53 protein-coding genes (1 of these 53 only partly in view) are annotated in these 56172 nt (G+C 72.4%); 31 read left to right on the forward strand and 22 right to left on the reverse strand.

Features of this window, described 5'->3' with window-relative positions; translation table 11 throughout:
• Together ACFVFH_RS33760 and ACFVFH_RS33765 are read left to right on the forward strand one after the other, a co-directional pair.
• On the forward strand, nt 1–2321 hold a 2321-nt coding region (locus ACFVFH_RS33760), incomplete at its 5' end, for a phosphopantetheine-binding protein (protein ID WP_383776150.1).
• An 81-nt stretch (nt 2322–2402) separates the two neighbouring features.
• Entirely contained in the window at nt 2403–3152 is a 750-nt protein-coding gene (locus ACFVFH_RS33765; protein ID WP_383776153.1) for a thioesterase II family protein, read from the forward strand.
• A 209-nt stretch (nt 3153–3361) separates the two neighbouring features.
• On the opposite strand, the gene ACFVFH_RS33770 is transcribed toward ACFVFH_RS33765, so the two are convergent.
• From ACFVFH_RS33770 to ACFVFH_RS33780, 3 genes are all read right to left on the reverse strand, one after another.
• Entirely contained in the window at nt 3362–4345 is a 984-nt protein-coding gene (locus ACFVFH_RS33770; RefSeq protein WP_383776156.1) for an aldo/keto reductase, read from the reverse strand.
• Nucleotides 4346–4386: 41 nt separating this feature from the next.
• The gene (locus ACFVFH_RS33775; RefSeq protein WP_383776158.1) at nt 4387–5385 is read right to left on the reverse strand and encodes an NAD-dependent epimerase/dehydratase family protein; all 999 of its coding nucleotides are present in this window, start codon (nt 5383–5385) and stop codon (nt 4387–4389) included.
• Between the two features lie 848 nt (nt 5386–6233).
• The gene (locus ACFVFH_RS33780) at nt 6234–7628 is read right to left on the reverse strand and encodes an NDP-hexose 2,3-dehydratase family protein (RefSeq protein WP_383776379.1); all 1395 of its coding nucleotides are present in this window, start codon (nt 7626–7628) and stop codon (nt 6234–6236) included.
• A gap of 251 nt (nt 7629–7879) precedes the next feature.
• Here ACFVFH_RS33780 and ACFVFH_RS33785 point away from each other — a divergent pair, with 251 nt between their 5' ends.
• Nucleotides 7880–8188 carry a hypothetical protein gene (locus ACFVFH_RS33785; protein ID WP_383776162.1) on the forward strand — a complete coding sequence of 103 codons (309 nt, stop codon included), beginning with the start codon at nt 7880–7882 and terminating at the stop codon, nt 8186–8188.
• A gap of 16 nt (nt 8189–8204) precedes the next feature.
• On the forward strand, nt 8205–9662 hold the full coding sequence (locus tag ACFVFH_RS33790; RefSeq protein ID WP_383776165.1) for an amidase: 1458 nt from the start codon (nt 8205–8207) through the stop codon (nt 9660–9662).
• Nucleotides 9663–10185: 523 nt separating this feature from the next.
• Here the strand turns inward: ACFVFH_RS33790 and ACFVFH_RS33795 are convergent.
• Complete coding sequence (locus ACFVFH_RS33795; protein ID WP_383776168.1) at nt 10186–12057, reverse strand: amino acid adenylation domain-containing protein; 1872 nt, start codon at nt 12055–12057, stop codon at nt 10186–10188.
• Nucleotides 12058–12092: 35 nt separating this feature from the next.
• A complete protein-coding gene (locus ACFVFH_RS33800; protein WP_383776170.1) occupies nt 12093–12902 on the reverse strand; it encodes a hypothetical protein in 810 nt (269 codons plus the stop codon).
• 822 nt (nt 12903–13724) lie between these two features.
• Between ACFVFH_RS33800 and ACFVFH_RS33805 the strand changes: the two genes are divergently transcribed.
• From ACFVFH_RS33805 to ACFVFH_RS33835, 7 genes are all read left to right on the forward strand, one after another.
• On the forward strand, nt 13725–14579 hold the full coding sequence (locus ACFVFH_RS33805; protein ID WP_383776173.1) for a HipA family kinase: 855 nt from the start codon (nt 13725–13727) through the stop codon (nt 14577–14579).
• Nucleotides 14576–14959 (forward strand): DUF3037 domain-containing protein, encoded by a 384-nt coding sequence (locus ACFVFH_RS33810; RefSeq protein ID WP_383776175.1) that lies wholly within the window; start codon nt 14576–14578, stop codon nt 14957–14959. The genes ACFVFH_RS33805 and ACFVFH_RS33810 overlap by 4 nt, the downstream gene beginning before the upstream one ends.
• A 232-nt stretch (nt 14960–15191) precedes the next feature.
• Complete coding sequence (gene fabG, locus ACFVFH_RS33815; RefSeq protein ID WP_383776177.1) at nt 15192–15953, forward strand: 3-oxoacyl-ACP reductase FabG; 762 nt, start codon at nt 15192–15194, stop codon at nt 15951–15953.
• Nucleotides 15954–15974: 21 nt separating this feature from the next.
• Nucleotides 15975–16730 (forward strand): SDR family oxidoreductase, encoded by a 756-nt coding sequence (locus ACFVFH_RS33820; RefSeq protein ID WP_383776179.1) that lies wholly within the window; start codon nt 15975–15977, stop codon nt 16728–16730.
• A gap of 117 nt (nt 16731–16847) precedes the next feature.
• Nucleotides 16848–18428: an ABC transporter substrate-binding protein gene (locus ACFVFH_RS33825; RefSeq protein ID WP_383776181.1), complete on the forward strand. Its 1581-nt coding sequence runs from the start codon at nt 16848–16850 to the stop codon at nt 18426–18428.
• Nucleotides 18429–18516: 88 nt separating this feature from the next.
• Entirely contained in the window at nt 18517–19200 is a 684-nt protein-coding gene (locus ACFVFH_RS33830; RefSeq protein ID WP_093548962.1) for a uracil-DNA glycosylase, read from the forward strand.
• A 135-nt stretch (nt 19201–19335) separates the two neighbouring features.
• Nucleotides 19336–19821 (forward strand): hypothetical protein, encoded by a 486-nt coding sequence (locus ACFVFH_RS33835; RefSeq protein WP_383776183.1) that lies wholly within the window; start codon nt 19336–19338, stop codon nt 19819–19821.
• A gap of 52 nt (nt 19822–19873) precedes the next feature.
• On the opposite strand, the gene ACFVFH_RS33840 is transcribed toward ACFVFH_RS33835, so the two are convergent.
• Together ACFVFH_RS33840 and ACFVFH_RS33845 are read right to left on the reverse strand one after the other, a co-directional pair.
• The gene (locus tag ACFVFH_RS33840) at nt 19874–20341 is read right to left on the reverse strand and encodes a hypothetical protein (protein ID WP_383776186.1); all 468 of its coding nucleotides are present in this window, start codon (nt 20339–20341) and stop codon (nt 19874–19876) included.
• Between the two features lie 73 nt (nt 20342–20414).
• Nucleotides 20415–21083, reverse strand: a complete 669-nt coding sequence (locus ACFVFH_RS33845) for a TetR/AcrR family transcriptional regulator (RefSeq protein ID WP_383776188.1) — start codon at nt 21081–21083, stop codon at nt 20415–20417.
• Between the two features lie 105 nt (nt 21084–21188).
• Here ACFVFH_RS33845 and ACFVFH_RS33850 point away from each other — a divergent pair, with 105 nt between their 5' ends.
• The 3 genes from ACFVFH_RS33850 (at nt 21189) to ACFVFH_RS33860 (ending at nt 23797) form a co-directional block, all read left to right on the forward strand.
• Nucleotides 21189–22409, forward strand: a complete 1221-nt coding sequence (locus ACFVFH_RS33850; RefSeq protein WP_383776191.1) for an FAD-dependent monooxygenase — start codon at nt 21189–21191, stop codon at nt 22407–22409.
• Between the two features lie 14 nt (nt 22410–22423).
• Complete coding sequence (locus ACFVFH_RS33855; RefSeq protein WP_383776193.1) at nt 22424–23323, forward strand: Gfo/Idh/MocA family protein; 900 nt, start codon at nt 22424–22426, stop codon at nt 23321–23323.
• Nucleotides 23324–23452: 129 nt separating this feature from the next.
• Complete coding sequence (locus ACFVFH_RS33860; RefSeq protein WP_383776196.1) at nt 23453–23797, forward strand: hypothetical protein; 345 nt, start codon at nt 23453–23455, stop codon at nt 23795–23797.
• Between the two features lie 45 nt (nt 23798–23842).
• Here the strand turns inward: ACFVFH_RS33860 and lnt are convergent, their stop codons facing one another.
• The 3 genes from lnt to ACFVFH_RS33875 all read right to left on the reverse strand — a co-directional run bounded on the left by lnt (nt 23843) and on the right by ACFVFH_RS33875 (nt 26989).
• Nucleotides 23843–25420 carry an apolipoprotein N-acyltransferase gene (lnt, locus tag ACFVFH_RS33865; protein ID WP_383776198.1) on the reverse strand — a complete coding sequence of 526 codons (1578 nt, stop codon included), beginning with the start codon at nt 25418–25420 and terminating at the stop codon, nt 23843–23845.
• Nucleotides 25421–25558: 138 nt separating this feature from the next.
• Nucleotides 25559–26056, reverse strand: coding sequence for a nuclear transport factor 2 family protein (locus tag ACFVFH_RS33870; protein WP_383776201.1), 498 nt, complete (start codon nt 26054–26056; stop codon nt 25559–25561).
• 69 nt (nt 26057–26125) lie between these two features.
• Nucleotides 26126–26989, reverse strand: coding sequence for a universal stress protein (locus ACFVFH_RS33875; RefSeq protein ID WP_383776204.1), 864 nt, complete (start codon nt 26987–26989; stop codon nt 26126–26128).
• Nucleotides 26990–27189: 200 nt separating this feature from the next.
• Between ACFVFH_RS33875 and ACFVFH_RS33880 the strand changes: the two genes are divergently transcribed.
• The 4 genes from ACFVFH_RS33880 (at nt 27190) to ACFVFH_RS33895 (ending at nt 29430) form a co-directional block, all read left to right on the forward strand.
• Nucleotides 27190–27807: an HAD-IA family hydrolase gene (locus ACFVFH_RS33880; RefSeq protein ID WP_383776207.1), complete on the forward strand. Its 618-nt coding sequence runs from the start codon at nt 27190–27192 to the stop codon at nt 27805–27807.
• A gap of 55 nt (nt 27808–27862) precedes the next feature.
• Nucleotides 27863–28132 carry a hypothetical protein gene (locus tag ACFVFH_RS33885; RefSeq protein WP_383776209.1) on the forward strand — a complete coding sequence of 90 codons (270 nt, stop codon included), beginning with the start codon at nt 27863–27865 and terminating at the stop codon, nt 28130–28132.
• 195 nt (nt 28133–28327) lie between these two features.
• Complete coding sequence (locus tag ACFVFH_RS33890) at nt 28328–28582, forward strand: LapA family protein (RefSeq protein ID WP_383776212.1); 255 nt, start codon at nt 28328–28330, stop codon at nt 28580–28582.
• Nucleotides 28583–28851: 269 nt separating this feature from the next.
• Nucleotides 28852–29430, forward strand: coding sequence for a fasciclin domain-containing protein (locus ACFVFH_RS33895; protein ID WP_383776215.1), 579 nt, complete (start codon nt 28852–28854; stop codon nt 29428–29430).
• A 269-nt stretch (nt 29431–29699) separates the two neighbouring features.
• Here the strand turns inward: ACFVFH_RS33895 and ACFVFH_RS33900 are convergent, their stop codons facing one another.
• Entirely contained in the window at nt 29700–30572 is an 873-nt protein-coding gene (locus ACFVFH_RS33900; RefSeq protein ID WP_383776217.1) for an undecaprenyl-diphosphate phosphatase, read from the reverse strand.
• Nucleotides 30573–30764: 192 nt separating this feature from the next.
• A complete protein-coding gene (locus ACFVFH_RS33905) occupies nt 30765–31478 on the reverse strand; it encodes a TVP38/TMEM64 family protein (RefSeq protein WP_383776219.1) in 714 nt (237 codons plus the stop codon).
• Between the two features lie 394 nt (nt 31479–31872).
• Here ACFVFH_RS33905 and tuf point away from each other — a divergent pair, with 394 nt between their 5' ends.
• The 3 genes from tuf (at nt 31873) to ACFVFH_RS33920 (ending at nt 34843) form a co-directional block, all read left to right on the forward strand.
• A complete protein-coding gene (tuf, locus tag ACFVFH_RS33910; protein WP_383776222.1) occupies nt 31873–33057 on the forward strand; it encodes an elongation factor Tu in 1185 nt (394 codons plus the stop codon).
• Nucleotides 33058–33130: 73 nt separating this feature from the next.
• On the forward strand, nt 33131–33976 hold the full coding sequence (locus ACFVFH_RS33915; protein ID WP_383776225.1) for a patatin-like phospholipase family protein: 846 nt from the start codon (nt 33131–33133) through the stop codon (nt 33974–33976).
• Nucleotides 33977–33997: 21 nt separating this feature from the next.
• On the forward strand, nt 33998–34843 hold the full coding sequence (locus ACFVFH_RS33920) for a spermidine synthase (protein WP_383776227.1): 846 nt from the start codon (nt 33998–34000) through the stop codon (nt 34841–34843).
• A gap of 465 nt (nt 34844–35308) precedes the next feature.
• Here ACFVFH_RS33920 and ACFVFH_RS33925 read toward each other — a convergent pair whose 3' ends face one another.
• Nucleotides 35309–36379, reverse strand: a complete 1071-nt coding sequence (locus ACFVFH_RS33925) for a hypothetical protein (protein ID WP_383776230.1) — start codon at nt 36377–36379, stop codon at nt 35309–35311.
• A gap of 153 nt (nt 36380–36532) precedes the next feature.
• On the opposite strand from ACFVFH_RS33925, the gene ACFVFH_RS33930 reads away from it, so the two are divergent.
• Nucleotides 36533–36970: a DUF4442 domain-containing protein gene (locus tag ACFVFH_RS33930; RefSeq protein WP_383776382.1), complete on the forward strand. Its 438-nt coding sequence runs from the start codon at nt 36533–36535 to the stop codon at nt 36968–36970.
• A 157-nt stretch (nt 36971–37127) separates the two neighbouring features.
• Nucleotides 37128–37787, forward strand: coding sequence for a DedA family protein (locus ACFVFH_RS33935; RefSeq protein ID WP_383776232.1), 660 nt, complete (start codon nt 37128–37130; stop codon nt 37785–37787).
• A gap of 79 nt (nt 37788–37866) precedes the next feature.
• On the opposite strand, the gene ACFVFH_RS33940 is transcribed toward ACFVFH_RS33935, so the two are convergent.
• Entirely contained in the window at nt 37867–38397 is a 531-nt protein-coding gene (locus ACFVFH_RS33940) for a gamma carbonic anhydrase family protein (RefSeq protein WP_383776235.1), read from the reverse strand.
• Nucleotides 38398–38578: 181 nt separating this feature from the next.
• Here ACFVFH_RS33940 and ACFVFH_RS33945 point away from each other — a divergent pair, with 181 nt between their 5' ends.
• Entirely contained in the window at nt 38579–39334 is a 756-nt protein-coding gene (locus ACFVFH_RS33945; RefSeq protein WP_383776237.1) for an acyltransferase, read from the forward strand.
• Nucleotides 39335–39347: 13 nt separating this feature from the next.
• Here the strand turns inward: ACFVFH_RS33945 and ACFVFH_RS33950 are convergent, their stop codons facing one another.
• On the reverse strand, nt 39348–40214 hold the full coding sequence (locus tag ACFVFH_RS33950; RefSeq protein WP_383776239.1) for an EamA family transporter: 867 nt from the start codon (nt 40212–40214) through the stop codon (nt 39348–39350).
• 92 nt (nt 40215–40306) lie between these two features.
• On the opposite strand from ACFVFH_RS33950, the gene ACFVFH_RS33955 reads away from it, so the two are divergent.
• A complete protein-coding gene (locus ACFVFH_RS33955) occupies nt 40307–40879 on the forward strand; it encodes a helix-turn-helix domain-containing protein (RefSeq protein WP_383776242.1) in 573 nt (190 codons plus the stop codon).
• Nucleotides 40880–40953: 74 nt separating this feature from the next.
• Entirely contained in the window at nt 40954–41514 is a 561-nt protein-coding gene (locus ACFVFH_RS33960; protein WP_383776244.1) for a YbaK/EbsC family protein, read from the forward strand.
• Nucleotides 41515–41539: 25 nt separating this feature from the next.
• On the opposite strand, the gene ACFVFH_RS33965 is transcribed toward ACFVFH_RS33960, so the two are convergent.
• A complete protein-coding gene (locus ACFVFH_RS33965) occupies nt 41540–42391 on the reverse strand; it encodes an aminoglycoside N(3)-acetyltransferase (RefSeq protein WP_383776247.1) in 852 nt (283 codons plus the stop codon).
• 97 nt (nt 42392–42488) lie between these two features.
• Nucleotides 42489–42899, reverse strand: coding sequence for a CoA-binding protein (locus tag ACFVFH_RS33970; RefSeq protein WP_383776251.1), 411 nt, complete (start codon nt 42897–42899; stop codon nt 42489–42491).
• A 59-nt stretch (nt 42900–42958) separates the two neighbouring features.
• Between ACFVFH_RS33970 and ACFVFH_RS33975 the strand changes: the two genes are divergently transcribed.
• From ACFVFH_RS33975 to ACFVFH_RS33985, 3 genes are all read left to right on the forward strand, one after another.
• Nucleotides 42959–43585, forward strand: a complete 627-nt coding sequence (locus ACFVFH_RS33975; protein WP_383776253.1) for a YigZ family protein — start codon at nt 42959–42961, stop codon at nt 43583–43585.
• A 218-nt stretch (nt 43586–43803) separates the two neighbouring features.
• Entirely contained in the window at nt 43804–44970 is a 1167-nt protein-coding gene (locus ACFVFH_RS33980) for an exonuclease SbcCD subunit D (protein ID WP_383776255.1), read from the forward strand.
• A complete protein-coding gene (locus ACFVFH_RS33985; protein WP_383776258.1) occupies nt 44967–48131 on the forward strand; it encodes an AAA family ATPase in 3165 nt (1054 codons plus the stop codon). The genes ACFVFH_RS33980 and ACFVFH_RS33985 overlap by 4 nt, the downstream gene beginning before the upstream one ends.
• Here the strand turns inward: ACFVFH_RS33985 and ACFVFH_RS33990 are convergent.
• Nucleotides 48121–48567 carry an Lrp/AsnC family transcriptional regulator gene (locus tag ACFVFH_RS33990; RefSeq protein ID WP_383776261.1) on the reverse strand — a complete coding sequence of 149 codons (447 nt, stop codon included), beginning with the start codon at nt 48565–48567 and terminating at the stop codon, nt 48121–48123. The genes ACFVFH_RS33985 and ACFVFH_RS33990 overlap by 11 nt on opposite strands.
• A 95-nt stretch (nt 48568–48662) precedes the next feature.
• On the opposite strand from ACFVFH_RS33990, the gene ACFVFH_RS33995 reads away from it, so the two are divergent.
• Nucleotides 48663–49151 carry a rhodanese-like domain-containing protein gene (locus ACFVFH_RS33995; protein WP_383776264.1) on the forward strand — a complete coding sequence of 163 codons (489 nt, stop codon included), beginning with the start codon at nt 48663–48665 and terminating at the stop codon, nt 49149–49151.
• Between the two features lie 90 nt (nt 49152–49241).
• Here ACFVFH_RS33995 and ACFVFH_RS34000 read toward each other — a convergent pair whose 3' ends face one another.
• Together ACFVFH_RS34000 and ACFVFH_RS34005 are read right to left on the reverse strand one after the other, a co-directional pair.
• Nucleotides 49242–50927 carry a DUF885 domain-containing protein gene (locus tag ACFVFH_RS34000; protein ID WP_383776266.1) on the reverse strand — a complete coding sequence of 562 codons (1686 nt, stop codon included), beginning with the start codon at nt 50925–50927 and terminating at the stop codon, nt 49242–49244.
• Nucleotides 50928–50975: 48 nt separating this feature from the next.
• Entirely contained in the window at nt 50976–51473 is a 498-nt protein-coding gene (locus ACFVFH_RS34005) for an Lrp/AsnC family transcriptional regulator (protein ID WP_383776269.1), read from the reverse strand.
• Nucleotides 51474–51532: 59 nt separating this feature from the next.
• Between ACFVFH_RS34005 and ACFVFH_RS34010 the strand changes: the two genes are divergently transcribed.
• A complete protein-coding gene (locus ACFVFH_RS34010) occupies nt 51533–52831 on the forward strand; it encodes a trans-sulfuration enzyme family protein (RefSeq protein WP_383776271.1) in 1299 nt (432 codons plus the stop codon).
• Here ACFVFH_RS34010 and ACFVFH_RS34015 read toward each other — a convergent pair.
• Both ACFVFH_RS34015 and ACFVFH_RS34020 read right to left on the reverse strand, forming a co-directional pair.
• The gene (locus tag ACFVFH_RS34015; protein ID WP_383776384.1) at nt 52767–54221 is read right to left on the reverse strand and encodes a GNAT family N-acetyltransferase; all 1455 of its coding nucleotides are present in this window, start codon (nt 54219–54221) and stop codon (nt 52767–52769) included. The genes ACFVFH_RS34010 and ACFVFH_RS34015 overlap by 65 nt on opposite strands.
• A gap of 566 nt (nt 54222–54787) precedes the next feature.
• Nucleotides 54788–56172: the 3' portion of a DUF6493 family protein gene (locus ACFVFH_RS34020; RefSeq protein WP_383776273.1), read on the reverse strand. It continues 1270 nt past the right edge of the window; the window shows 1385 of its 2655 coding nt (coding positions 1271–2655); its start codon lies off the right edge, out of view — the gene reads right to left on this strand; its stop codon occupies nt 54788–54790.

Here is a 56172-nt window from a genome sequence, read left to right on the forward strand (position 1 = left end):
ACGCACTGCATGCCCTGCATGCTTTCGGGGCCAGGCGGTTCGTGGAGGTGGGCCCGGACGCCGTACTGACCGGGCTGGTCGGCCAGACGCTTGAGACGGGTGTGGCCGCCGTGCCGGTGCTGCGCCGGGATCAGGGCGATGCGCGGGCGTTGATGTCCGCGGTGGGTCGGTTGTACGTGGCCGGGGTCTCCGTCGACTGGTCGGCGGCGCTGCCCGGTGGTCGGCGGGTGGAGCTGCCGACGTATGCCTTCCAGCACGAGCGGTACTGGCTGGATCCGGAGGAGCTGGAGGCGGCTGACGGCACGGCCAGTCCGGCCAGGTCCCAGGGCAGCACGGAGACGCCGGACACCGACGCCCGTTTCTGGGCGGCCGTGGCCGACGAGGACCTCGGCTCGCTGGCAAACCTGTTGGGGATCGACGGCGAGAGGGGCGACGCGGCGGAGCGCGCTGCGGTCGAGGCGGCGTTGCCGGTGCTCGCGTCGTGGCTGGGGCGCCGACGGGCCACCGCTCCCGCGCCGCACTACCGTGTCGGCTGGACCGCCGTGACGCGACGGCCGGACGACGCTACGGCACGGCTGCGGGGTACCTGGCTGCTGGCCGTACCGGCGCGGCTCGGCCCCGACGACGCCCTGGTGACGCGCCTCGTTTCGGCGCTGAGGGTCGCGGGAGCCGATACGAGGGTCGCCATCATCGGTGACGCAGAGGCAACCGGTGACGCAGAGGCAACCGGCGATGCAAAGGCGGTCGGGGGCTCGGGGGCAACCGGCGACGCAAAGACGACCGGTGGCTCAGGGGCGGCAGGTGACGCACGGACGGCCTCGTACGAGGGCATCGATGCCGCAGTGTCATCCCTGGCCGCGGACGGCGGTGAACTCGGCGGGGTCCTGTCACTGCTCGGCCTCACTGCGGCGGACGGCCCCCGGGCTGCCCGAAAGGTGGCCGTCGACACGTTGGCGCTGCTGCGGGCCCTGTCCGGTGCCGACGCGTCCGTGCCGGTGTGGTCCCTGACGTCGGGCGCCGTGTCGACGGGCGCCTCCGAGCGGGTGACCGGGTCTGCTCAGGCCGTGCTGTGGGGCCTCGGCCGCCTGCTTGCGGAGGACACCGAAGTGCGCTGGGCCGGTGTCGTCGACGTACCCGCCCGGTGCGGTGACCGTGTGCTGAGGCGGCTGGCCGAGGTGCTGGTGTCCCCGGCCGGAGAGACCGAGTTGGCCGTGCGGGACGCGGGTGTGTTCGCCCGGCGGCTTCTGAAGGCGGCCACGGCGGACGGGGCCGGCGGCCCGGTCCGCGCCACCGCACTCGGGCAGGAGAGCACGCTTGTGGTGAGCGGAGGCACCGAGACCTGGCGGGGCCGGGTGGCCCGCAGTCTGCTGGCCTCCGGTGCGGCACACGTCCTCGTGGCCGCCGGGCCGGACGAGCCGAAGTCGGCGGGTGCGCCGGAACCCGCCGTCGACGGGATCACCCACGTCGTCTGCGATGTCGCGGACGGCTCCGCGTCGGCCCGCCTCGCCGCATCGCTGCCCGACGGGCTTCCCCTGACGGGCGTGGTGCACGCGCCGCGCGTCGCCGTGGCCGATGGCCCGCTGGACAAGGCGCTCGACGAAGTCCTCGGTGCCGAGCTTCCCGCTGTGACCGGTCTTTCCGGCACCACCGACTCGGTGGCGTTGTTCCTCGCCGTGGACGTGGACGCCCTGGTCGGCGCCCCGGGAGTCGGTGCCGTTACGGCGCTGGCCGGCTGGTGGGAGGCCGTGGCCCGGGAACAGGCCGCCGACCAGGCGCCGGTGAGGCTGGTCGCCGCAGACCCCGACGCGCTCGACCTCGCCGTCCTGGACCGGGCCCTGGAGCGCACCGACGGGCTGCTGGTCGTCACGAGGCGGGACTGGGCACAGTACGCCGGGACCCACGCGGCCACCCGCGGCCGACGCCTCCTGGAGGGCCTCCCCGAGGCGCGGGCGGCACTCGACGCGGCGGCTCCGGCTGGGGAGCCGGGGGAGTCCGGCCTGCTGGCGGGGGTCGACGGGCCCGAGTCGCTGCGCCACGTCCTCGCCGCTCGGGACGCCGACGGGCGGCTGGAGACCCTGGTGGAGCTGGTGCGCGGCCAGGTCGCCGTCGTCCTCGGGCACACATCCGCCGACGCCGTGTCCGCGGAAGGCGATTTCATGGATCTCGGGTTCGCCTCGCTCACCGCGGTCGAGTTCGGGCACCGCCTGACCACGATCACCGGGCTGAAACTGCCCGCCACCCTCATCTACGACCACCTCAACCCGGTCGAGCTCGCCGAGTACCTCGCGGACGAACTCGACCGCGAACTCACCGCGGCCTGACGGCACGGTCGGCGGCCGGGGCCCGGCACATACCGCCGGGCCCCGGCGCCCTTTCCTTGGATCAACAGAAAGTGGGACCCGATGACCTCCGCAGTGGATACCGGCGTCTGGATACGCCGCTACCAGCCCGCCCCTGACGCCGGTGTGCGCCTGCTGTGCCTGCCGCACGCCGGCGGTGCGTCCAGCTACTACGTGCCCGTGGCCGCCGCGCTCGCGCCCGCCGCCGATGTGCTCGCCGTGCAGTACCCGGGCCGCCAGGACCGCCGCTCCGAGGAACCCCTCGGGGACTTGCGGGAGTTGGCGGACCGGGTCGCCGACGCGGTCAGCGACGGCGATGAGCGGCCGCTCGCGGTGTTCGGGCACAGCATGGGCGCGCTCCTGGGCTACGAGGTGGCGCTCCGGCTGGAGAAGGCCGGACGCGGCCCGGTACGGCTGTTCGCGTCGGGGCGGCGCGCCCCGAGCGCGGCCCGGCCCGGCGAGGACATGCACAAGCGCACCGACAGCGCCCTGCTGGAAGGGGTGCGCCGGCTCAGCGGCACGGACGCGCAGGTCTTCGAGGACGAGGAGCTGGTGCGGATGGTGCTGCCCGCGATCCGTGCCGACTACCGCGCCGTGGAGACGTACGAGCTGCGTCCCGGCGACCGGGTCCGCTGCCCGGTGACCGTACTGACGGGCGACGCCGACCCCATGACGACGGTGGAGGAGGCCCGCGCCTGGTCCGCCTGCACGGAGGGCCCCACCGACCTCCACGTCTTCCCCGGCGGGCACTTCTACCTCAACGACCGCGCGGCGGACGTCCTCGCCGTGCTCCGTGCCCACTTGGGGCTGTGACACGCAGACGAGACCGGTACGTCAGGTGAGGGCGGCCGATCGGAACGACGCCGTTCTGCGGTCCAGGGGCCGTTCGAGGTACGCGGGCACGCCGGCCGGAGCGCGGTCCCGGTGTGGTGGGCGCAACAGATCGACGACCGGGCCGCGGTGCGCCCGCCCCGGTCGTCGATGCCCCCGGCCGCCGACGCCCACGTTCGAGCCCGTACCGGTCACGCCGTGATCCACGCCTCCGGCGCCTCCGCGCGCGGCCCCGGGAACAGCTCGTCGAGCCGGGTCAGAACCTCGTCCGGCAGCGTGAGGTCCAACGCGGCCACCGCCCCGTCCAGTTGCTCCACACTGCGCGGGCCGATCACGGGGGCGGTCACCCCCGGACGCGACAGCACCCAGGCGAGGCCGACCTGGGCGGGGTGCTCGCCCAGCTCCCGGCACAGTTCCTCGTACGCGGCGATACGGTCGCGGTGCTCCTCCAGAGCCGGCACGGCCCGCCCCTGCGCCGACTTGACCGCGGTCCCCTCCTGGAGTTTGGCGAGGACCCCGCCGAGCAGCCCGCCGTGCAACGGCGACCACGGGAGGACGGCCATGCCGTAGGCCCGCGCGGCGGGGAGGAGCTCCAGCTCGGGCAGCCGGGTGACCAGGTTGTACGCGCACTGCTCGGAGACCAGGCCGAGGAAGTGCCGCCGGGCGGCCGCCTCCTGGGCCATGGCCACGTGCCAGCCCGCGAAGTTGGACGAGCCCACGTACAGCACCTTGCCCTGGCTCACCAGCAGGTCCAGTGCCTGCCAGATCTCGTCCCAGGGCGCCGTGCGGTCCACGTGGTGCAGTTGGAAGAGGTCGATGCGGTCGGTCTGCAGGCGGCGCAGGGACGCCTCGCAGGACGAGACGATGTGCCGGGCCGACAGGCCGCTGTCATTGGGCGCGCCGGACATCTCGTTGCCGACCTTGGTGGCCAGCACGGTCCGGTCCCTGCGGGCCGGGTCCTTGGCGAACCAGCGGCCGATCGTCTCCTCCGTGTACCCCTTGTGCACGCGCCAGCCGTACATGTTGGCGGTGTCGACGAAGTTGAGGCCCAGGTCGAGGGCGTGGTTCAGGATGCGGTGTCCGTCCTCTTCGTCCACCCGGCCGCCGAAGTTGACCGTTCCCACGCACAGCCTGCTGATCTTCAGTGCGGTGCGGCCCAGACGGGTGTAGTGCATGTATCTCTCCTGGTTCCTGGTCGGTGGACCCGAGGGCCGGGTCACCTGGCTGTGGCCGCGCGGTGCATCGTCCGGTGGTACCACCGCACGGTCTCCTCCAGCCCGTCCCGCAAGGTGGTGGGCTCGAAGTCGATCAACTCGTCCATCCGGCTGACGTCCAGGGTTCGCGCGCCGGGGCCGATGGGCATGTCCGGGAGGAGCCGGATGCGCTCGGGGCTGCCGAACGCCGACGACAGCATCCTGGCCAGGGCGAGGATCGAGACCTCCTCGCGGGTCCCGATGTTGAGGGTGTGGTGGCGGTTCAGCTCCACCATGCGCAAGGTGGTACGCACGACGTCCCCGGCGTGGACGAAAGTCCGTGTCTGGCTGCCGTCGCCCCAGATCTCGATGTCCTCGCCGCGGGCGATCCGGTTCATCAGCCTCGGGACGACCCGGCTGACACAGGCGTCGAAGTCGTCCCGAGAGCCGTAGACGTTGGTCGGCCGGGGCACGAAGATCCGCATGCCGTACTGCGTGCGACAGACGTCGGCCAGCATCTCGGTGTAGATCTTCGCCAGCGCATAGCCGTTCTGCGTGGGGACCGGGAACCGGCGGTAGTCGTCGTCCTCGCGGGCCGGACTCGGCGCGAGCTCCGAGTAGATCTCCGCCGACCCCATCATGACGACGTCGCCGATTTCGTGTGCGCGCGCGACTTCGAGAACATTCGACGCCATACGCATGTTCGCGTCGAGTATCGTCGCCGGGTTCCGCTTCTTGAACTCCGCATTCCCGTACAGGGCAGCGCAGTGCACGATCACATCGACGCTCGGCGTGATGGAGCGGACCGCGGCGGACAGCCCGGCGCAATCCAGAAGATCGAGCGAGAGAAGTCGGAGTCGGTCCGCCGGGATAAAGTCCTTGAGCACTTCCGGTTTCGGGCCGCGGTGGACACACGCTACGTTCGCGCCGTATTTCAGAAGCCGTTCGACGAAATGCGATCCTATGAAACCGAGTCCGCCGGTGACGACGACCGTCTTCCCTGCCCAGTGTTTCTCAGACATTTCCGCTCTCCAGGTGCGGGGCCGATTCCACCTGGCTGTCCCACGGACAGTGAGCAGTGGCCGCCCCCGAGTATTCAGGGTGCGGCAGGCCGGGGGAACGGCGGCGAGTCCAGATATTCGTGAACCGTACAGAGGATTTGCCGTCCGGCCCGGAAACGGCGGCCGGCCTCGGCGGACTCGACGGTGGGTGCTCCGCGTGCCCGGCGCCCGGCCGGGTGCCACCGCACTGCGGACGGGCGACGATTCCCGGAGGGGACGGCAGGTGGGCGCAGTGCTCAACCGCGCAAGTGGCGTGGTCGGACACCCCGGGGGCGGGGGTCGTGGACTGCTGCGCGCTCCGCGGTCCGGCTACCGAAACGCCGCTGTGGCGGCGATGGCGCCGACTGCGGTGAGTATGAGTCCAGGCAGACGGAATACGGCCGCACGGATCGTGCCGGACACATGGGTCGATCGAGGCCGAGGCCGAGGCCGGGCATCGGGCGGCCGGTACGTCGGTGAGCCGACGCCACCCGGTGAGCGTGCCGGAGCCGTCCCGGCGTACCGGTGCGGCGCCCGGGTCGGCGCGCGGTCCGGGCGGCTTCCGGCCCGCTGCCACGAGTGGGGAATACACGCCGTACGACGAGAACGCGGCATCCTCCTTCACACGGACTCACGGCGTTCACGTACCGGCGCTCGCCGAACGCGGACTCGTCCGGCAGTACGGTGATCCGGGCTCGGGCGCCGCGGTGGAACGGACGCGACGTCGTCCACGGCGGCGAACGCGGGCAGCGCCCGGCGCGGGGTGGTGGCCGCCGCGCCGAGCACCCCGATCCGCAGGGGGGCGGCGATGATGTCCTGCGCGCTGCCGGTCATGAGGGCCGCGCCACGGAGCGCAGGCACGCGAGCAGGGTTCGCGCCTGGACGTTGGTGCTGAGCCCGGCGCTGGTGAGCCGTTCCAGCTGGCGCACGCTCAGCCAGGCGTACCCGGGCGGCAGCGGCTCGGCGGCGAGGGCGCCGTCGGCCTCGACGAGGAGGTAGCGGCTGACGGCGTTGCGGAACCGGCCGCCCTCCTCGGCGTGCACGGCGCTGTAGCGGACCCGGGAGGGCGGCGCGGCCAGCACCTCGTCGAGGTAGCGGGGGCGCATGTCCTCGGGGTGGTTGGCGGGGACGCACTGGACGGTGGGCGCCACCTCGACCACCAGGGGCAGCCCGCCCTCCAGGCGGGCGTGTGCCAGGACGTGCGGCACGCCGTCGAACTCGTGGAGCAGGAACGCGGAGACGCCCTCGCCGTGCGGTTCGATCAGCGGCTGCGTCCAGCTCGGCACCTCACGGTTTCCGGCCTCCACGGCGACCGCGACGACATCGAAGAAACGCCCGTCCTCGCGGGTGATCTCCCGCTCGGTGCGCTGCCAGCCGGGCAGCCCGGTCAGCGGGACCATCTCGATCGTCGAGTCGTGGGTGGAGCGGTGCTCGGTGAGCCAGCTGAGGACCTTCGCGTCCGGGGTGAGGGCCAGCCGGTCGTCCGGCGGCTCCGCGAGGGAGGGCAAGCTGGACAGCACGGTGCGGGAGTCCATGTTGACCGTGTTGTCCCGGCCGAGCAGTTCGTACAACTGACCGAGGGTGAGCCAGCAGAAGTCGGGGTGTGCGGGCACCTCGTCGCGGGTCTCGACGATCATGTTGCGGTTGTACTTGCGGTAGAACCACGAGCCGTGCTCGGACTGCAGCACGTCCGCCAGGATCCGGCCCTGGCGCGGCCCGGCGAAGTACTGCAAGTACCTGACGGGCGCGCCGCGGTGTACGCGCGTGTAGTTGCTGCGGGTCGCCTGCACGGTCGGCGACAGCTGCAACAGGTTCGGATTCCCTGGTTCCATCTTCGCCTGCATCAGAAAATGCAGAACACCGTCGATCTCCTTGGCCAGGATTCCCAGAATGCCGACTTCGGGCTGCCGGATGATCGGCTGGTGCCATTCGGGGAAGGACCCGGCCGAGGTGCGGACCCGCAGTCCGCCCACTGTGAAGAATCTGCCGGACTGGTGGACCAGGTTTCCGGTGGGCCGATGGAAATTCCAGCCCTTCAGTTCGGCGAAATCGATTCGCCGCACCCCGAAGGCGTGTTCACGCCCGCGTTCGGCCAACCAGTCGGAAAAATCCGCGGTGGCCAGCTGGACCCCCCGGTCGGTCTCCCGTGCCGAGTGGGCGAGAAGGTCCGTCGTCCGCCGGTCCCAGCGCGGAACGGTCCGTGAATCGGTCCGCTGGAGGCCCACGAGCGCCGCCGCCAGGTTCTGCGCGCTGGAGTCCAGCGTCGCTGCACGTTTCGTCACCTCCAACAGCGTACGGATGGCGGGCCCCCTATGGGCCCCCTAGTCTCCCCTGAGAAAAAACAGCGGACCGGAATTGTGCGGGAGTTGTCCGGGTCCGGTGTCCGGCGATCTTCTGTGACGGCCATGAGCTTGCTAGTTTGCCGGAGGGATGGACTCGACTTGGCCGAATCCGGCCGCGACGGCAGGAAAGCGAATTGTCGAACGAAAAACAGAAAGAAAAGCAGAACGAGAAACAGGGTGTGCCGATCGAGCGCGGCGGGCGAGGTCCGCAGGGCGTGCCGGGTTCGCAGGGCGCGGCCGCCGGAACGCCCGGCGGCCCGGAGGACGACGCCGCGTTCGCCGCCGGTGTGCTCGCCGAGGCGGCCCGGCTCACCGTGACCGAGGAACGCCGGGCGGCTCTCGCGGCCCGGCGCGGCCGGCTCCTCGGCGCCGGCCAGGCGCTGGAGGCACTCGACCTGGACGGGCAGCGGCTGCGACCGGCGTTCCGTCTCGAATGGAAGTGACAGGGAAGTGAACCCGATGGCAGACATGGCGGAGACGGCGGAGAACGAGACTGTCACCGATCCGGCCGTCACCGAAACGGCCGCTCCCGGACACGAGTTGAGCGCGGTGGAGGCGGCGGCCCGCATCGCGGACGGCAGCCTGAGCCCCGTCGACCTGGCCCAGCAGGTCCTCGCCCGTATCCGCGTGGCCGATCCCGAGGTGGGCGCGTACACCGTCGTCCTGGAGGAGTCGGTCCTCGACGAGGCCGAACGGGCCGCCAAGCGCATCGCCCAGGAGGGCCCGCGCGGCCCGCTGGACGGGGTGCCCGTGTCGGTCAAGGACCTGTTCGACGTCGCGGGCACGCCCACCTGGGCCGGTTCGTCCGCGCTGCGCCGGGCCTGCGGGACCCCGGCCGCCGCCGACGCCGCGGTGGTCGCGCGGCTGAGGTCGGCGGGGGCGCTCGTCCTCGGCAAGACGCAGATGGACGAGTTCGCGTTCGGCACCGTCACCCCGGACACACGCAACCCGCGCTGCCCCGACCGCTCCGCAGGCGGCTCCAGCGGCGGCGCCGCCGCGGCCGTCGCGGCCGGCATGGGCCCCCTCGCACTCGGCACCGACACCGGAGGCTCGGTCCGTATACCGGCCGCCATGTGCGGGGTGGTCGGCCTGAAGCCCACGTACGGGGTGCTGCCGGGTGAGGGCGTCGCCCCACTGTCCTGGTCGCTGGACACACCGGGCGTGCTGGCCCGGGGCGTGGCCGACGCGGCTCTGGCCTTCGCGGCACTGACGGGCACGGACACCGACGCGCTCCCGGGTCCGGGCGTGGGGTCGGAGCCCGCCTCGGCGAAGGGGCTGACGCTCGCTGTCCCGGACGACGCGCTGTTCACGCGCTGCGCGCCGGACGTGGCGGAGCGCGTCGCCGCCGGGGTGGAACTGCTCGCCGCGCAGGGCGCACGCATCGTGCGGGTGAGCCTTCCGATGGTCGACCTGGTCTCGCCCGCCGTCGCGCTGATCATGGCCGCGGAGGCGAGCGCCCACCACCGCCGCGCCCTGGAGGACGGCGCCGAACTGCACCCGACGACGCGCGACCGGCTGGAGGAGGGGGCGCTGGTCCCCGCCCGCGACTACATCGACGCGCTGCGCACCCGACAGCTCCTGCACGCCAGGTGGCAGGAGGCGTTCGAGGGCGTCGACGCCTTCGTCCTTCCGACGGTCGCCATCACCCCGGTCGCGCACGGCGAGTTCTTCCTGCCGCAGCCCGACGGCGGCATGGACGTCGTCCCTGTCGCCAGCACCCGCTTCGCCCACCCGGCGAGCCTGACGGGCCTGCCCGCCCTCTCCGTGCCCTGCGGCTCTCCCGAGGACGGCCTCCCGGTCGGCCTGCAGTTCATGGGCCGCCCCCACGGCGAACAGACCCTTCTGCGACTCGGACGCCTCTACGAGTCCCTGACCGGCGGCCCCTGGCCGGTGGCCGAAGTACCGACCGGCGCCTGAACGGGCTCCGGGGCGGACGGGATTGCGGGCCACCGGCCCCGCGCCGCGTATGCCGGTGGCCGCCTGCGGACGCACCTGGCGGCGGGTTGCCGCCGGGGTTCGGCCGTACCGGCAGATGGCGTACCGCCGCTTTCGTCCGGTGGAGCCGGGGCCGTGTCCAGGACCGGTTCCACCGGACGGTCCTGGACGGACTCGGCGCCCGGGGAGCGCTGGGCCGGTCGGGGTGCGCGATCGACCTCGTGAGCGTCCGGGCCGCAGAAGAGGGCTGCTGACCGGACCGAATCCGACCGACCGGTCGCGGTAGGAGCGGGTTCGAAGGTCCACCTGGCCACCGGCTCCAGAAGGTCGACCTCGTCACCGGCTATGACGGACTCCCCCCGTTGCCCGGCACCCCCGGCACCAGCCTGCACGACGGCCTCGGCCCCGGCCCCGGCCCGCGTACGCGGCGTCCCGCTCATCCGCTTTCGTCGCGGACCACCCGCCGACGCCGCCGGGCCGAGCTCCGCCGACGTCCTCCGGGGCCTCAGAGCTGGTCGCCGACGAATGCGGCCAGGGCCTCCGCCGTGCGGTGTTCGAAGACGTCCTGGAGGCGCAGGGACAGGCCCTCCTCGCGGGCGGCGGCGACGACGCGGATGGCGCCCATGCTGTCCCCTCCACGCAGGAAGAAGTCGTCCTCGGGCCCGATCCCTTCGATACCGGCGCCCACGGGGCCGAGGATGTCCGTGAACAGTCGGCACAGCAGCTTCTCGCCCGGTGTCCGGGGCTCGCGCCCGCCGCTCACCGGGGCGCCGAAGTCGGGGACCGGCAGGGCGGAGCGGTCCAGCTTGCCGTTGGGGGACAGCGGAAGGGCGTCGAGGACGACGACGGCGGAGGGCACCATGTAGGCGGCCAGCGACTCGGCGGCATACGCCCGCAGTTCCTCCGGTACGCAGCCCTCGCCGACCACGTACGCGACGAGGCGCTGGGCGCCCGGGGTGTCCTCACGGAGCAGCACCGCGCACTGCGCGACACGGGCGTGGCCCGACACCACCTGCTCGACCTCGTTCAACTCCAGTCGCTGGCCGTGCAGTTTGACCTGGTCGTCGGCGCGGCCCACGAAGACGAGGGTGCCGTCGGGGGACTGCCGCACGAGGTCGCCGGTGCGGTACATGCGCGTGCCGTCCCGCTGCCAGGGGTCGGTGACGAAGAGTTCGGCGGTGAGGTCGGGCCGGCCCAGGTAGCCGCGGGCGACTCCCGCTCCCGCCAGGTGCAGTTCGCCGGTCTCGCCGGGTGCGCACGGCCGGCCCCGCTCGTCGAGAACGTAGGCACGCGTGTTGAGGACGGGCCGTCGGCCGATCGTCGGCGAGGGGTGTTCCGCGAGCGGGGCGACGAACGCGTCGACGGTGCACTCGCTGGGCCCGTACAGGTTGAGCGCGAGCAGGTGCGGCAGGGTGCGCAGCCGGTCCCACTGGGCGGCCCCGATGGCCTCGCCGCCGAGCGCGAGCACCCCGAGGCGGTGGGGCAGGCCGGTGTCGAACAGACCGCTGCGGTCCAGCTGTTCGGCGAGGGTGGGGGTGGTCTCCACGACATCGACGCGGTGCTCGGTGATGTACCGGACCAGCAGGGACGGATCCCGGCGGACGTCGTCGTCGACGAGGTGCAGTTCATGCCCTTCGAGCAGCCACAGCACCGGGTCCCAGGCCGCGTCGAACGACTGCGCGGCGGTGTGCGCGACGCGCAGCCGCTCCCGCCCGAGATGCCGGGTCGCGGGCCCGAAGAACAGCTCCCGGTGCGAGACGATCAGGTTCATCAGGGAGCGGTGCTCGACCACCACGCCCTTGGGACGTCCGGTCGAGCCCGATGTGAACAGCACGTACGCGGCGTCGTGCGGCGCGAGCGGCCGGGTGCGCTCGGCGTCCTCGACGGGATCGGGGGACAGGGCGGCCGTCGCCGCGGCGCTGCCCGGATCGTCCAGGCACAGCGCGGGCACGTCCGGCGCGAGCCGCGTGGCGAGGTCGCGGACGGTGAGCAGCAGGCGGGGGCGCGCGTCGGCGAGCATGCCGGTGATGCGCTTCTCCGGATAGCCGCTGTCCACGGGCACGTAGGTGGCTCCGGCGGTGAGGACGGCGAGCAGCGCGACGACCGAGTCGGCGGTGCGCGGCAGCAGTACGGCCACCAGGTCCTCGGCGCCGACGCCCTCCGCCAGCAGCCGGCGGGCCAGCCGCTGCACGTCGGCGTGCAGCGCCTGGTAGGTGTACGTCGCGTCGGGCGCGACCAGGGCCGTGGCGTCGGCCTGTTTCTCGGCCACGGCGCCGAATCCGGGCAGAAGAGTGCCGGACACGGGCCGCACGGGCCCGGTCAGCGCGTGCGCCGCGATGTCGGCCGTACCCGCCGGGCGGGCGTCCTCGCTTGCCATGGTGCCGTCCTCGCGGTCGCGGGCGGGGGTGGACCTCACTTCAGGAGGTCGGAGACGGCGGCCGCCACCTCGGCCGTCGCCAGCAGGTCGACGTGTGTGATGTCGGGGAAACTGATGTCCTTGGCGACCAGCTTGCCCGCCTTGCCGCTGCTCGCGGAGGTCACGGCGGTCGCGGTGGACCAGGAGCCGACCAGCATCTCGGGTTCCTGCGCCGCGATCTGGCTGGAGCCGCACACGAAGGAGACATAGGTGGTGAAGCCGCCGAGGAACTCCGCCGTGCGCTCGTCGTCCAGCCCGGCGCGACGGCATGCCGGCTCGCCGTACTCGTGGAACAGCGCGATCAGCTCGGTGCCCAGAGCGGTGAGGTCTTCGGCGTGCTCCCGCGCCTGCTCGCCGCGCTTCCGTGCCGCGGCGGATTCCTCGGCGCTCAGATCCGGCAGGAAGCGTTCCATGATTTCCTGGTACTGCCAATAGAGAAAGAACTCCTCCGGAATGTCCGGGTCGAAGAAGACCGTGTCCGGCTTCTCGCCCTGGAGCGCTCCGATGCGGTGTGCCAGGGCGGCCGCATAAGGACTGGCGGCGCAGAATGCCATGACGGCGCGCACCGGACGCCCGCTCGCCTCGACCCCGGCCACCCAGCGGTCGACCCAGTCGGCGCCGGTCAGCATGGTGGCGTGGGCAAACGGGGGCGGCAGTGTTTCCCAAAGGGCGTACGGAATGTCGATCCGCTCGGCGAGATCCGTGAAACCGGCTTCCCGCCGTCCCGTACCAGGAAAGTCGATGGCGAGAACGATGCCGTCCGACTTCCCCTCGGACCGGACTGCCCAGGACTCGCTCCCGCTCATGATGTGCCCTGCCTTCCTCAAGAATCGCTGAAACACCCGTCAACAGAGTTCGAACGGAGATGCTAGGCGTGTCGCATCTGCGGACAAACCCCAGTCAGCCCCCTAGCGACCCCTGTGGTGGACGGGACGTGCCGGGGGAGCGCCGAGCGCCGATCGGCGGAAGCGCCGGTGCCGCAGCGGGAGCCGCTCCGGCGGCGGACGGGTCCACCCTCCGCGAGGTGAAGGGTGCTTGGTCCGGGCTCGCGCCGATCGACGACAGTGGAATGTCGGCGCGATCCTCACCCTTTATTTCTCGACCTCTGGCCCGGAGCGCGGGAGGAGCGGAAACGCGGGTGATGAATGATCACCGGGTCCGAGCTTTCCGCCCTTCCGGAAATGGTCGTCGACGAAAGTGCCTTGTGCGCACCCATGCACGCGAAATCTGTGCGGTGGCCCAATTCGCCGCGGGAACGGTGCGACGTGTGTGGGGGTGGGGGGCGAATGCCCGGCCGTGGGCCGCGACCCCGAAGCACGGTTTTCACGTCCTCCGGCGTACCTGCTCCTCGATCGTGGTGGACGCCGGAGAGCCCGTCGTGACCCCGGCCCGGCGGCTCGGACACTCCTCACCGGCGATCACCCTCGGTTACTATGCTCACTTCATGCCGGAAACCGGCAGCAAGGGGCGCGGCATGATCGACGGTCTGCTGGGGGAGCGGGAGACCGGCTCCCCGGCCGAAACTCCCCGTATTCTCCCCGGCGCCGTCGACCGGTGATTCCTGCCTCCATGTCCCTGGAGAAATCGTCCGTGGATCGTGAGGCTGAAGAGATGGGTGGCCTGGGGAAGTGTTGGATGAAGTCGTAGCGACCCGCTACGTCACGCCTCTGCGTGAGGGCGGCTCGCTGCCCGGGATCGTCGAGGCCGATGATCTCGGCACCTACGTCATGAAATTCACCGGCGCCGGACAAGGGCGCAAGACGCTGGTCGCGGAGGTGATCTGCGGGCAGCTCGGCCGGCGGCTCGGGCTGCGTGTCCCCGAATTGGTGCGGATGCAGCTGGACCCGGTCATCGGCCTCGCCGAGCCGGACCAGGAGGTGCAGGAGCTCCTGAAGGCGAGCGGCGGCCTCAACCTCGGGATGGACTTCCTGCCCGGCTCGATCGGCTTCGACTCGCTCGCCTACCAGGTGGGACCCGAGGAAGCCGGACGGGTCGTCTGGTTCGACGCGCTGATCAACAACGTCGACCGGTCCTGGCGCAATCCGAACATGCTGGTCTGGCACGGCGACCTGTGGCTCATCGACCACGGCGCCACCATGATCTGGCACCACAACTGGCCCGGCGCCCAGGCGTCCGCGGCCAAGCCGTACAACGCCTCCGACCACGCGCTGGCCCCGTTCGCGCCCGACATCGCGGCGGCCGCGGCCGAGCTGGCCCCGCTGGTCACCGAGGAACTGCTCACCGAGGTCACGGCGGACGTCCCCGACGAGTGGCTGGTGGACGAGCCGGGCTTCGGCAGCACCGACGAACTGCGCCGCGCCTACGTGGCGGCGCTGCTGCCGCGCGCCGCGACCATCCACGAACGCATCACACTGGACGGTCCCACCGAACCCGGGCCGTCCCGGGCCCCCGGCTGGCTCACCGACCACCTCACCTCCTGGCCGCACCCCACCAAGAAGAACGACAAGGACGGCCGGCGTTGAGCGAGCGCGATGTCTTCGAGTACGCGCTGCTGCGCGTGGTTCCGCGGGTGCAGCGCGGCGAGTTCTTCAACGCCGGTGTGGTGGTCTACTGCCGCGCACGCGGCTTCGTCGCGGCCCGCACCCATCTCGACGAGACCAAGCTGAAGGTCCTGGACCCGGCCGCCGACGTGACCGGCGTACGGGCCGCCCTGCACGCCGTCGAGGGCGTGTGCCGCGGCGGTACGGACGCGGGCCAGGCGGCCCGCGACGACGCCGGCCGCCGCTTCCGCTGGCTGATCGCGCCCCGTTCCACCGTCGTCCAGCCGAGCCCCGTGCACAGCGGACTGACGACCGACCCGGAGGCCGAGGTCGAGCGGCTGCTCGATCTGCTGGTGCGCTGATGTACGGCCCCGTGGCGTCGCCCGCGACCGGTGCGCGGGCGGCGCCCCCGGGTGTGACATGCGCCCCGGCGGCCGCGCGCCGTTGACACCGGGTGCCAGGGCTTCTAGCGTCTCGTCTGCTGAAGGTACTAAGCGGTTGCTCAGCCATCGGGAAGGTTCCTCGCGCGGGGATCGCGCGCCGGAGTGCCCCGACGTCCGCTGAGCGGCGATCCAAGGGCGAGGAGAACCAAGCATGTCCACCACCGAGCAGCGCGTCGCCATCGTGACCGGAGCGGCGCGGGGCATTGGCGCCGCCACCGCGGTACGCCTGGCGGCCGAGGGCCGCGCCGTCGCCGTACTCGACCTCGACGAGGCGGCCTGCAAGGACACCGTCGAGAAGATCACCGCCGCCGGGGGCAAGGCCCTGGCCGTCGGCTGCGACGTGTCGGACGGCGCGCAGGTGGAAGCCGCCGTCGCGCGGGTCGCCGCCGAGCTCGGCGCTCCGACCATCCTCGTTAACAACGCGGGCGTGCTCCGCGACAACCTGCTCTTCAAGATGAGCGAGTCCGACTGGGACACCGTGATGAACGTGCACCTCAAGGGCGCGTTCCTGATGGCCAAGGCCGTCCAGAAGCACATGGTGGACGCCAAGTTCGGCCGGATCGTGTCGCTGTCCTCCTCCTCGGCTCTCGGCAACCGCGGCCAGGCCAACTACTCGGCGGTCAAGGCGGGCCTCCAGGGCTTCACCAAGACCCTCGCCAAGGAGCTCGGCAAGTTCGGCATCACCGCCAACGCCGTCGCGCCCGGTTTCATCGTGACCGAGATGACCGCGCAGACCGCCGCCCGGGTCGGCATGGGCTTCGAGGAGTTCCAGGCCGCGGCCGCCACCCAGATCCCGGTGCAGCGCGTGGGGCACCCCGAGGACATCGCCAACGCCATCGCCTTCTTCACGGGCGACGCGGCGGGCTTCGTCTCCGGCCAGGTCATGTACGTCGCCGGCGGACCGCTCAACTGACCCGAAGGGCTACGGAACATCATGACTGTGCAGGACAGCGGGAAGGTCGCGCTCGTCACCGGAGCGAGCCGGGGCATCGGCTACGGCATCGCCGAGGCGCTGGTGGCCCGCGGCGACCGGGTGTGCATCACCGGGCGGGGCGAGGACGCGCTCAAGGAGGCCGTCGAGCGGCTGGGTGCCGACCGGGTGATCGGCGTCGCGGGCAAGGCCCACGACGAGGCGCACCAGGCGGTCGCCGTCGAGCGCACCATGGAGGCATTCGGCCGGGTCGACTTCCTGGTCAACAACGCGGGGACGAATCCGGTCTTCGGACCGCTCGCCGACCTCGACCTCGATGTCGCCCGCAAGGTCTTCGAGACGAATGTGGTCTCGGCGCTCGGATTCGCCCAGCGGACGTGGAAGGCCTGGCAGAAGGAGAACGGCGGGGCGATCGTGAACATCGCCTCGGTCGCGGGTCTCTCCGCCTCGCCCTTCGTCGGCGCGTACGGCGTGAGCAAGGCCGCCATGGTCAATCTGACCCTTCAACTGGCGCACGAGTTCGCGCCTGTCGTGCGCGTCAACGCCATCGCGCCCGCGGTCGTGAAGACGAAATTCGCCCGAGCACTGTACGAAGGCCGTGAGGAGGAGACCGCAGCCGGCTATCCGCTGGGCCGACTGGGAGTTCCCGAGGACATCGGCGGCGCCGCCGCGTTCCTCACATCGAGCCAGTCGGACTGGATCACGGGACAGACCCTGGTGGTCGACGGGGGAATCTTCCTCAACGCGGGCGTGGGCTGAACCGGCCTGAGCTGATTTGGCCCTGATTGACTCAAGTGCCCTGTCGGGCCTGCGGATTGACCCGACAGGGCACTGCGGTATGGTCTGCCGACCCATGGCTGATCGAGGAGCGTTCACGTGTTCTACCGGGCCAGTCTGCAGGCCGCTGCAGTCCTTGCTTCCCTATCACTGCTGGCAGGCTGCGGACTTCTTTCCGACAGCGGTTCGAAAGTCGAGCAGAAGATAGTCGTCGGTACGACCAGCGAGCCCTCGACCCTCGATCCGGCGGCGGCGTGGGACAACTCCTGGGAGCTGATGCGGAATGTCTTCCAGACCCTGGTGAGTTTCCCCACGGGCAGTACGAGCCCCGAGCCGGATGCCGCGGAATGGTGCAAGTTCACCGATACCACCAGCACCTCCTATCGGTGCAAGATCCGCGCGGGACTGAAATTCTCCAACGGGGACAAGCTCGACGCCGAAGCGGTCAAGTACTCCATCGACCGGATCACGGAGATCAAGTTCAAGGGCGGACCGGTCGGCATGCTCGGTTCGCTCGACCGCGTGGAGACGAAGGGGGACGACATCGTTGTTTTCCACCTCACGAAGCCGGACGCCACCTTCCCCTTCATTCTCGCCACGCCCGCGATGTCGCTGGTGGCACCGGGCGACTATTCCCAGCACAAGCTCCGCACCGATGGAAAGATCACCGGATCCGGTCCGTATCTCCTTGATTCGTACAAGCCCGGAAACCGGGCCGAACTGGTGAAGAATCCCGACTACAAGGGGTTCGCGGACCGCAAGAACGACGCGGTGACCATCCGGTACTTCAAGGAGTCCGCCCCCGTGGTCGCGGCGCTGCGGAAGAACCAGATCGACGCGATCTACCGCGGCCTCACCGCCGAGGAGGTCGTCAGCCTGGAGGACAGCCAGGACAAGGACAGCAAGCTGCAGATCGTCGAGACGGTCGGGGCGGACATCCGGTTCCTGGTCTTCAATCCCAAGGACCCGGCGGCCGGCAACGTGGCCGTGCGCCGGGCCATCGCCCAGCTCGTCGACCGTGACGCCCTGGTGGCCAAGGTCTACCAGGGCACGGCCGAGCCGCTGTACTCCATGGTCCCCAAGGGCATCGCCGGACACACCACCAGCTTCTTCGACGCCTACGGGGACCCGGACCGGGGCAAGGCGAAGCAGATCCTGGCCAAGGCGGGCATCACCAAGCCGGTCGAGCTGACCCTCTGGTTCACCACCGACCGGTACGGCTCCTCCACCGCCCCCGAGTTCGCCGAGCTGAAGCGTCAGCTGGAGAGCTCCGGACTGTTCAGGATCACGCTGAAGAGCAAGCCCTGGAAGACCTTCCAGGAGGGCTTCACCAAGGGCGAGTACCCCGTCTTCGGCCGCGGCTGGTTCCCCGACTTCCCGGACCCGGACAACTTCATCGCCCCCTTCGTCGGCAAGGAGAGCATCACGGGGATGCCGTACCTGAAGGACGAGATCACCAGGGAGATCCTGCCGCAGACCCGCAAGGAGAGCGACCGGGGCGCGGTCAGCAAGCAGTTCGAACGGGCCCAGAAGATCCTGGTCGACGACGTGCGGCTGCTCCCGCTGTGGCAGGGCAAGCTGTACGTCGCCTCGGGCGAGGACATCGGCGGCGGGGAGCGTGCCCTGGACCCGCAGACGGTCATGCAGATGTGGGAGCTGTACCGCAAGGCCAGCTGGTAGGCGTCCGACGGGGCTGGCGGGGTGCGTTGTCAGTGGCCCCCGGTAGGTTCTCGGATGAAAAGCCGATTGCTTACCGGAGGTTGTTGAAGTGACCGACACCGACCTGCTGCCCGAGTCCTGGAGCGGCGTCCTCGGCGAAGAGCTGCAGAAGCCGTACTTCAAGGAGCTCACCGAGTTCGTCGAGGAGGAACGGGCCAAGGGGCCGGTCTACCCCCCGCGCGACCAGGTCTTCGCCGCTCTGGACGCCACCCCCTACGACAAGGTGAAGGTCCTCGTCCTCGGCCAGGACCCCTACCACGGGGAGGGCCAGGGGCACGGACTCTGCTTCTCCGTGCGGCCGGGGGTGAAGACGCCTCCGTCGCTGCGGAACATCTACAAGGAGATGAAGGAGGAGCTCGGTCTCCCGGTCCCGGACAACGGATATCTGATGCCGTGGGCCGAGCAGGGCGTCCTCCTGCTCAACGCGGTGCTGACCGTGCGCGCGGGCGAGGCGAACTCGCACAAGGGCAAGGGCTGGGAGAAGTTCACCGACGCGGTCATCCGCGCGGTCGCGTCCCGCCCCGACCCGGCGGTCTTCGTGCTCTGGGGCAACTACGCCCAGAAGAAGCTTCCGCTGATCGACGAGGAGCGCCATGTGGTGGTGAAGGGGGCGCACCCCTCGCCGCTCTCGGCCAAGAAGTTCTTCGGCTCCAGCCCGTTCCGGCAGATCAACGCGGCCGTGGCCGCACAGGGGCACGAGGCCATCGACTGGCGCATCCCCGACCTGGGCTGAGACCCGGCTCCGGACCGGTCGGCGGCGGGCGTCCGGCGACCGGTCCGGGACGCCCGCCCGAGCCTCGGCGGTATCGGCCGCGTCTGCGGTTAGCGTCGAACGGTAACGGGGGGACGGTCGCTCAGGGAGGTCGCGGTGACGGAGCAGCGGGAGGCGTCCACGGACGCCGTCATGACCAGGATCGGCCAGGCGATCATGCTGCTGCACGGCGGCGACCGGGAGGAGGCCCGCAACCGTTTCGGTGAACTCTGGGCCGAGATCGGCGAGGACGGTGACGCCCTGCACCGGTGCACCCTCGCCCACTACCTGGCCGACACCCAGGACGACCCGGGTGACGAACTGGCCTGGGACCTGCGGGCGTTGACCGCGTGCGACGAGCTGACCGACGTGCGGGCGGCGCAGCACCCCGATGCCCCCGCGGTGTCCGCCTTCCGCCCCTCGCTCCATCTCAGCCTCGCCGCCGACTATCTGAAGCTCCGGCGGCCCGACGCGGCGCGGTTCCATCTCGACCGCGCCCGCGCCGCTTCCACCGTGCTCGCGGACGACGGGGCGGACGACGGGTACGGGGCGGGGGTGCGGGCGGCGATCGCGCTCCTGGAGCTGCGGCTGGACGGTCCGTGAGCGACGGCCCGTCCAGGGCGGGCGGGCCGTCGCTCGGTCCGGTGTTCCGGGCTCAGTGGCCGTAGGTGTCGTCGCAGATCCGGGACTGCGGGCTGCCCGCGGGCCAGTGCCCGTAGCCCCGTCCCAGCGCGCAGATGCCCGTTCCGGAGACGGGCGCGGGCGGAGCCGGGACGGGCACGGTCACGGCGGGCGGGGCGTGGTGCGGCCGGGTCCGTGTGACGGAGGGCTGCCGCCACTGCTGCCGCTGCTGCGGTCGCGGCGCGCGGGGCACCGGGTGGTGGGTCTCCCGTGGCACGCCGTCCGTGGGGCGGGACGCGGTGGCGGACGGCTCGGGGACCGGTACGGCTCCCAGCGAGTCGTGGACGGGCGGCAGCACGATCTGCGGAGACAGGTCCTGGGTGGGCCCGCTGCTCCGGGGCCGGGGCGGGACGTCCGCATGCGGCTGCACGGACACACAGCCGGACAGCGTCGTGACGGCCACGCCGACCAGCAGGCTCACGGTGATTCTGGTTCGTTGCACCTGATCACTCTGAGGCGTGGACGGCGCTCCGGTGAGCCGGTCGGCCGTGATTGGTCCGCACGGGTGACACCGGTCAGTGCCGCCCCCACCGCGGTCCCAGCATTCCGCTCAGCAGTTCGGCGAAGCCGGTGCGCAGCTCCTCCTCGCTCGGGACGGAGCGGCTGAACGACCCCGCGGCGCACGAGAACATCAGCCCCTCGCACCAGGCCACCAGGGACAGGGCGTGCCGTTCCGGCTCGGCCGATCCGGCGGCCGCCAGCAGCGCGACCAGTGGTTCGCGGAACTGCCGGCCGGTGGCGTCGAAGAACTCCCGCAGCTCCGGGCGCCGGGTCGCCTCCAGGGCGAGCTCGTAGCGGCAGATGAGCAGGTCGGGGTGGCGGGTGAGATAGCGGTGCAGCGCCACCGCGAGACCGGCGACCAGCGCCGTCGCCCCGGGCGCCGGACCGTGGTCCGGGCCGCCGTTCGCACCGTCGTGCGCGCCGGTGTCCGGGGCGGCGCCCGGGACCGGGAGTTCGCCGGGGGCGAGCACCCGCGCCTCCCGCTCGGCCAGCCGTCGCACCGCCACCTCCAGCAGGGCCTGCCGGGTCCGTGCGTAGTTGGACGTCGAGCCCTGGGGGAGTCCGGCGCGCTCGTCCACCGCGCGGTGGGTCAGCCCCCGCATCCCGCGTTCGGTGAGGAGGCCGAGGGCGGCGTCGGCGATGAGATCGGCCCGGGAGGTACCGGGGGTGGTGCGTGTGGCCATGGGGTCAACCTACCGGCGGAACTACAGCCGTAGTACGGTGAGTCGTCACTACGGATGTAGTGCCGGAGCTCCCGGCCTGTGATCCCGATGCATCATGGAGGAGTAATGGACAAGCCCCGTGCCGTCGTCATCGGCAGCGGAATCGGTGGCCTCACCGCGGCGGTGGCCCTGCACGGACGTGGCTGGCGGGTCACCGTGCTGGAGCGCGCGGCCTCCCTGGAGCCGGTCGGGGCCGGTATCGCGCTCGCCCCCAACTCCCAGCGCGCCCTGGACGTCATCGGCCTGGGCGACGAGATCCGGGCCCTCGCCGCCTGGCAGGGCATGGGCGGCATACGCGCCCCCGGCGGCCGCTGGCTCTCCCGTACGGACAGCGCCGCCGCGGCCGCGCGGTTCGGCGGACCGGTCGTCCTGCTGCACCGGGCCACCCTCGTCGACCGACTCGTGGCCCGGCTGCCCCGGGACACCGTCCGGACGGGCACCGCCGCGGAGCTGCTGGACCCGGGGACGGCGGGCGGCGCGCCCGCCGTGGTCGGGACGGCGGGCGGAGACGTCGAGGCCGATCTCGTCGTCGGCGCCGACGGCATCGGCTCGGCGGTACGGAGCGCCCTCTTCCCCGGTCATCCCGGCCCCTCGTACGCCGGATTCACCACCTGGCGCATCGTCGTCCCCGCGACCGGGCGGCCCTTCGCCCCGCACGAGACCTGGGGGCGCGGCGAGCTCTGGGGCTCCCAGCCGCTCAAGGACGGCCGGATCTACGCCTACGGAGCCGCGGTCGCCCCCGCCGGAGGCCGTGCCGCCGACGGCGAGAAGGCCGAACTGCTGCGCCGGTTCGGCGACTGGCACGACCCGGTTCCCGCACTCGTCGCCGCCGCCGACCCCGGCCAGGTGCTCCGCAACGACGTCCACCACCTGATCGACCCCCTGCCGTCCTTCCACCGGGGCCGCACCGTCCTCGTCGGCGACTCCGCGCACGCGATGGCGCCGAACCTCGGCCAGGGCGGCAACCAGGCGATCGAGGACGCGATCGTGCTCGCCCACCGGCTGGAGCCGGGCGGGGACCTCGGCGCCGGGGCGGCGGCGTACACCGCCGACCGGCTGCCCCGGACGACGGCCGTCGTCCGCAGGTCCGCACGGGCCGCCCGGCTGATGCGCCTGACCGGTGCGCCCGCCGTCGCGACGCGTGACGCGCTGGTGTCGCTGGCCTCCCGCTTCGGGCCCACCCTGGTCCTGCGCACCTTCGACGGGATAGCCGACTGGCGGCCGCCGCGGCCCACGTATGCTGCCCCTCGCGAGGCGGGCACCGCGCCGGTGGACGCCGAACAGTGAGAGGAAGACCCCCTGTGAAGGTCGGCTGCATCGGGCTCGGCGACATCGCGCAGAAGGCATATCTGCCGGTTCTGACCACCCTGCCCGGGGTCGAACTGCATCTGCAGACCCGCACCCCCGCCACCCTGGCCGCGGTCGCCGAGACCCACCGGATCCCGGCCGCGCAGTGCCACACCGACCTCGGAGCACTGATCGCACAGGGGCTCGACGCCGCTTTCGTCCACGCCCCCACGACCGCGCATCCGGAGATCGTGACCCGGCTGCTGGAGGCGGGGGTCGCCACCTACGTCGACAAGCCGCTGGCATACGAACTCGGCGAGTCCCAGCGGCTGGTGGCCCTGGCGCGGGAGCGCGGAACGAGTCTCGCCGTCGGCTTCAACCGCAGGGTCGCGCCCGGCTACGCGCAGTGCGCCGAGCAGCCGCGCGAACTGATCCTCATGCAGAAGAACCGGGTGGGCATGCCGGAGGATCCGCGCACCCTGGTGCTCGACGACTTCATCCACGTCGTCGACACCCTCCGCTTCCTGGCGCCGGGACCGGTCGAGGACACCGTCGTGCGGGCCAGGATCCGTGAGGGACTGATGCACCATGTCGTGCTGCAGCTGTCCGGCGACGGATTCACCGCCATCGGCACGATGAACCGGCTCAGCGGGTCGACGGAGGAACGCCTTGAGGTCTCCGGCCAGGACGCCAAGCGCGAAGTCGTCAACCTCGCCGAGGTGATCGACCACCGGGGGCAGCCGAGCCTGCGGCGGCGCGGTGACTGGGTGCCGGTGGCCCGTCAGCGCGGCATCGAACAGAGCGTGCTCTCGTTCCTGGACGCCGTACACGCCGGAAAGGTGCTGAGCGCCGAGGACGCCCTGCGGACCCACGAACTCTGCGAACACATCCTGCGAGAGCTGGACTGCGCCTGAGGACCGCGCCCGACGCGCCGCGTCCGATCACCGCCCCCGAGGCCGGGCGCGGTGGTCGGACTCCGGATGCGTCCGACCCCGCTCCGGTGCAGGCTGGGGTGATGGACCGCCGGCCGCGGAGGTGACCTCGTGAGACCCCACGACGAGCCGAAGGGCTGGAGCGAGCTCCAGCCACCGCCGGGCTACTACTCGGCCGACGGGCGCCCGCCCGACCAGACGCAGCGCGTCCTGATCCTCGACTGGGCGGTGAGTCAGCGGATCGCGAGCGGCTGGCGGGTGGAATCCCGCTCGGGCACCCAGGCCGTCATGGTCCGGGGACACCCGCCGAACCATGTGCTGCACGCCGTCCTGACGGCGTTCACCTGCTTCCTCTGGGGTGCCGTGTGGCTGGTGCTGTCCGTGACCAACAAGGTCGAGCGGGTCTCCCTCACCGTCGACGCCCGGGGCGACATCGTCGCGGTGAACGGCCCCTGACCCGCGGGGAACCGCGTGCCGGCGACCGTCCCCCTCGGGTCGGATTCACGGCCCCGAGCGGACGAAGAGCCCGGCGGCGGCCACGTCCCGCACCCCGGCGGTCCCGGCCCGGCCCCGCCTTCCCGGTGAGCGGGCCGCTTCGACGGCGCAGTACACGACCAGCACCGCCGCCGCCCCCTGGAGCGGCCAGTCGCCCAGCCGCACGTACAGCGTGGTGCCCGTCGCCCGCGGTACGTCGAACACGGCGGCCCCGCGGGTGTCCGTACCGAGCGGGGAGCCGACCCGCGCGCCCCGGGGGCCGTACACCGCGCTGACGCCGGTGAGGGTGGCGTGCACCACCGGGCGGCCGGTCTCGGCGGCCCGCAGCGCGCCCAGCGAGGCATGCTGTTCGGGTGCCCAGCTGTGCTGGAACGACGAGGTGGACGACTGGTCGACCAGCACCTGCGCACCGTCCAGGGTGAGCCGGCGGCTCATGTCGGGGAACGCGGACTCGAAGCAGATCAGCGGCCCGATGCGCAGCCCCTTCCCGCCGTCGGCCCCGGGCAGCGACATCGTCGCCTGCCGGGTGCCCCGCAACCGGTCCTCGCCCGCCGCCCGGCCCAGGGACGTGGCCCAGCCCAGCAGCGAACGGGCCGGGACGTACTCACCGAACGGCACCAGCCGCATCTTGTCGTACCGGTCCCCGGTCAGCCCCTCCGGGCCCACCAGCACCGCCGACTTGAAGATCCCCGTCCGGCCCGCCCGGTCGGTCTGCCGGGCATCCACATCGACCAGCACATCCGCGCCCACCCGGCGCGAGAGGGCGGCGATCCGGGCGGTGACGTCCGGGTGGCGAGCGAGGTCCACGCCCACACTGCTCTCGCCCCACACCACCAGGTCGAGATCGCGTCCCGCCAGCGAGCCGGTCAGCCGCTCACTGCTCGCGAGCCGGTCCGTCACGCCGTGCGGCCCCGCGAAGACACCCGGCTGCACGACGGCGATCCTCGCCACCCCGGTCTCCTCCGGCTGCGGCGCCCACCTCGCCGTCGACGTCACCGCCAGGGCGCACACCGCGAGGCCCACCGCGGCCACCGTGCGGGCGGCCGCGGTCACGAACAGCAGGGCGACCGCCGTGTTCACCGCCACCACCACGAAGCTCACCAGCCACACCCCGCCCACGGACGCCACCCGGAGCGCGGGAGCCACCTGCCACTGAGTGGCACCGAGCAGCCCCCAGGGCCCGCCGAGCGCCTCCCAGGAACGGGCCAGTTCGATCATCAGCCAGCCGCAGGGCACCACCACGAGCGCGCGGGCGGCGGCCGGGCCGGACACCGTCCCGGCCAGGGTCCGGTGGACCAGCAGCCCCCAGGGAGCCCACAGCAGACCGAGCAGAGCCGCGAGGACCACGATGAACACATGGAGGCTGGGCATCAGCCAGTGATGCACCGCGAGCATGTAGCCGGTGCCGCCGAGCCAGCCCTCCAGGGCCGCGCGGCGCCCCGTTCCGGCGGAGCGGACGAGCAGCAGCCACGGCACCAGCCCGAAACCCGCGAACCACCACAGGGACGGTGCGGGAAACGCCAGGGCGGGCAGCGCACCCGCGAGCAGTGCGAGGGCGCCGCGCCACCGGGCGGACCGCGGCATCCGCTTCCACCGTTCGCTTTGACCGGCCGGAATCCGCATGGAGCGCCTCCTCGTCCTGCCTGCTCAGCAGTCTCCCCCGCCTTCCCGTTCCGCAGTTCTTCCCCGGTGCGGGGGACCGGAAGCACGGGAGGGCCGGGATCAGCCCGCGGGGGAGAGGCTCCCGGTGCCGCGCCACTTCTCGTGGACGGTCACGGTACGGATCCGCCAGCCGCTGTCCGTACGCGACAGCGAGAACGTGTACCGGCCGCCGGAGACGAAGTTCGGCGTGGTGACCCCCGGCCCCGCCCCGCTCCCGTCGGCCGGGGCGCCCTCCAGCCGCATCGGGTTCAGATAGTCGGCCCGTGCCTCGGCCCGGTCGCCGGGAAAGCCGTCCGAGTCCTCGATGTCGAGCCGCCGGTTGACGATCAGGTGCTGACGTACGGGGAAGAGGAGCATCGTCTCCGCCAGCCACCGGGCGACCTCGTGCGCCGGCCCCTCGACACCTCCGGCTTCGCGGTAGTCGGCCCTGCCGTCCGCGGTGAACAGCGCCTGATAATCCGCCCAGGCGCCGTCGTCCACCGCCCTCGCATAGCCGGTGATCACTGCGTCGATGGACAGCCGGTCCATCACGGTCGCGAGATCCACGCGCTGTGTCATCGGGTCAGTCTCCGCCCGCCGGCGTGCGAGGCCAAGAGGCGTGCACGCACGGCGGGGGCGGTGCCGTCGTCAGCAGGGCACCACGGCGACCGGGCCGAGCGCGTGGGTGAGGGTGGTCTGGGCGACGGGGGAGAGCCCGAGCCCGAGGGACTCGCCGCCCCGGCGCCGCCCGATCACGGTCAGCGCCGCGCTCGCCGACGCCGTGACCAGGGTGCGGGAGGCGGAGCCGCCGACCGGCTCCCTGACGACATCCACCTGCGGGTACTTCTCCCGCCATCCGGCGGTGAGTTCCGCGAGGGTCCGTTCGGCCGAGTCCGCGACCGCGTCCCGGTCGAACGCCGGGCCGCCGGACAGGATCGAGGAGAACATCGTCCAGCCGTGCACGATCCGCAGCCGCGCGCCGGGACGGGCGGCGGCGGTCTCGAAGGCGAACTCCAGCACGCCTTCGCTGCTTTCGTCGGCGGCCACCCCCGCGACGAGGTCGGTGGCCGGCTCCGTCCTCGGTTCCTCGCCCCCTTCGGACGGCCCGCCGCGCACCACGACGACGGGGCAGTCGGCCATCGAGGCGGTCGCCAGGCTGTTGGAGCCGAGCAGCAGGGACCGGAAGCCGCCGAGACCACGGGAGCCGACGACCACCAGCGAGGCGTTGCGGCTGAGCGAGGTGAGCGCCGCGGAGGCGAAGTCCATCGGCGTCAGCGTCGAGGGGCGCAGCTCCGGGGCGATCTGGGCCACTCTCCGTACGCACCGGTCGAGCAGTTCCTCCGCCTCGCGGAGCAGGGTGTCCTGCACGACGCGCCGGTCGGGCGTCCGGGCGTGCACGATGGTCAGCCCGAGCCCTCGTCGTACGGCTTCGTGGGCGGCCCAGTCGAGCGCTTCCAGGCTGTGCGAGGAGCCGTCGACCGCGGCGATCACGGGATGGTCGGTGCTGGTCATGAATTCCCTCCAGATTCCGGCGGTGCGTGTCCCAGGCTCGTCGGCGCGGACACGGTGCGGCAGGGACTTTCGACCCTATCCGTCCGGAAGATCCGGGGCATTCCGCCGCCCGCGCGGGCCCCTGTACCCAGGCCCTTTGACCTTCCCCCCGGGGCAGGCCCCAGCATCGGTACCCGGTTCCGAGGAGGGGAGAGGCCCGGATGGAGACGCGTTGTGTCGTGCTCGACATCGGCGGAGTGCTGGAGACGACCCCGGCGACGGGGTGGGACGAGGAGTGGGAGCGGCGGCTCGGTCTGCCGACGGGTTCCATGCACCGGAGACTGGACGGCGTCTGGGAGGCCGGGAGTCTCGGCAGGATCACCGAGGACGAGGTCCGGGCCCGGATCGCGGCGGAGCTGGGCCTGGACGCGGCGGGGACGGACGCCTTCATGGCCGACCTGTGGGACGAGTACCTCGGCAGTCCCAACACGGAGCTGATCGCTCATGTGCGCGGCCTGCGGACCCGCTGCCGCCTGGGCATCCTGAGCAACAGCTTCGTGGGGGCCCGGGAGAGGGAGCAGAGGCTGTACGGTTTCGGCGATCTGGTGGACGACATCGTGTATTCGCACGAGATCGGGGTCGCCAAGCCCTCGCCGGCGGCCTTCGAGATCACATGCGCCCGGCTCGGTGTCCGGCCCGGGGACTGCCTTTTCGTCGACGACGTCGAGGCCAATGTCGCCGCGGCGGAGGCGTTCGGGATGCGGGGGCTCCTGTTCGCGGGCAACACGGAGGCGATCGCGGGCATCGAGGCGCACGTGGCACGCGGTTGTGCCTTCTGAGGCCCGTCACCCGCCGTCCGCCGCGATTGTCAGTGCCGGGTGCGATCCTGCCCCCATGGACGAGCTGATGCGGCAGCGGCGCGTGTACGGCGCCGACCACGACGATCCCGACCCGGGGCCCCGGCCGGGCCACAGCTACCGGGAGCTGGTGGGCGGCCCGCTGGACGGCCTGCTCCTGGACGTGACGGGCTGGACGGACCGGGCACTGCGCGAGGGCGCGGCGCTGGACACGGAGATCGGGCGGTTCGGTCCGGGCGGCAGCGCGGAGTACGGTCCGCGCGACGGCGATCCCGTCCGCTGGGACTGGCGGGGCGACCTGCCCTGATCCGCCGTGCCCGTGCGGGCGACGGCCGGGCCCCTCCCAGGGTCTTTCGTTCGGACAGGGTCTTTCGTTCGGATCGGGCACCGGGGCACGCGGGCCCGGCACGACCCGCACGAAAGACCTCGGGGCCCGGTGCTCCGGCAGGAGAACGGGGCCGCTCACCAGGACCGCTTCCCCGAACCGCTCGATACTGGACGCATGGCACAGAAGACATCCGGACCGCATGCTCCGCCCACCCTGACGCTCAAGGGCCGGAACGTACGCGTCCGCACCATTGGGGCCGTGATACTGGCGGGGCTCGCGATCTGGTTCGTCGCCGCGAACACCGGATCGACCGCCGTCCGGCTGTGGATTCCCACTCTCACCCTGCCGCTCTGGGCGGTACTGGCCGTGACCCTGGTCGTCGGGATGGTCCTGGGCGGATATCTTTTCCGCCGCCGCGCGAGGCGCTGAGCGCGGGCCCGTCCCGCCCGTGTGCCCGCCCGGCCGCTCGCGCCCAGCACAGTTCGAGCGGTCCCGCCTGTCGTGGCCGCGTGTGCGACCACCCGTCTTCCCTCCGGGTGCGCTTCTCGCCGAGCGATGTCTAATCTTGTTCCGGTGGCCCACTGGGCATGCCGGCGCGGTGCAGTCGACACCCCGGCCAGCAGCGGTCACCCTCTCGTCCGGCGACGGTCGTCATCGACACCTCGCGGACTTCCTCCTAGAGGGAAGAGGAATCGAGTATGAGTGCACATCGCATCCGCACGAGCGCCGCGGCGATCGCCGCTGTGGTGGCCCTCCCCCTTTCGCTCGGCGCCTTCGCTCCACAAGCGTCCGCTGACACACCGAGTCCGTTCGGTACCGGATGTTCCTCGCTGCCCAACAGCGGCAAGGGCAGCACCACCGAGATGTCCAAGGAACGCGTGGCGACCGCGGCGGCCAACAACCCGAAACTGACCAAGCTGGCACTCGCGTTGAAGGATGCCGGGCTCACCACGAAGCTCAACGACTCGAAGCACATCACGGTCTTCGCTCCCACGAACGCGGCCTTCGACAAGGTCTCCAAGATGCAGCTCGCCGACCTCCTCAAGGACAAGGCGCAGCTGAAGAAGGTCCTGACCTACCACGTCGTGGACAAGGCCATCACCCCCAGCGAGCTTCCCAACGGCAGCTTCAAGACGCTGGAGGGCTCCACGCTCAAGACCTCCGGGTCGGGCGAGTCGTTCAAGGTCAATGACACCGCGAAGATCGTCTGCGGCGACATCAAGACGGCCAACGCGACGGTGTACCTCGTCGACGAGGTCCTCATGCCTCCGTCCTAGAAGCAGTCCCGCTCCGGTCCCGGTGGGGCCGGAGCGGCTGAACGGCCCCGTCTCGGCGTTCTGCGGAGGCGGGGCCGTTCACCGCCGGACCGGTGCGCGGCCCACCGGCGTCACGCGGGATGTCCGGCGTTCAGCTGGTGCGACAAGTCGCGGCGCTGACGATGAAGTGGTTCGTGGCCTGCGCGGAGACCGCCGTGCCTGTGGCAGAGCTGAGACCGCGCCACCGTGCGGGGCCGCTGCCCGAGGGGCCCCGCACGGAGGACGACTGGTCAGCCCGCGGACTCGCCCGCGTGCGGGCTCAGTACACCCGCGGCCACCAGGGCGAACAGCAGGATGCCGAGCAGGACGCGGTAGATGACGAACGGCATGAAGCTCTTGGTGGTAATGAACTTCATAAACCAGGCAATTACGGCATATCCGACACCGAACGCGATGACCGTGGCGAAGATCGTCGGCCCCCACGCCACATGACCCTCGCCCGCGTCCTTCAACTCGAAGACGCCCGAGGCGAGTACCGCCGGGACCGCGAGCAGGAAGGAGTACCGGGCCGCGGCCTCGCGGGTGTAACCCATCAGCAGACCACCGCTGATGGTGGCTCCGGAGCGGGAGACGCCCGGGACCAGGGCCATCGCCTGGCAGAAGCCGAAGATCAGGCCGTCCTTCACCCCGAGTTCCTTGAGCGTCTTGCGCTCCTTGCCGGCCCGGTGCCTCCCGCCCGCGTCGTCGCGGGCGGCGAGGCGGTCGGCGAAGCCCAGGACGATGCCCATCACGATCAGCGTGGTGGCGATCAGCCGCAGATCACGGAACGGGCCCTCGATCTGGTCCTTGAGCGTCACACCCAGTACGCCGATGGGGATGGAGCCGACGATGACCAGCCAGCCCATCTGGGCGTCGTGGTCGCCGCGCATCGAACGGTCGGTCAGCGAACGGAACCAGGCCGAGACGATCCGCACGATGTCCTTGCGGAAGTAGATGAGGACTGCCGCCTCCGTGCCGATCTGGGTGATGGCGGTGAACGCCGCACCCGGGTCGTGCCAGCCGGCGAACGCGGCGGTGAGCCGCAGATGTGCGCTGGAGGAGATCGGCAGGAACTCGGTCAGTCCCTGAACGAGGCCCAGGACGAACGATTCGAACCAGCTCATGGGGGTTTGGCCATCCCGGAGGTGAGCGTGCATCGGCCGACGGCGAGGGCCGTCGGCAGCGTGCGCATTGCGGTCAAAAGAGGGCAGGGCCACAAGGGGCCCGGAGGTCTTCGGTCGGTCGCGGGCAGGGTACCGCCCTCAGATGAACAGCTGTGTGCGCACCCCGGGCGCCCCGCCCGCCGTACGCCCGGCTCACCCGGCGTTCAGCCGGTGGCGCTTGCGCCAGGCGACGACGGCCGCGGCGACTCCGGTCAGCACGATGAACCCCATCGCGGCCAGGAACGCGGGCGACGTCGGCGACGAGGCCTCGCTGCCCGCCACGACGTACGCCGCGGTGTTCGGGACCGAGCCGATCCCGGTGGCCACCAGGAACGGCGGGTACCCCATGCGGGACACCGCCGCGCAGTAGTTGGCCGCCGCGAACGGCACGCCCGGGAAGAGCCGCAGCGCCAGCATCGAGCGGAACCCGTGCCTGCTCAGCTGACCGTCCGCGGCCCTGAGCCACCGCCCGCGCAGCAGCGTGCGCAACGCGTCCTGCCCCAGCACCCTGCCCAGCGCGAACGAGATCCCCGCGCCGAGCACCGTTCCCGCCAGCGCGGCGGCCAGCCCGGCCTGCGTGCCGAAGAGCGCGCCGGCGGCCAGATTGAGCAGCGGCCTCGGGACGAAGGCCACGGTGCACACCCCGTACGCCGCTCCGAAGAGGGCCACCGCGACGGCGCCGCCGTCGAGCTGGGCGGGCCAGCCGGTGGCGAGCAGCCGCTGGGGTTCGAGGAGGAGCATCGCCGCGGCAGCGCCCAGCAGTACGGCCACGAGCAGCGAGAGGCGGGACCAGGGCGAGAGCAGCGCCCTCGTGCAGCGCACGGCGAGGCCGGTGGCGGGCCGGGTGGCGGGGGCGGGGTCGAGCATGCGGGGAGAGTAACCGACACCCGGGTGTGATCGCCGTAACGTGCGCCCCGGAAGCCGGGCGGCCGATGCCGTGCCACCGGCCCGCTCCGATGACGGGGCCGCCCGGATCCCCGGCCGGGTCCGGGCGTCCGCCCCAAAACCATTCGACGCGGCGATGTCCGTCGGACATCATCGGACCCATGTTCCGGTACGCCTTCCTCGCAGCGTCGTCCGCAGTCGCGGACGCGCCGAAGGCTGCCGTGACTTCTGCCGCAGCAGCGTTCACCGGCGCCGCAGCGCCCATCGGCGGCGCCCGAAGCTGACCCTCCCCCGACAGTCCGGCGGACCCCGCAAGGGGAGGGTCGGCGGGGCCCTGGGGTCTTCTCTCTCAGCTTCGAACACCAAGGACCGAACCATGTCCAAGACGGCATACGTGCGCACCAAGCCGCACCTCAACATCGGCACCATGGGCCACGTCGACCACGGCAAGACCACCCTGACCGCCGCCATCACCAAGGTCCTCAGCGAGCGCGGAACCGGCACCTTCGTCCCGTTCGACCGGATCGACCGGGCGCCGGAGGAGACGCAGCGCGGCATCACCATCAACATCGCGCACGTCGAGTACGAGACCGACACCCGTCACTACGCGCATGTCGACATGCCGGGGCACGCCGACTACATCAAGAACATGGTCACCGGAGCCGCCCAGCTCGACGGGGCGATCCTGGTCGTCTCCGCGCTCGACGGGATCATGCCGCAGACCGCCGAACACGTGCTGCTCGCCCGCCAGGTGGGCGTCGACCACATCGTCGTCGCCCTCAACAAGGCGGACGCCGTCGACGACGAGGACACCGTGCTGGCCGACCTGGTCGAGCTGGAGGTCCGCGAGCTGCTCTCCGCGCACGGCTACGGCGGGGACTCCGTCCCGGTCGTACGGGTGTCGGGCCTGAAGGCGCTGGAGGGCGACCCGCGCTGGACGGCGGCCGTCGAGGCGCTCCTGGACGCCGTCGACACCTATGTGCCGATGCCGGTCCGGTACACCGACGCGCCGTTCCTGCTGTCGGTGGAGAACGTCCTGACCATCACCGGCCGGGGCACCGTCGTCACCGGAGCCGTCGAGCGCGGCACCGTCCGCACCGGGGACCGGGTGTCGGTGCTCGGGCCGGACCCGGACATCGAGACGGTCGTCACCGGTCTGGAGACCTTCGGGAAGCCGATGGAGTCCGCGGAGGCCGGTGACAACGTGGCCCTGCTGCTGCGCGGTGTGGAGCGCGACCGGGTCCGCCGCGGCCATGTCGTCGCGGCGCCGGGCAGTGTGACGCCGAGTCGGCGTTTCACCGCGCAGGTGTACGTCCTGTCGGCGCGGGAGGGCGGCCGGACCACCCCGGTGACCACGGGCTACCGGCCGCAGTTCTACATCCGCACCGCGGATGTCGTCGGTGACGTCGACCTCGGCGAGGCGGCGGTGGCGCGTCCGGGCGACACGGTCGACGTGACCGTCGAGCTGGGGCGTGACGTCCCGCTGGAGACCGGACTCGGCTTCGCGATCCGTGAGGGCGGCCGCACGGTCGGCGCCGGCACCGTCACCGGCCTGCTCTGAACCGCGGCGCACCAAGGGCCCGCCCCCGTACCCCACGGGCGGCGGGCCCGGCGGCGTGCGCGAGACTGACGGCATGACGGACACAGCACTGGTCCTGGGCTCCGGCGGCGTCACCGGCGGAGCCTGGGAGACCGGAATCCTGCACGGGCTCGCGCGGTCGGGAGCGGACGTCTCCGCGGCGGATCTGATCATCGGCAGCTCGGCCGGGGCGCTGGTCGGCGCACAGCTGGCCTCCGGACTGCTCGGCCTGCCCGAACTCTACGAACTCCAGCTCGCCGATCCCCGGGACATCACGGGCGGCGGGCTCGGCGTGCTCACCCTGCTGCGCTACGCGCGCGCCGTGCTGTCCGCCCGGACCCCCGAGGCGTACGGCCGGAAGCTCGGCAGGATCGCCCTGGGCGCCCGGCCCCGCGTCAGCGCCGAGGACCGGCGCGCCGCCGTCGCGAGCCGTCTGCTGTCGCCCGAGTGGCCGGGGCGCCCGCTGACCGTCACCGCCGTCGACGCCACGACCGGCGAACTCCACACCTTCGACAGGGACGGCGGGGTCTGCCTCGCCGACGCCGTCACCGCGAGCTGCGCGGTCCCCGGTGTCTGGCCCGTCGCCCGCGCCGGAGGGCGGGACTGGATCGACGGCGGAGTGCACTCCACGGCCAACGCCCAGCTCGCCGCCGGATACGGACGCGTCGTCGTCATCGCCCCGTCGGCCGGCGGCAGCAGGGCCATCGCCTCACCGGGTTCGCAGGCGGCCGCGCTCGCCGCGAACGGCGCCCGGGTCGAGGTCATCACCCCGGACGCGGCGGCCAGGAAGGCGTTCGGGCGCAACCCCCTCGATCCGAGCCGCAGGGCCGCGGCCGCCCGCGCCGGTCTCGCCCAGTCGGCGGCCCACGCCCACTCCGTGGCCGCGGTGCTCAGCGCCTGATCCACCCCGCACAATGGGGGAGTGAACGACTCGATACCGGTCATCCGCGACGTGGACCAGGGCACCGCGAGACTCCTCCCCGACGTGGACCGGGAGCGGGCCTGGCTGCTCACCGTCGACGGCGCGCCCCAGTCCTACGTCGACCTCGACGCGCCGGACCACCTGGAGTTCGAGTACGCGCGACGGCTCGCCCATGTCGTCGACTGCGCGGCGGCACCGGGAGCGCCGCTGGACGTCCTCCACCTCGGCGGCGGGGCGCTCACCCTGCCCCGGTACGTCGCCGCCACCAGACCCGGCTCCCGGCAGGACGTCGCGGAGGCGGACCTCGGGCTCCTCGAACTGGTCGCCGAGCATCTGCCGGTCCCCGAGAGCGACGGGATCACCGTGCACGGCACCGACGCCCGCGGCCTGCTGGAGCGGACCGCGCCCGGCTCCGTCGACCTCCTGATCGCGGATGTCTTCGGCGGCTCGCGCGTGCCCGCCCACCTCACCTCCGTCGAGTACGCACGGGCCGCCCGCCGGTCGCTGCGCGAGCACGGCATCTACGCCGCCAACCTCGCGGACGGCGCGCCCTTCGGCTTCCTCCGCTCCCAACTGGCCACCTTCGCGGCCGCCTTCGAGGAACTCGCGCTGATCGCCGAACCCGCGGTACTGCGCGGCCGACGCTTCGGCAACCTCGTCCTGGTCGCCTCCCCGAGCCCCCTCGACACCGCGACGCTGACCCGCCGCTGCGCCGCCGACGCCTTCCCCGCCCGGGTCGAGCACGGCGCCGCGCTGGACCGGCTGGCCGGTGCGGCCCGGCCGGTCGGGGACGACGAGGCGGTCGCCTCGCCCGAGCCGCCCGACGGCGCCTTCAGCATCGGCTGAGACAGGCCCCGGTCCTTCGCCGCCCCGGCGGTGACCGGGCCCCGGGTCGGCCGGCGTACCTCCGGAACGCGCAGCGCCGCCCCGGTGACCGGCACGATCAGCGCCGCCCGGCCCCACAGCGCCGCTCCCCGGGCGGCCAGCGGGCCGTACCCGGACTCCGCCGCACCCAGCGCGGCGACGACCGCCGAGCGCTGATGGCCGCGACGCTCCACAGCCGGGGCGGCGGGTGAACTCCTGCCGGCCGTCGCGCGGCTCGGCGAGCGGACCGCCGCCCGCCTCCGGAACGGCGAACGCCGCCGCGATCAGCGAGCCCCGGGTACCCGGGTTCGTGATGATCGCGGCGGCGGTCAGCAGACGGTGGTCGCGGCCGGGACGCGGTGGACGGGGCGCGGGACGACGGTCACCGGGCGACCATCGCCTCCGCACCCCGGCCGTGCCCATCGCGTTCCGGGGAGGCGGAGGGGGTCAGTCGGTCTTGACGACGTCCACCAGCCGCACGGTGCTGAGGATCTTCTGGATCGTCGAGTCCGGGAGCTCGTCCTTGACGGAAGCGGCTCCGTACAGGACCCAGGACGCGAACTCACCCTTCTTGTTCTTGAAGGTGAAGGCGATGGTCTTGCCGTCGCTGTCGCACTTCTTCCGCTTCGTGACGTTCGGCGCGGTCGCGGTGACCACCTGGCCGGTCAGACCCGACTTGGTGGTGTACTGCTTCGCCTCGGTGAACTTGATGGTGCTCTGCGGCATGTGCTGGGCGTAGGCGGCCCACGCCCAGGTACCGGCCTCGCTGTGGGCGTTCTTCGCCGCGTCGGTGGCGCCCTGGGCACCCCTGGTGCCGGCACTGGCGAGGCTCATGTCCTCCATGGTGCCGTCCTTGTCCGAGTCCTCCTCGCACCACTTCTTCTGGAGGAACGCGGGAGCGGAGAAGCCGATGAGGGGCGAGCCGTCGCCCTTCTTGTCGTCCTCGAAGTACGAGAACGTGCCGGGCGTCCCGACCTCCCAGTCGCCGGGCACGTCGAACTGGGTGCCCCACTTGGGGTTGGTGACGACCTTCCAGCCGGCTATCAGGGGCTTGGGATCCCCGTCGTCGCTGCGCGGGTTCGCCTCGTCCGTGGCGGACCCGGTCGGCTTGGCGGGCGCCGAGGACTGCTTGTCGTCCGCGACGTCCTTGCTCCTGTCGTCCTTCTTGTTCATGACGACGACTCCTGTCACCACGGCGGCCACGACGACAGCGGTGGCCGCGACGATCGCGACGGCGGTGGTCTTCTTCTTGTTGCCGTCGCCCGGCTGCGGGCCACCGGGCGGACCGGGCACCGCGTACTGCGGCACGGTCTGCTGCTGGTACGGGTTCGGCTGCTGCTGGTAGCCGGGCTGCTGGCCCTGCTGCTGGTACCCCGGCTGCTGGCCGGATTGTCCCTGCTGCTGATATCCCGGCTGCTGATAGGGATTCGGCTGCTGGTACCCCGGTTGCTGGTACGGGTTCTGATTCTGGTCCTGCGGGTTTTGCTCGCCCCCGGGCGGCTGCTGTCCTGGCCACATGGCGAGTAACGATAGAGGGGTGGTGGCCGGTCTGCTACGCCCGCCCCCGTGTGCGGACGGTGAAGGACGCGATCGGGGGCGGACACGGGAGGGGCGCGGGGATGGCCAAGAATCTCTACCCGTGAGTAACATCTGGCCATGAGCGCTGAACAGATGACCGTCGGCGAGATGCTCGTCGCGACGGTCCCGATGGCCCGGACCCTCAATCTCGAATTCCTGGAGACGACCGCCGACCGCGCGGTGGTCCGACTGCCGGACCAGGCCGAATACCACAACCACATCGGCGGACCGCACGCCGGAGCGATGTTCACCCTGGCCGAATCGGCGAGCGGCGCGATCGTCATCGCCGCCTTCGGCGACCAGCTGTCGCGCGCCGTGCCGCTGGCCGTGAAGGCGGAGATCGGCTACAAGAAGCTGGCCAAGGGAGTCGTCACCGCGACGGCGACGCTCGGTCGCACGGTGGCCGAGGTCGTCGCCGAACTCGACGCGGGCGAGCGGCCGGAGTTCCCCGTCGCCATCGAGATCCGACGCGAGGACGGCGCGGTGACCGGAGAGATGACGGTCGTCTGGACGCTGCGCCCCAACGCCTGATCCCAGCCGGTTGTGCCGAGGGCCGCCACGCACCCAACGAGAGGGCGCGCGGCGGCTTTTCGTACTGTCCGGGCAGTCGGCGGGGCAGGTAGGCTTCCCGCCGTGCGCCGAGGAGTTGCCCGGCGGGCGACGGACATCAGTTTCGGAGGAATCGGCGTTGCACATCCAGGAATGGCTGGAGACCATCCCCGCGGTCAGCGTCTACGCCCTGGTGGGCGTGGTCATCGGGCTGGAGAGCCTCGGCATCCCGCTGCCGGGCGAGATCGTGCTGGTCAGTGCGGCGCTGCTGGCCGCCGGGCACGACGGGATCAACCCCTGGATCCTCGGTGCCTGCGCCTCCGCCGGAGCGGTCATCGGCGACTCGATCGGATACGCCATCGGCCGCAAGGGCGGCCGGCCGATGCTGGCCTGGCTGGGCGGGAAGTTCCCCAAGCACTTCGGTGAGAGCCAGATCGGGATGGCGGAGCGCTCGTTCCAGAAGTGGGGCATGTGGGCGGTGTTCTTCGGCCGTTTCGTGGCGCTGCTGAGGATCTTCGCCGGGCCTCTCGCGGGCGTGCTGCACATGCCGTACTGGAAGTTCCTGATCGCCAATGTGCTCGGTGGCATCGTCTGGGCGGGCGGCACCACGGCCGTCATCTACACGGTGGGGGTCGTCGCCGAGGCCTGGCTCAAGCGGTTCTCCTACCTCGGCCTGGTGGCGGCGGTGCTGATCGGCATCGCCTCGATGCTGATCGTGAAGAACCGGGCCAAGAAGGCGGCGGCGCGCGCGTCGGGCGACCCCGCGCCCGAGCCGATGGCGGTTCCGGCCGCGGACTGACCGGCCGGAGAGGCCACGTCGCGGGCGCCGGGCGCATGGAGCCGCTCCGGCGCCCGCTTCCGTACGCTCCCGGCCCCGCTCAGCCCTCGTGGGCCCGGCGGTGCGCCTCGGCCAGATCCACGTAGCCCACCGCGTTGAACCTGATGCCTTCGAGCTCCTCCTCGGTCAGCTGCCGCTTGACCTTGGCGGGGACCCCGGCGACCAGCGAGCCGGGCGGCACCTGCATTCCCTGCGGGACCAGAGCCTGCGCCGCGATCAGCGAACCGGCGCCGATGCGGGCACCGTTGAGGATGGTGGAGCCCATGCCGACGAGGACGTCGTCCTCGATGACGCAGCCGTGGAGCACGGCGTTGTGCCCGACCGAGACGCGCTCGCCGACCGTGACGGTGAACCCGGGGTCGACATGCACGCTGCAGTTGTCCTGGATGTTGCTGTCGGCCCCGATCACGATCGGGCCGCAGTCGGCGCGCAGTACGGCGTGGTACCAGACGCTGGAGCCCGCGGCCATCGTGACCTCGCCGATGACGACCGAGGTCGGCGCCGCGAAGGCGCCCTCGTCGATGTCCGGCTCCTTGCCGCCCATTCCCGTGATCAACGCCTGCTCCGCCATCGCGCGTTCCTCCGTGCCCAGGTGTGGTGCGGCCGTGGTGGTCCGGTCCCGGCAGCCGGCCGCGGCTGTTCGATCGCGTCAGGGGAACCGTATGCGAAGGGCGGGGGACCGTGGCCGAGTGGGGTGAACATCACAGGTGGCCGCCGTGATCGGGCCGGGCGCCGCCGACTACCGTGAGCGAGTGCCGACGAACAGGAACACGTTCTCTTCCCTTGCCGCCTGGCGGCGGCGCGCCCTGTCCCGGGCCGTGCACCGCGGCTGGCGCTGGGTGCAGGAGTCGGGCGCGGTCACCGCTGACCGCCCCGGCGCGCTGCGCTTCGGCCGGATCGGACCGGGCACCCGGCTGGCCTTTCCGCAGGGCACGGTCTTCGGGGAGCGGTGGATCGAGCTCGGCGCGCACTGTGTGATCGGGGAGCAGGTGACCCTGACGGCCGGACTCATGCCCGATCTGGACCTCGGCCCCGATCCGATCCTGACCCTGGGGGACGGGGTGGTGCTCGGCCGCGGCAGCCATGTGGTCGCGGACACCACGGTGACCATCGGCCCGGACACGTACTGCGGGCCGTACGTCTACATCACGTCGACGAACCACAGCTACGACGATCCGCACGAGCCGGTCGGCCGGCAGTGGCCCCGCATGGAGCCGGTCGCCATCGGCCCCGGCTGCTGGATCGGCACCGGAGCGGTGATCCTCCCGGGAGCCACGCTCGGGCGCAACGTGGTGGTCGCGGCGGGGGCGGTGGTACGGGGCGAGGTGCCCGACCACGCGGTGGTGGCCGGTGCCCCCGCCCGCGTCGTCCGGAGCTGGGACGCCGAGCAGGGCTGGCAGCCGCCGCTGCGCACCCCCGCCCCGGTACCGATCCCCACGGGTGTCACCCCCGAGCAGCTGCTGGCCCTGGCGGAGGCCGGTGAGACGGCGGCCCCGCCCGCCGACTGACCGCCTCCCGGCCTCATCCGGTCGCGAGCAGCACCGTGCCCACCAGGGCGAGACCGGCCCCGGCGGCCTGCACCCCGCGCAGCCGTTCCTTCAGCACCCCGCGCGCGGCCAGCGCCGTCACCACCGGATACAGCGAGGCGAGGACGGCGGCCACCATGACCGGCCCGTGCTGTGCGGCGACCGAGTAGGTGCCGTTGGCCGCGACATCCGCGAGCCCGACGAGCGCCAGCGCGGGCAGCGCCGCCCGCACCGCCGCGGCCCCGCCCTCCTCGGGCAGCGCGCGTGCGCCGCGCCGCACCGACGCGTACAAGGCCGCACCACCCACCGCGCAGTTGGTCAGGCGCTGGACGAAGAGCGCCAGGAACAGCCCGGTCACCGTCGTGGACGCCTCCGCGATCAGGGACATCACCGAGCCGAAGCCGAACGCGGCCGCCAGCGTCAGCAGCACCGCCCGGCGCCGCACCGGCTCCCCGCGCACCTGAGGGCCGCCCGCCAGCACGACGCCCACCACCGCGATCCCGACCCCCACGAACTGCGGCGTCCCCGGCCGCTCCCCGAGGACGAGCCCGACGCCCACCGGCACGGCGACGCCCAGCGAGCCGAGCGGGGAGACCACGCCCATCGGCCCGAGCGCCAGGGCCTCGTAGAAGCACAGCATCGCCGCCGGTCCGACGGCGCCCGCCGCGACGGCGAACCACAGCCGCGGCCCCGCCTCGCTCCAGCCGCCGGTCGCGATCACGACGCCACCCAGCACCGCGGCCGCGACGGCCTGCGAGACGACGACCACGGTGAGCGCGGGCAGACGCCGGGCGAGCAGTCCGCCGCCGAAGTCCGCCAGCCCCCAGAGCAGGCTGGTGGCCAGCGCGAACAGTGCTGTCATGGCAGGCCTCGCAGTACAGTGCGGTGAACGGTGGGTGCACCACACCGTAGTGCAGTATTTTTGACCCTGTCATCCAGAATATTGGACGGAATGTGTCTGACCTCGATCGGCTCACTCAGTCGCTGGCACGCAATCTCAAGCGCTGGCGGGGGGAGCGCGGTTTCACCCTGGACGTTCTCGCCGCCCGTGCCGGGGTCAGCCGCGGCATGATCATCCAGATCGAACAGGCCCGCACCAACCCGAGTGTCGGCACCACGGTCAAGCTCGCCGACGCGCTGGGCATCAGCATCACCACCCTGCTCGACCACGAACAGGGCTCCCCGGTCCGGCTGGTGCCCGAGAGCCAGGCGGTGCGCATGTGGTCCACCGACGCGGGCAGCTCCACCACCCTGCACGTCGGCACGGAGGCGCGGGGCCCGCTCGAACTCTGGTCCTGGCGACTGATGCCCGGCGACAGCAGCGCCTCCGACCCGCACCCCGAGGGCACCGTCGAACTGCTCCACGTCACCGCGGGCGAGCTCACCCTGGTCGTCGACGGCACCCCGTACGCCGTGCCCGCGGGCGGCTCCGCCTCGTTCGAGGCGCACCACCCGCACGCCTACCGCAACGACGGCACCGAGCCGGCCGAGATCACCATGGCGGTCTCCATCCCACCCGTACGGTGAGAATCCTGTCCGTACAGTGAGACGCCCCCGCCGAAGGCCCCGGGAGCGCCACCGGCCGTTGCTAGCGTGGGCGCATGCGCGCTCCCATCGGCTCCTTCGACAACGCGGCCCCGGCGGCCGACCGCCTCGATCTGCTCACCGGACCCGTCGCCTCGGCGGTGACCGCGGGGTGGGGCGGATTCCCCGCCGAGCAGATCATCCATGTCGACACGGACCCGGACATCGCCGACACCGCCGTCTTCGTCGAGCACCACGGGGCCGAACTGCTCGACCGGTCGGCCAACTGTGTCGTCGTGGCGGGCAAGCGCGGCGGCGAGGCCACGCTCGCGGCCTGCGTCGTCCTGTCGCACTCCCGCGTCGACGTGAATGGCGCGGTCCGCAGGCAACTGGGCGCCCGCAAGGCGTCCTTCGCCCCGATGGACACCGCCGTCGGCCGGACCGGCATGGAGTACGGCGGCATCACCCCCGTCGGCCTCCCCGCCGACTGGCCCCTGCTGCTCGATCCCGCCGTCGTCGACGCGGAGTGGGTGCTGATCGGCAGCGGCAGCCGGCGCGGCAAGCTCATCGTCCCGGGCAAGGCGCTGGCAGCGCTGCCGGGCGCGGTGATCGTCGAGGGGCTGGGCCTGCGCGGCTGAGCACACGGACCGCGGGCCGGAGCGTTCAGCCGGGTGCGTGGCACAGGGTCCGTGCCTGTGCTCCGGTCCGGTGGGAAGCCAGCCAGCAGGCGGCGAAGTCGACGGCGTCGCAGATGCGGAAGAGACGGCTCACCGACGACCCCACCGGACCGGTGCGCACGGCCGAGCCGTCGCCCGTACGGGCGAAGTCCGCGCCCAGGGCCGCGAAGTCGCCGTCGTCCAGGGCGACGTCCTCGTACTCCCACCACCGGCGCCGGCCCCCGGCCTCCACCACACAGCGGTAGCTGCGGCGGGGCGGGGCGGGCATCCGGTACTCGCCGAGATGGAACGCGCTGCAGGTGTCGAACCCGGTGCCCAGCAGAAGCACCTGGGCCTCCGCGTCGTGGAGACGGGCCAGGGGCGAGTCCTCGCCGAGATGGCAGTCGGGGCGGTGACCCGCCAGCAGGTCCCGGGCCCTCGGGCCGAGCGCGGCGAAGGAGGTCTGCGGATGGTCGCTGCGCACCGCGCCGTCACTGAGCCGCACCGTCTCCGCGAGGCGCCCCATCGACGGCGCGGGCGAGGCCGCCGGATCGAAGGGCGGCATCGCCGCCCGAACGGCCTCCCGCTCCCGGTCGTCGAGGCCGCGCACCCGGTCCAGATAGTGCGGAGACGTATCGGAGTTCTCCGGCGTGAAGACGGGAACGACGAGCGTGCCGCGCGCTCCGAGGGCGTCCCGCAACGCACCGACAACCGCACGGACCCCGCCGTCCACCCGTCCCACCGCGCGCATCGAGGCATGCACCAACAGGACACCACCGCGCTCCACGCCGAGCGCGGACAGCTGTCCCGTCAGCCCGCTCCGGCGATGGACGACGGTCGGCGCAGTCGTAGTAGTCACAGCGGGCCATTCTCCCAGCCGGACGCCGGGCACGACACCACGCACATCCGGCCGGGGGACGCGCGTACGTCCACCCGCCCGATCCGCCGGACGGGCCCTACCGGCCCAGCGCCGGGATCTCGATCGCGGGGCACCGGTCCATGACCATGTCCAGCCCCGCCGCACGTGTGCGGTCGTACGCCTCCGGGTCGACCACCCCGAGCTGGAACCAGACGGCCCCGGCACCCGCGGCGACCGCCTCGTCCGCGACCGCGCCCGCGAGCTCGCTGTTGACGAAGACGTCCACCACGTCGACCGGGAACGGGATGTCGGCCAGCGAGGCGTACCCGTCCTCGCCGTGCACCCGCTCCGCCTTCGGGTGCACCGGCACCACCCGCTTGCCGAAGCGCTGGAGCACCTCGGCGACGCCGTAGGCCGCGCGCGAGCGGTTGCCGGACAGGCCGACCACGGCCCAGGTGTCGCCGCCGTCCAGGAGGATCCGGCGGATCGTCTCTTCGTCTGCGTACATGATCCGCACAACGGACGGCGGCCCCCGGCCATTCCCGTACGGGGGCATAGGGTGGCCGGATGCAGGAGCAGTACCGGACAGTCGCCCGAGCGGGCGTGCACGAGACCGAGATCAACCGATCGCGTTTCATCTGCGCGCTCGCCCCCGCCGCCACCGAGCAGGAGGCGCAGGACTTCGTCGCACGCATCCGCCGGGAACACCCGACCGCCACCCACAACTGCTTCGCCTATGTGATCGGCGCCGACGCCTCCGTGCAGAAGGCGAGCGACGACGGGGAACCCGGGGGCACCGCGGGCGTCCCCATGCTCCAGATGCTGACCCGCCGTGAGATGCGCTACGTCGTCGCCGTCGTCACCCGCTACTACGGCGGCGTCAAGCTCGGCGCCGGCGGACTGATCAGGGCCTACGGGGGAGCGGTCGGCGAGGCCCTCGACGAGCTCGGCACCCTCACCCGGCAGCGGTTCCGCCTCGCCACGATCACCGTCGGCCACCAGCGCGCGGGCAAGCTGGAGAACGACCTCCGCGCCACCGGCCGCACCGTGCGCGAGGTCCGCTACGCGGAGGCCGTCGTCATCGAGATCGGGCTGCCGGACGCCGACGTCGAGTCCTTCCGCGGCTGGCTGGCCGACGCCACGGCGGGCGAGGCCGGGCTGGAACTGGGCGGCGAGGCGTACGGGGACGCCTGACCGGACCTCCTGGAACGCGGACCGTTCGTCCGCCGGGCCACGGACCCGGAAGCGGTCGGCGGTGATGCGAGACTGTGGGCGGTGGGAAGAGCGGGACCCACCCGCCGACGTGACGGGACCGACAGCCGGACCCCGTGACGGCCCGGCGCGAAAACGGTGCGCGGCGGGCGGGAGCCCCGGGGGCGGAGGAAGAGAACCATGCGGGTCGGAGCCGGGTCTTGAGAATTCTGCACACGTCGGACTGGCACCTGGGACGCTCCTTCCACCGGGTCTCCCTCCTCGAAGCCCAGGCCGCCTGCCTGGACCACCTGGTGGCCACCGTGCGCGAGCACGAGGTGGACGCGGTGCTCGTCGCGGGTGACGTGTACGACAGGGCCGTGCCGCCGCTCCCCGCCGTCGAGCTCTTCGACGACGCGCTGCACCGGCTCGCCGCCGTCGGCGTACCCACCGTGATGATCTCGGGGAACCACGACTCGGCACGCAGACTGGGCGTGGGCGCGGGACTGATCGGACGGGCCGGGATCCATCTGCGGACCGACCCCGCCGACTGCGCCACCCCCGTCGTCCTGCACGACGCGCACGGCGAGGTGGCGTTCTACGGACTGCCCTATCTGGAACCGGCCCTGGTCAAGGACCTCCTCAAGGCGGAGCGGCCGGGACACGAGGCGGTGCTCACCGCCGCCATGGAGCGGGTGCGCGCGGATCTGGCCGCCCGCCCGGACGGCACCCGGTCCGTGGTGCTCGCCCATGCCTTCGTCGCGGGCGGCGAGCCCAGCGACAGCGAGCGCGACATCACCGTCGGCGGGGTGGCCGCCGTGCCCGCCGGAGTGTTCGACGGCGTCGACTACGTGGCCCTCGGCCACCTCCACGGCTGCCAGAGCGTCACCGAACGCGTCCGCTACTCGGGATCGCCGCTCGCGTACTCCTTCTCCGAGGCCGCCCACCGCAAGACGATGTGGCTGATCGACCTCGACGCCTCGGGCACCGTCGCCGCCGAACGCGTCGACTGCCCGGTACCCCGCCCCCTGGCCAGACTCCGCGGCCGCCTCGACGAGCTCGTCGACGACCCCGCCCTGGAGCGGCACCGCGATTCCTGGATCGAGGCGACCCTGACCGACCCGGTGCGCCCGGCCGAACCGATGGCCCGGCTCGTCGAGCGGTTCCCGCACACGCTCAGCCTCGTCTTCGAACCCGACCGCGCCCCCGACGACCCGCTCGCCTCGTACGCGCAGCGCCTCAGGGGACGCGACGACCAGCAGATCGCCGAGGACTTCGTGGCACATGTACGCGGCGGCTCGGCCGCCGACGAACAGGAACGAACGGTGCTGCGCGGCGCCTTCGACCACGTCCGGGTGGACGACGGCGTGCGCGAGGTGAACCGTTGAGACTCCACCGCCTCACCGTCACCGCCTTCGGGCCGTTCGGCACCACCCAGGAGATCGACTTCGACGCCCTCTCGTCGGCCGGGCTCTTCCTGCTGCACGGGCCGACGGGCGCCGGGAAGACCTCGGTCCTCGACGCGGTCTGCTACGCCCTCTACGGTGCGGTGCCCGGCGCCCGCCAGAGCCCCGGCACCTCGCTGCGCAGCGACCACGCCCCGGCGGACCTCGCCACCGAGGTCGGGCTCGAACTGACGGTCGGCGGCCGACGCCTCGAAGTCACCCGGAGCCCCGCACAGCCCCGCCCCAAGAAGAAGGGCAACGGCTTCACGACGGAAAAGGCCCAGAGCCGCCTGCGCGAGTACGACCCCGACGGCGGCTGGCGGCCGCTCAGCCGCTCGCACCAGGAGATCGGCGAGGAGATCACCCAGCTGGTCGGAATGAGCCGTGAGCAGTTCTGCCAAGTGGTCCTCCTCCCGCAGGGCGACTTCGCCCGCTTTCTGCGCGCCGACGCCGAGGCGCGCGGCAGACTCCTCGGCAGGCTCTTCGACACCCACCGCTTCGCCGCCGTCGAGGACCGCCTGGCCGAACTGCGCCGTGCCGCCGAGACCAGGGTCAGGGCCGGGGACGAGCGGGTCCTCGCGGTGGCCCAGCGGATCGCCCAGGCCGCAGGACCCGCCGCGGGCGAATCGCCGCTCCCCCGCGTCCAGCCCGGCGACCCCGGTCTCGCCGAGAGCGTGCTGGAGTGGGCCGCGACGGCCCGCAGCGGCGCCCGCGAACGGCTCGACATCGCCGCCTGCTTCCTGGCCATGGCCGAGGGACGCCAGTCGGCCGCCCGCCTGGCCCTCGACCGCGCCCGCGAACTCGCCGCGCTCCAGCAGCGGTACGAGGAGACCCGGCGCCGCGCCGACGCCCTCGAAGCCCGCCGCCCGGAACACGACCGTCACCGCGAACGCCTCGCACGGGCCCGCAAGGCGGACCTCGTCGCGCCCGCCCTGGAACTCCGCGAGGAGGCCGAGCACGCCTACCGCACGGCCTGCCGGGCCCGTGACCGCGCCCGCGCGGTGCTGCCCGGCACCCTCGCCGACGCCGGCGCCGAACAGCTGGCGGAGCTGGAGCGACGGCTCCGCCAGGAGCTCGGAGGGCTCGAAGCGGCCCAGCGCGCCGAACGGCGCAGCGCGCGGATCGACACCGAGCGGGCCGTACTGGAGCGCGAGGCCAGGGCCGATGACGAGCTGATCCGCGAGGCGGAGGTCTGGCTGGCCGACTGGGAGTCCACCCGTGACGGCCTGCGGGCCCGTATCGAGGCGGCCCAGGAGGCCGCCACCCGCGCCGAACAGCTCGCCGGCCGACTGGAGCCCGCCCGCGCGCGGCTGGACGCGGCCCGTCGCCGCGACGCGCTCGCCACCCGGGTGTCGGCCGCCGCCGAGCGGCTGGCCACGACCCGCGAGCGGACCGCCGAAGCCCATGAGACCTGGCTGGAGCTGCGAGAACGGCGTCTGCGGGACATCGCGGCGGAACTGGCGGCGGAACTGGTGGAGGGGGAGGACTGCAAGGTCTGCGGCTCGGCCGAGCACCCCCGCCCGGCCCGCGCCGCCGACGGACACGTCGACAGGGCCGCCGAGGAGGAGGCGCTCGACGCCTATCGGCGCGCCGAGGAGGCACGCGGCCGCGCCGACCGGGAGCTCGGGGCCGTACGCGAGCAGCACTCGGCCGCCCGTGCGGCCGCCCGGTCGGCGGTGCCGCAGCCGAGGGACGGGGCCGGTACCGCCGAACCCGCCCCGTACGGCTGCCCGGCCGGGAGCGCGGCCGCCGGTCCGGCGGGCACCCCGTGGCCCGCCGAGGCCGGTGAGGCGGCCGCCGACACGCTCGGCACCGGTCCCGACGCCGACCCCACCGTCGGCGCACTCGGCGCACTCGTCGACCGGCTGGCCGGTCTGCACATCGAGGCCCACCGCACCGCGGCCGGTATGCACGCGGCGCGCGAGGCGCTGGCTGCTGCCGAGCGGGAACAGGCCGAACGGCTCGACGGCCGCCGGCTCGCCGAACACCGGGCCGCGGCCCGCACCTCCCAGCGCGAGGCCCTGGACCGCGAACAGGCGTCGCTGGAGGCCGATCTGGTGGCCGCCCGGGGCGAGGCGGGCAGCGTGGCCGAACACGCGGCGCTGCTGGAACGCCGGGTCGCGCTGCTCGCCGCCGCCGCCGACGCGGTGCGCGGGGAGGAGACGGCCGCGCAGCGCCGCAAGGAGGCCGACGACCGGCTCGCGGACGCCGCGTTCCGGGCCGGGTTCGACACGCCGCAGGCCGCCGCCGAGACCCTGCTCGACGATGCCGCGCAGCGCGAACTCCAACGGCTCGTCGATGCCTGGCAGTCCGAGGCGGCCGCGGTGGCCGACCGCCTGGCCGAGACGGAGACCCGGGCCGCCGCCGACCACCCGCGGGCCGCGGTGGAGGCGGCGCGGGCCGCGCACGACAGGGCCGAGAGGCTGCTGCGGGACGCCTCCGCCGCGCTGGCGGCCGCGCGCGAACGCTGCACCGAACTGGGCAGGCTCTCGCGCGGTGCCGCGGACGAGGTACGCGGACTCGGCCCACTGCGCGAGGAGTACGACCGGGTGGCACGGCTCGCCGGGCTCACCGCGGGCACCTCCGTGGACAACGAACGCAAGATGCGGCTGGAGTCGTACGTGCTCGCCGCCCGGCTCGAACAGGTCGCCGCCGCGGCCACCGCACGCCTCCGGCGCATGTCGTCGGGCCGCTACACACTGGTCCACTCCGACGCCCGCGCCGGAGGCCGCAGAGCGGGCCTGGGGCTGCATGTCGTCGATGCCTGGACCGGCCGCGAGCGCGACACGGCGACGCTCTCGGGCGGCGAGACGTTCTTCGCCTCGCTCGCCCTGGCACTCGGCCTCGCCGACGTCGTCACCGACGAGGCGGGCGGCGTACGGCTGGACACCCTCTTCATCGACGAGGGCTTCGGCAGCCTGGACGACCAGACCCTCGACGAGGTGCTCGACGTGCTGGACTCGCTGCGCGAGCGGGACCGCAGCGTAGGCATCGTCAGCCACGTCGCCGACCTGCGGCGCCGCATCCCGGCCCAGCTCGAAGTGGTGAAGGAGCCGCACGGATCGGCGGTACGGCACCGCTCCGTCGGCGGGTTCAGCGACTGATGGCGCGACGAGGGAGCGGCGAGGAGTAGACGACGCTGGTGGTCACCGAACCGAGGGCGCCGATCCTGCCGGAGATCTCCTCCAGATGACGCATGGAGCGCGCGGTGACCTTCAGCACGAAGCAGTCGTCACCGGTGACATGGTGGGCCTCCACGATCTCCGGAGTCGTGTCGAGCAGATCGTGGAACGGCTTGTAGTGGCCGTTCGGATAGCGCAGCCGTACCAGGGCGAGGACCGGCAGCCCGAGCCGCTCCGGGTCGACGACGGCGGCGTAACCGCTGATCACCCCGGCCTCTTCCAGCCTGCGCACCCGCTCGGTCACGGCGCTCGGGGACATCGCCACCGCGCGCGCCAGGTCGGCGAAGGACGCCCGTCCCTCGCGCTGGAGGACATCGAGGATGCGCCAGTCGGTGGCGTCCGGGGAATAGTCGGTCATACCCGGGAGACAACAGGGAAATCCTCGGCGGATCAAGCGATGTGCCAGGGATCTCGTCTTCCGGGAGGAGGATCACCGACCGTAGATTTCCGGACATGACCTCGCAGCCCGGCTCCGTCGCCGCCCACCCCGTCCTCCGCGTCCCGCCGGCCTCCCCGGCGGCGGCCGTCGCCCACTTCGGTGCCTCGCTCGCCTTCCACACGGACGTCTCCGACGTCGCCGCCGCGTTCGCGGACGGCGGCGACCCCGGCTTCGTGCTTCTGGACGCGCGCTCCACCGAGTCCTGGAACCAGGGGCACGTCCCCGGCGCGGTCCACCTGCCGGCGGCGGCCGTCGCCGAGCGGGCCCCGGACCTCCTCGACCCGGCGGTTCCCGTGGTCACGTACTGCTGGGGGCCCGGCTGCAACGGTGCGACCCGCGCCGCGCTGGCCCTCGCCGAACTCGGCTACCGCGTCAAGGAGATGCTCGGCGGCTTCGAGTACTGGGTCCGCGAGGGCTTCGGGTTCGAGACCCTGGAGGGGCACGAGCGGCACGCCCCGGACCCGCTCACCGCACCGGCCGGATCCGCCGACTGCGGCTGCTGACCGGCCCGGCGCCCCGGGCGCGGCCGTGCCCGGCGGCCGGAGCGCCGGGGTGAACCGGGCCCGGCCGCCGGGGAGTCGCGCGGGACCGGGTCAGAGCCTGGACAGCTCGTCGACGAGGTCGTCGAGCCCGAGCGGCCCCTGGGACAGCGCCGCCATGTGCCAGGCCTTGGCGTCGAACGCGTCGCCGTGCGCCTTGCGGGCGTTCTCCCGGCCCAGCAACCAGGCGCGCTCGCCCAGCTTGTAGCCGATGGCCTGTCCCGGCATCGAGAGGTAGCGGGTCAGTTCGCTCTCCACGAAGTCGGCCGGACGGCCGCTGTGGTTGCCGAAGAACTCCTGGGCCAGATCAGGGGTCCACCGCTCGCCCGGGTGGAACGGGGAGTCCGCCGGGATCTCCATCCCGGCGTGCATGCCGATGTCCACGATCACGCGGCAGGCCCGCATCATCTGCGCGTCCAGATAGCCCAGGCGGCGCTCCGGGTCCGGCAGGAACCCCAGCTCGTCCATGAGCCGCTCCGCGTACAGGGCCCAGCCCTCGGCGTTGGCGCTGACCATCCCGATCGACGCCTGGTAGCGGGAGAGGCTGTCGGCGACGTGCGTCCACTGCGCGATCTGCAGGTGGTGGCCGGGCACGCCCTCGTGGTACCAGGTGGAGACCAGGTCGTACACCGGGAAACGGGTCTCGCCCATGGTGGGCAGCCAGGTGCGGCCGGGGCGCGAGAAGTCCTCGGAAGGGCCCGTGTAGTAGGGGGCCGCGGCGCCGCCGGGCGGTGCGATCCGGGACTCCACCTTCCGTACCCGCTCGGCGAGTTCGAAGTGCGTGCCGTCCAGTGCCTCGATGGCCTCGTCCATCAGACCCTGCAACCAGGCCTGGGTCTCGTCGACGCCCTCGATGTGCTTGCCGTGTACATCGAGATGGGCCAGCGCCTCCCAGGGACCGGCGCCGGGCAGCACCTTCTCGGCCTCGGTCCGCATCTCGGCGAGCAGCCGGTGGTACTCGGACCAGCCGTACGCGTACGCCTCGTCGAGGTCCAGGTCGGTTCCGTTGAAGTAGCGCGACCAGCGGGCGTAGCGCTCGCGGCCCACCGTGTCCGGCGCACCCTCGATCGCGGGGGCGTACACCTCGCGCATCCAGTCGCGAAGGGCCGCGACCGACTCCGTGGCCTGCCGGGCACCGGCATCGAGATCGGCACGCAGCGCCGCGGGCCCGGCGGCCACGAACTCCTGGAAGAAGCCCGGACCGCTCTCTCCCGCCCACTCGTCGAGCTGCCCGATGAAGGTGGCGGTGGCGCGCGGGCCGCCGTGGAGCTTGCGCTCCAGGCCGAGCGCGAGCGACTCGCGGTAGCCCTCCAGTGCGGCGGGCACCGCGCGCAGCCGGTCCACGACCGCCGCCCAGTCCTCGTCGGTCTCGGTCGGCGTCACCGTGAACACCTCACGGACGCTGTGCGCCGGGGAGGCCAGGTTGGAGACCGTGCACAGCCCTTCCCCGGCGTCGTGGACGGCGAGTTCGGCCGTGAGGCGCTCGCGCAGAAGACGGCCGCAGCGGCGCTCGGCGTCGGTGTCCGCGCCGGGCCGCTTCTCGGCGGCGTCGAGCGCGGCGAGGGTGGTGCGGGCCAGCTCGGCACGTTCCTGTTGTCCGGCGGGGGAGAAGTCGGGAAGGCGGCGAGAACTCTCCGCGACTCCGAGGTAGGTGCCGGTGACCGGGTCGAGTTCGATGAATGCCTCGACGTAGGTATCGGCGACCTGGCGGGGCAGCGGGCTGTTGGAAGTGTCTGACATGTGGACATCTTCGTACGGCGAAGGCTTCCGCGTCATCATCATTCGGCCTCAGTGGCCGGACTCCGACGATCCTGCGGGCGGTGGCAGCAGCGGGCCGCACTCCCACTGCTGGAATATCAGCCGGGTCTCGACCCTCGCCACCTCACGGCGCGAGGTGAATTCGTCGAGCACCAGGCGTTGCAGATCGGCCGTGCCCGTGACGGCGACATGGACCAGGTAGTCGTCGGGGCCGGTCAGATGGAACAGGGCACGGGTCTCCGGCAAGGTCCTGATGCGTTCGACGAACGGCCCGATGAGCTCTCTGCGGTGCGGCCGGACCTGCACGGAGAGCAGCGCCTCCAGGCCGCGGCCGAGCCGTGCCGGGTCCAGCCGCAGCTGGTGGCCGAGAATGACGCCCGAGCGCCGCAGCCGGGTCACCCGGTCCAGACACGTCGACGGTGCGACACCGACCTCGGCGGCCAGCTCGCGGTAGGTCGTCCGGGCATCGTTCTGGAGCAGTCGCAGAATGTGCAGATCCACCGGATCGAGAGCGACGGAATCGGCCATCCGCCGAACGTAACACGGGAAATGGCGCCGTTGGTCCGGTGCTTGTTCAGAGTGTGGGCATGGACACCGAACCCTCGATGGCGCCCCCGACCACAACCCGGTCCAGGGCGCTGGCCACCGAAGCCGTGCACGCGGGACGCGACGACCTCGCGGCCCTCGGACTGCACACCCCGCCGATCGACCTGTCCACCACCTACCCCTCGTACGACTCCAGGGGCGAGGCGGAGCGGATCGACGCCTTCGCCGCCACCGGCGCCCGACTCGAAGGGCCGCCCGTCTACGCGCGGTTGGACAACCCGACGACGGCCCGGTTCGAGACCGCCCTCGCCCGGCTCGAAGGGACCGCGAGCGCCGTGTCGTTCGCCAGCGGAATGGCGGCGCTCACCGCCGTGCTGCTGGTCCGCGCGAGCATGGGGCTGCGCCATGTGGTCGCCGTCCGGCCGCTCTACGGCTGTAGCGACCACCTGCTCGGCGCGGGGCTGCTGGGCACCGAGGTGACCTGGACGGATCCGGCGGGCATCGCGGAGGCGATCCGTCCGGACACCGGCCTGGTGATCGTGGAGACGCCCGCCAACCCGACCCTCGCCGAGGTCGACATCCGCGCGATCGCGCACTCCTGCGGGTCCGTGCCGCTGCTCGTCGACAACACCTTCGCCACTCCGGTACTGCAGCGGCCCGTCGAGCACGGCGCCCGCATCGTGCTGCACAGCGCCACCAAGTACCTCGGCGGTCACGGTGACGTGATGGGCGGGGTCGTCGCCTGCGACGAGGAGTTCGCGGCCCGGCTGCGGCAGGTCCGTTTCGCCACCGGCGGGGTGCTGCACCCGATGGCCGGATATCTCCTGCTGCGCGGACTGGCCACGCTCCCGGTACGGGTACGGGCCGCGTCCGCGAGCGCCGCCGAACTCGCCCGCAGGCTGTCCGCCGATCCGCGCATCGCCAGGGTCCACTACCCGGAGATCGGCGGCGCGATGGTCTCGTTCGAGGTGTACGGGGATCCGCACCGGGTGATCTCGGCCGTCCGGCTCATCACGCCCGCGGTGAGCCTCGGCAGCGTGGACACCCTGATCCAGCATCCTGCCTCCATCAGCCACCGCATCGTGGCCGAGGGGGACCGGCAGGCGGCCGGCGTGGGGGACCGGCTGCTGCGCCTGTCGGTCGGCCTGGAGGACGTCGAGGACCTGTGGGCCGATCTGCGCCGAGCGCTCGGCGCGCGGGAATCCGGACCGAGCACCTCCGCGACCGGGGCCTCGGCGCAGGGGACTGCCGTGGACGGGGCCCAGGAGGCGGGAATCAGCGACCTGCCTCCTCGTACGGGGGCAGCGAGCGCACCGGTGTCGCGTCCAGCCGGGCGGTGATGACCAGGGTGCCCTCCTCGATCTGGTAGTCGAGCGGCAGGGACAGCGCGCGCATGGCCGCGACCATGCCGGTGTTGGAGGACTGGGTGACCGCGTACACGCTCTCGCAGCCCGCCTCTACGGCGAGTGCCACCAGGCGGCTCAGGAGTTCGGAACCGATGCCGCGGCGCTGCCATTCGTCCTCGACGAGGAGGGCGACCTCGGTCTCGTCGCCGTCCCACAGGAGATGGCCGAGGGCGACCAGCCGGCCCGAGGTGGTCTGCACGGCCAGTGTGCGGCCGAAGCGGGGGCTGAGCAGGTGGTCCAGATAGCGGTCGGCGTCGTGGACCGGCCCGTGGTAGCGCAGCCGGAGGGTCCGGTCGGAGCAACGGTCGTGCATCGCCCGTGCGGCCGGGAGGTCGCCGTGGTCCGCGCGGCGCACGGTGATCTCGTTGCCCTCGGGCAGGGTGAGCACCTGCTCGCCGCGCGGGACGCGGGGTCCGAGCCGGGCATCGAGCTCGACCAGGGCCCGCGCCCGTGCGAACTCGGTCGGGGTGAACGGGAGATGGGGCCGCTCGATGGTGAGGACGCCCCCTGAGGGGTCGCGCAGCCGCATCAGCGTCTCCTCCAGTGCTCCTTCGACGGGTGCGGTCTCGCCGGTCTCCCGGCCGGTGATCGAGACGGCGGGCAGCGAGTGGATGGTGCAACGGCCGAGCAGTTGCCGCAGGGCGAGCGGGAGCTCGGCGGCGTCCAGTGCGGTGCGGGTGGCGAGGCCGAGGACGCGGGTCGGGGCGTCGACCAGATCGTGCGCGTCGGCCCGCTCGATCCAGGTCGAGCCTCCCCCGGCGGCGGAGATCGCCCGGGTCAGCTGCTGGGCCGCGAGCGGGGCCGGAGCACGCAGCAGGAACTCGTCGACCGTGCCCTCGGCCAGCGGGTGCGTCTGCAGGGTGAGGATGTCGACCCGGTGCCGGGCGAGGGCACCGCACAGCGCGGCCAGGCTGCCGGGGGCGTCCCGGACCGTGGTCCGCACCCGCCACAGCACCGTGTCGTCGGGGGCCGGGGCAGGGGCCGCGCCGGTGGGCGTACGCACCGGTGCGGTCGCGTCGGTGCCGGTGCCGGTGCCGGTGTCGATGTCAGCGTCGGTACGGTGCTTGGGACCCGCGCCTTCGCCGGTCCCGGTCGGCGGCGGCGCGTGGCTGTGCCTCCGTGCCCACCAGGTGTGAAACGCGGCTGTCACCGCGAGGGCCACGGCCGAGGCGATCAGCAGATACGGCCCGTCCGGCTGGTGCCCGATCAGGTTGGCCACGGCGTCGGCCACCGCGACCGCGGTGAACAGCGCGGCCAGTTCGGTCACGTCGCGGCGCCAGTGGTGGGAGCGGCGGGTGGTCTTCTCCGGTGTCACTTCAGTCATGTCAGTCATGGATTCACTCTGACCGAGCGTTGTTGCCTGACTACGAACGCCCTGTGACCGATGGGTTAAGTGCGAATCTGATCCCTTTCCTGTCGTTTTCGGCCACTGATTCCTTCCATCAAGAGCCTTCGTCGTGATTCCTTCCGCCACCACGGCCGGTCCCGGTCGGGTCCCTGGTCTCGGTTCCGGTCCCGTGCGGGGCTCGGAGTGGATCGGGAGCGGTCCGAGCCCGGGGCGGGAGTTGGCGCCGGGATGGGGCTTCCTCCTCGACCTCGCCCTCGCCCTCGCCCTCGTGCCGGTTCCGTTCCCCGTCCGTTCGTCCGTCCGGGGTGACGGCCTGATTTCTCCACACCGTCACCCCGTCCACGTCGTCCCTGCGGCGACTCCGGCGACTCCGAAAACCGTGGCGGTCACGAGGAGCCACTACCCGGGGAGCGACTCCACCCCAGAGCCCTGGGGCATCTCTCGGAGCCCTGGAGCCCTGGAGGTCTGCCGCATCCCGGAGGCGTCCCTCGATACCCGGCGCGTTTCGCGCTGCCTGGAACGTTCTTCGGCGCTCCGGAGCGTTACGCCAGTTCCGCACTCCGCTCCCAGGCGTCCGCCAGACGCTTCGCCTGGCGGACCAACTGCGACGTTCCCCCACGCGTGGCCGTCTCGGCGAGCCCGGGTATCGGCCCGGCCCCCGCGGTGCCGCAGTGCTCGACGCAGTCGGCGGTCACGGAGAGCAGGTCGCTCATCCCGCGAGGAGCCTTCTCGTGGGCGAGCAGCCCCGGCAGAACGGCGGTCATCACGGGAAGCGTCGTCCGGTACGCGCCGGTGGCGGCGGCGGTACGGACGGAGTCCGCGAGCCGGCTGGGCTTGATCAGACCGTGCCCGAGGAGACCGGCCACGTGCTCGCCGAGCCGCCCTGCGTCGAGCTGCCCCCGGGCGGCGAGCATCAACAAGGCGTCCACCGCCGACAACCGGTCCTCCGGATCACGGGACCCCAACCCATACGCCAGTGACAGATGGACGGCTTCGCCCGCGGGCGAGTCGAGCTCGGCCAGCAGGGTGAGCGGCCGGACGTGGCCCCGCAGCTCATCGATCGTGCCGTCCGCGATGGCCGGCAGCAGCCACGCGGCCAGGGTCTCGGCATCCTCGGGCAGGGCGGCGGTCCACTGCTCCGGGTGGTCGCCCCAGTGGTAGCAGGTGCCACGTGCGGGAATCTGCTGTCGCCCCAGCCAGTGGAAGGAACGGGGGAACTCGTCCTGGATGAACGGGCGCTCCCGGGTGGCCATCAGCGGACGGTGCGACCGGACGACCGTCTGCCCCTGCCGGGCCCTCGACTCCAGATCGAAGCGGTACACCGGGGCGATCGGCTCGTCGGCCCGCAGCCACGCCGCCAACCGGTCGCCCTCGGCCGTGCCGAGCTGTGCTGCCGCCGCCGCTGCCTCCTGCGAGCCACCGCGACGCACACGCAGCAGGGCCTGCGCGAAATCCGCCTCGCCGGGACGGACACCGAGCCGCTGATACGTACGCAGCCGTTCGACCAGCACGGCCGGGTCGAGCGAGCCGGTGTGCCAGGTGGGAACGGCCAGCAGGAACGGGACGTCGCCGGTCAGCACCGCGTCGGCGGCCTCCCACAGCCGGGCCCTCAGAATTCCCTCCAGCGCGGCGTGGACGCAGGTCCCCGTGCCGGTCCAGGACGCACGTTCCTCCTGCACCACCCGGGCGGAGACCCGACCGAGCAGCGCGGCCACGACCAGCCCGATCCTCTTCTCCGAGCGGAGGTCCCGCTCGGTCCGTGCCCGAGGCTCGCCGTCGAGCCACCACTCGCCCGCCAGCGCCTCGCGCAAGGCGTCGGTCAACGCGGTCCGGTCCAGACGGGCATGGCGCACCAGCCCGTCCAGCGCCCGCTCGAAGACGGTGACGTCCGAAGCCGTCGATCTCGTCAGAACCACCACGTCCTCGA

The sequence above is a fragment of the Streptomyces sp. NPDC057697 genome (assembly GCF_042799335.1).
GTDB lineage: Bacteria > Actinomycetota > Actinomycetes > Streptomycetales > Streptomycetaceae > Streptomyces.

Bases quoted from the DNA above. Each gene is read 5' to 3' on its own strand.
- ACFVFH_RS33975 (WP_383776253.1), top strand. From the start codon at position 42,959: ATGCAGGAGCAGTACCGGACAGTCGCCCGAGCGGGCGTGCACGAGACC.
- ACFVFH_RS33775 (WP_383776158.1), bottom strand. From the start codon at position 5,385: ATGTCTGAGAAACACTGGGCAGGGAAGACGGTCGTCGTCACCGGCGGA.
- ACFVFH_RS33930 (WP_383776382.1), top strand. From the start codon at position 36,533: ATGACCGTCGGCGAGATGCTCGTCGCGACGGTCCCGATGGCCCGGACC.
- ACFVFH_RS33970 (WP_383776251.1), bottom strand. From the start codon at position 42,899: ATGTACGCAGACGAAGAGACGATCCGCCGGATCCTCCTGGACGGCGGC.
- tuf (WP_383776222.1), top strand. From the start codon at position 31,873: ATGTCCAAGACGGCATACGTGCGCACCAAGCCGCACCTCAACATCGGC.
- ACFVFH_RS33900 (WP_383776217.1), bottom strand. From the start codon at position 30,572: ATGAGCTGGTTCGAATCGTTCGTCCTGGGCCTCGTTCAGGGACTGACC.
- fabG (WP_383776177.1), top strand. From the start codon at position 15,192: ATGTCCACCACCGAGCAGCGCGTCGCCATCGTGACCGGAGCGGCGCGG.
- ACFVFH_RS33885 (WP_383776209.1), top strand. From the start codon at position 27,863: ATGGACGAGCTGATGCGGCAGCGGCGCGTGTACGGCGCCGACCACGAC.
- ACFVFH_RS33960 (WP_383776244.1), top strand. From the start codon at position 40,954: ATGCGCGCTCCCATCGGCTCCTTCGACAACGCGGCCCCGGCGGCCGAC.
- ACFVFH_RS33875 (WP_383776204.1), bottom strand. From the start codon at position 26,989: ATGACCAGCACCGACCATCCCGTGATCGCCGCGGTCGACGGCTCCTCG.
- ACFVFH_RS34000 (WP_383776266.1), bottom strand. From the start codon at position 50,927: ATGTCAGACACTTCCAACAGCCCGCTGCCCCGCCAGGTCGCCGATACC.
- ACFVFH_RS33905 (WP_383776219.1), bottom strand. From the start codon at position 31,478: ATGCTCGACCCCGCCCCCGCCACCCGGCCCGCCACCGGCCTCGCCGTG.
- ACFVFH_RS34010 (WP_383776271.1), top strand. From the start codon at position 51,533: ATGGACACCGAACCCTCGATGGCGCCCCCGACCACAACCCGGTCCAGG.
- ACFVFH_RS34015 (WP_383776384.1), bottom strand. From the start codon at position 54,221: ATGACTGAAGTGACACCGGAGAAGACCACCCGCCGCTCCCACCACTGG.
- ACFVFH_RS33950 (WP_383776239.1), bottom strand. From the start codon at position 40,214: ATGACAGCACTGTTCGCGCTGGCCACCAGCCTGCTCTGGGGGCTGGCG.
- ACFVFH_RS34005 (WP_383776269.1), bottom strand. From the start codon at position 51,473: ATGGCCGATTCCGTCGCTCTCGATCCGGTGGATCTGCACATTCTGCGA.
- ACFVFH_RS33995 (WP_383776264.1), top strand. From the start codon at position 48,663: ATGACCTCGCAGCCCGGCTCCGTCGCCGCCCACCCCGTCCTCCGCGTC.
- ACFVFH_RS33940 (WP_383776235.1), bottom strand. From the start codon at position 38,397: ATGGCGGAGCAGGCGTTGATCACGGGAATGGGCGGCAAGGAGCCGGAC.
- ACFVFH_RS33915 (WP_383776225.1), top strand. From the start codon at position 33,131: ATGACGGACACAGCACTGGTCCTGGGCTCCGGCGGCGTCACCGGCGGA.
- ACFVFH_RS33890 (WP_383776212.1), top strand. From the start codon at position 28,328: ATGGCACAGAAGACATCCGGACCGCATGCTCCGCCCACCCTGACGCTC.
- ACFVFH_RS33880 (WP_383776207.1), top strand. From the start codon at position 27,190: ATGGAGACGCGTTGTGTCGTGCTCGACATCGGCGGAGTGCTGGAGACG.
- ACFVFH_RS33765 (WP_383776153.1), top strand. From the start codon at position 2,403: ATGACCTCCGCAGTGGATACCGGCGTCTGGATACGCCGCTACCAGCCC.
- ACFVFH_RS33845 (WP_383776188.1), bottom strand. From the start codon at position 21,083: ATGGCCACACGCACCACCCCCGGTACCTCCCGGGCCGATCTCATCGCC.
- ACFVFH_RS33990 (WP_383776261.1), bottom strand. From the start codon at position 48,567: ATGACCGACTATTCCCCGGACGCCACCGACTGGCGCATCCTCGATGTC.
- ACFVFH_RS33770 (WP_383776156.1), bottom strand. From the start codon at position 4,345: ATGCACTACACCCGTCTGGGCCGCACCGCACTGAAGATCAGCAGGCTG.
- ACFVFH_RS33925 (WP_383776230.1), bottom strand. From the start codon at position 36,379: ATGTGGCCAGGACAGCAGCCGCCCGGGGGCGAGCAAAACCCGCAGGAC.
- ACFVFH_RS33850 (WP_383776191.1), top strand. From the start codon at position 21,189: ATGGACAAGCCCCGTGCCGTCGTCATCGGCAGCGGAATCGGTGGCCTC.
- ACFVFH_RS33895 (WP_383776215.1), top strand. From the start codon at position 28,852: ATGAGTGCACATCGCATCCGCACGAGCGCCGCGGCGATCGCCGCTGTG.
- lnt (WP_383776198.1), bottom strand. From the start codon at position 25,420: ATGCCGCGGTCCGCCCGGTGGCGCGGCGCCCTCGCACTGCTCGCGGGT.
- ACFVFH_RS33870 (WP_383776201.1), bottom strand. From the start codon at position 26,056: ATGACACAGCGCGTGGATCTCGCGACCGTGATGGACCGGCTGTCCATC.
- ACFVFH_RS33790 (WP_383776165.1), top strand. From the start codon at position 8,205: ATGGCAGACATGGCGGAGACGGCGGAGAACGAGACTGTCACCGATCCG.
- ACFVFH_RS33795 (WP_383776168.1), bottom strand. From the start codon at position 12,057: ATGGCAAGCGAGGACGCCCGCCCGGCGGGTACGGCCGACATCGCGGCG.
- ACFVFH_RS33820 (WP_383776179.1), top strand. From the start codon at position 15,975: ATGACTGTGCAGGACAGCGGGAAGGTCGCGCTCGTCACCGGAGCGAGC.
- ACFVFH_RS33800 (WP_383776170.1), bottom strand. From the start codon at position 12,902: ATGAGCGGGAGCGAGTCCTGGGCAGTCCGGTCCGAGGGGAAGTCGGAC.